The 52348-nt window shown below is 32.6% G+C and carries 53 protein-coding genes and 1 riboswitch (1 of these 54 only partly in view); of the genes, 49 read left to right on the top strand and 4 right to left on the bottom strand.

What is annotated here, in order from left to right; genetic code table 11:
* From DER71_RS01095 to DER71_RS01040, 12 genes are all read left to right on the top strand, one after another.
* On the top strand, positions 1-237 hold a 237-nt coding region (locus tag DER71_RS01095; protein WP_199505629.1), incomplete at its 5' end, for a 2-oxoacid:acceptor oxidoreductase family protein.
* An 83-nt stretch (positions 238-320) separates the two neighbouring features.
* A complete protein-coding gene (gene ylxM, locus DER71_RS01090; protein ID WP_114458894.1) occupies positions 321-665 on the top strand; it encodes a YlxM family DNA-binding protein in 345 nt (114 codons plus the stop codon).
* A gap of 12 nt (positions 666-677) precedes the next feature.
* A complete protein-coding gene (gene ffh, locus DER71_RS01085; RefSeq protein ID WP_114458895.1) occupies positions 678-2015 on the top strand; it encodes a signal recognition particle protein in 1338 nt (445 codons plus the stop codon).
* A 159-nt stretch (positions 2016-2174) separates the two neighbouring features.
* On the top strand, positions 2175-2435 hold the full coding sequence (gene rpsP, locus DER71_RS01080; RefSeq protein ID WP_114458896.1) for a 30S ribosomal protein S16: 261 nt from the start codon (positions 2175-2177) through the stop codon (positions 2433-2435).
* Positions 2436-2453: 18 nt separating this feature from the next.
* Positions 2454-2681 carry a KH domain-containing protein gene (locus tag DER71_RS01075; protein WP_114458897.1) on the top strand — a complete coding sequence of 76 codons (228 nt, stop codon included), beginning with the start codon at positions 2454-2456 and terminating at the stop codon, positions 2679-2681.
* Between the two features lie 11 nt (positions 2682-2692).
* Positions 2693-3214, top strand: coding sequence for a ribosome maturation factor RimM (gene rimM, locus DER71_RS01070; protein ID WP_255416546.1), 522 nt, complete (start codon positions 2693-2695; stop codon positions 3212-3214).
* A gap of 8 nt (positions 3215-3222) precedes the next feature.
* On the top strand, positions 3223-3984 hold the full coding sequence (trmD, locus tag DER71_RS01065) for a tRNA (guanosine(37)-N1)-methyltransferase TrmD (protein WP_369834972.1): 762 nt from the start codon (positions 3223-3225) through the stop codon (positions 3982-3984).
* A complete protein-coding gene (locus DER71_RS01060; RefSeq protein ID WP_114458899.1) occupies positions 3971-4555 on the top strand; it encodes an RNA methyltransferase in 585 nt (194 codons plus the stop codon). Before trmD ends, DER71_RS01060 begins: the two co-directional genes overlap by 14 nt.
* A gap of 22 nt (positions 4556-4577) precedes the next feature.
* Positions 4578-4922, top strand: a complete 345-nt coding sequence (rplS, locus tag DER71_RS01055) for a 50S ribosomal protein L19 (RefSeq protein ID WP_114458900.1) — start codon at positions 4578-4580, stop codon at positions 4920-4922.
* Positions 4923-4980: 58 nt separating this feature from the next.
* Complete coding sequence (gene ylqF / locus DER71_RS01050; protein ID WP_114458901.1) at positions 4981-5847, top strand: ribosome biogenesis GTPase YlqF; 867 nt, start codon at positions 4981-4983, stop codon at positions 5845-5847.
* Positions 5828-6610, top strand: a complete 783-nt coding sequence (locus DER71_RS01045; protein WP_114458902.1) for a ribonuclease HII — start codon at positions 5828-5830, stop codon at positions 6608-6610. The genes ylqF and DER71_RS01045 overlap by 20 nt, the downstream gene beginning before the upstream one ends.
* 94 nt (positions 6611-6704) lie before the next feature.
* Entirely contained in the window at positions 6705-7151 is a 447-nt protein-coding gene (locus tag DER71_RS01040) for a QueT transporter family protein (protein WP_114458903.1), read from the top strand.
* Here the strand turns inward: DER71_RS01040 and DER71_RS01035 are convergent.
* On the bottom strand, positions 7134-8660 hold the full coding sequence (locus DER71_RS01035; protein WP_114474197.1) for a YifB family Mg chelatase-like AAA ATPase: 1527 nt from the start codon (positions 8658-8660) through the stop codon (positions 7134-7136). The two genes, DER71_RS01040 and DER71_RS01035, sit on opposite strands and share 18 nt — an antisense overlap.
* Positions 8661-9035: a YraN family protein gene (locus DER71_RS01030; RefSeq protein WP_114458905.1), complete on the bottom strand. Its 375-nt coding sequence runs from the start codon at positions 9033-9035 to the stop codon at positions 8661-8663. It abuts the gene before it with no gap.
* Between the two features lie 122 nt (positions 9036-9157).
* Positions 9158-9334: riboswitch (cobalamin riboswitch) on the top strand.
* Positions 9335-9465: 131 nt separating this feature from the next.
* Here DER71_RS01030 and DER71_RS01025 point away from each other — a divergent pair.
* The 6 genes from DER71_RS01025 (at position 9466) to DER71_RS01000 (ending at position 15823) form a co-directional block, all read left to right on the top strand.
* The gene (locus tag DER71_RS01025) at positions 9466-11277 is read left to right on the top strand and encodes a TonB-dependent siderophore receptor (RefSeq protein ID WP_158531767.1); all 1812 of its coding nucleotides are present in this window, start codon (positions 9466-9468) and stop codon (positions 11275-11277) included.
* Positions 11278-11325: 48 nt separating this feature from the next.
* A complete protein-coding gene (locus DER71_RS01020) occupies positions 11326-12423 on the top strand; it encodes an energy transducer TonB (protein ID WP_158531776.1) in 1098 nt (365 codons plus the stop codon).
* 15 nt (positions 12424-12438) lie between these two features.
* On the top strand, positions 12439-13068 hold the full coding sequence (locus tag DER71_RS01015; protein WP_114458908.1) for a MotA/TolQ/ExbB proton channel family protein: 630 nt from the start codon (positions 12439-12441) through the stop codon (positions 13066-13068).
* Positions 13058-13459, top strand: coding sequence for a biopolymer transporter ExbD (locus DER71_RS01010; protein ID WP_114458909.1), 402 nt, complete (start codon positions 13058-13060; stop codon positions 13457-13459). The genes DER71_RS01015 and DER71_RS01010 overlap by 11 nt, the downstream gene beginning before the upstream one ends.
* A gap of 265 nt (positions 13460-13724) precedes the next feature.
* On the top strand, positions 13725-15032 hold the full coding sequence (locus tag DER71_RS01005) for a cation:proton antiporter (RefSeq protein ID WP_233487352.1): 1308 nt from the start codon (positions 13725-13727) through the stop codon (positions 15030-15032).
* A 26-nt stretch (positions 15033-15058) separates the two neighbouring features.
* The gene (locus DER71_RS01000) at positions 15059-15823 is read left to right on the top strand and encodes an SIMPL domain-containing protein (protein WP_114459021.1); all 765 of its coding nucleotides are present in this window, start codon (positions 15059-15061) and stop codon (positions 15821-15823) included.
* Positions 15824-15883: 60 nt separating this feature from the next.
* Here DER71_RS01000 and DER71_RS00995 read toward each other — a convergent pair whose 3' ends face one another.
* Entirely contained in the window at positions 15884-16555 is a 672-nt protein-coding gene (locus tag DER71_RS00995) for a TrkA family potassium uptake protein (protein WP_114459020.1), read from the bottom strand.
* A gap of 14 nt (positions 16556-16569) precedes the next feature.
* Positions 16570-18060: a TrkH family potassium uptake protein gene (locus DER71_RS00990; protein WP_114474196.1), complete on the bottom strand. Its 1491-nt coding sequence runs from the start codon at positions 18058-18060 to the stop codon at positions 16570-16572.
* 191 nt (positions 18061-18251) lie between these two features.
* On the opposite strand from DER71_RS00990, the gene DER71_RS00985 reads away from it, so the two are divergent.
* From DER71_RS00985 to DER71_RS00835, 31 genes are all read left to right on the top strand, one after another.
* A complete protein-coding gene (locus DER71_RS00985) occupies positions 18252-20156 on the top strand; it encodes a molybdopterin biosynthesis protein (RefSeq protein WP_114474195.1) in 1905 nt (634 codons plus the stop codon).
* A 66-nt stretch (positions 20157-20222) separates the two neighbouring features.
* On the top strand, positions 20223-21362 hold the full coding sequence (dprA, locus tag DER71_RS00980) for a DNA-processing protein DprA (protein WP_233486930.1): 1140 nt from the start codon (positions 20223-20225) through the stop codon (positions 21360-21362).
* 69 nt (positions 21363-21431) lie between these two features.
* Positions 21432-21920 (top strand): DUF494 family protein, encoded by a 489-nt coding sequence (locus DER71_RS00975; protein WP_114457016.1) that lies wholly within the window; start codon positions 21432-21434, stop codon positions 21918-21920.
* A 24-nt stretch (positions 21921-21944) separates the two neighbouring features.
* Positions 21945-24023, top strand: a complete 2079-nt coding sequence (topA, locus tag DER71_RS00970) for a type I DNA topoisomerase (RefSeq protein ID WP_114457015.1) — start codon at positions 21945-21947, stop codon at positions 24021-24023.
* Between the two features lie 210 nt (positions 24024-24233).
* Positions 24234-24809 carry an ATP-dependent protease subunit HslV gene (gene hslV, locus DER71_RS00965; protein ID WP_114457014.1) on the top strand — a complete coding sequence of 192 codons (576 nt, stop codon included), beginning with the start codon at positions 24234-24236 and terminating at the stop codon, positions 24807-24809.
* Entirely contained in the window at positions 24799-26199 is a 1401-nt protein-coding gene (gene hslU, locus DER71_RS00960; RefSeq protein ID WP_199505628.1) for an ATP-dependent protease ATPase subunit HslU, read from the top strand. Before hslV ends, hslU begins: the two co-directional genes overlap by 11 nt.
* 27 nt (positions 26200-26226) lie before the next feature.
* Entirely contained in the window at positions 26227-27009 is a 783-nt protein-coding gene (codY, locus tag DER71_RS00955) for a GTP-sensing pleiotropic transcriptional regulator CodY (protein ID WP_114457013.1), read from the top strand.
* Positions 27010-27203: 194 nt separating this feature from the next.
* Positions 27204-27938 (top strand): 30S ribosomal protein S2, encoded by a 735-nt coding sequence (gene rpsB / locus DER71_RS00950; RefSeq protein ID WP_114457012.1) that lies wholly within the window; start codon positions 27204-27206, stop codon positions 27936-27938.
* Positions 27939-28012: 74 nt separating this feature from the next.
* A complete protein-coding gene (gene tsf / locus DER71_RS00945; protein WP_114457011.1) occupies positions 28013-28915 on the top strand; it encodes a translation elongation factor Ts in 903 nt (300 codons plus the stop codon).
* Between the two features lie 114 nt (positions 28916-29029).
* Positions 29030-29749, top strand: coding sequence for a UMP kinase (gene pyrH, locus DER71_RS00940; protein ID WP_114457010.1), 720 nt, complete (start codon positions 29030-29032; stop codon positions 29747-29749).
* Positions 29750-29772: 23 nt separating this feature from the next.
* Positions 29773-30330 carry a ribosome recycling factor gene (gene frr, locus DER71_RS00935; RefSeq protein ID WP_114457009.1) on the top strand — a complete coding sequence of 186 codons (558 nt, stop codon included), beginning with the start codon at positions 29773-29775 and terminating at the stop codon, positions 30328-30330.
* Position 30331: 1 nt separating this feature from the next.
* A complete protein-coding gene (locus DER71_RS00930; protein WP_114457008.1) occupies positions 30332-30526 on the top strand; it encodes a hypothetical protein in 195 nt (64 codons plus the stop codon).
* A gap of 81 nt (positions 30527-30607) precedes the next feature.
* Complete coding sequence (locus tag DER71_RS00925; protein ID WP_114457007.1) at positions 30608-31324, top strand: isoprenyl transferase; 717 nt, start codon at positions 30608-30610, stop codon at positions 31322-31324.
* The gene (locus DER71_RS00920; protein ID WP_114457006.1) at positions 31324-32136 is read left to right on the top strand and encodes a phosphatidate cytidylyltransferase; all 813 of its coding nucleotides are present in this window, start codon (positions 31324-31326) and stop codon (positions 32134-32136) included. The genes DER71_RS00925 and DER71_RS00920 overlap by 1 nt, the downstream gene beginning before the upstream one ends.
* 3 nt (positions 32137-32139) lie before the next feature.
* Positions 32140-33201 carry a sporulation integral membrane protein YtvI gene (gene ytvI / locus DER71_RS00915; protein WP_114457005.1) on the top strand — a complete coding sequence of 354 codons (1062 nt, stop codon included), beginning with the start codon at positions 32140-32142 and terminating at the stop codon, positions 33199-33201.
* Between the two features lie 4 nt (positions 33202-33205).
* On the top strand, positions 33206-34351 hold the full coding sequence (locus tag DER71_RS00910) for a 1-deoxy-D-xylulose-5-phosphate reductoisomerase (protein WP_114457004.1): 1146 nt from the start codon (positions 33206-33208) through the stop codon (positions 34349-34351).
* Positions 34342-35418 (top strand): RIP metalloprotease RseP, encoded by a 1077-nt coding sequence (rseP, locus tag DER71_RS00905; protein WP_114457003.1) that lies wholly within the window; start codon positions 34342-34344, stop codon positions 35416-35418. Before DER71_RS00910 ends, rseP begins: the two co-directional genes overlap by 10 nt.
* Before the next feature lie 27 nt (positions 35419-35445).
* Positions 35446-36498 carry a flavodoxin-dependent (E)-4-hydroxy-3-methylbut-2-enyl-diphosphate synthase gene (ispG, locus tag DER71_RS00900; protein ID WP_114457002.1) on the top strand — a complete coding sequence of 351 codons (1053 nt, stop codon included), beginning with the start codon at positions 35446-35448 and terminating at the stop codon, positions 36496-36498.
* A gap of 474 nt (positions 36499-36972) precedes the next feature.
* The gene (locus DER71_RS00895) at positions 36973-37608 is read left to right on the top strand and encodes a glycosyltransferase family 2 protein (protein ID WP_114457001.1); all 636 of its coding nucleotides are present in this window, start codon (positions 36973-36975) and stop codon (positions 37606-37608) included.
* 24 nt (positions 37609-37632) lie between these two features.
* Positions 37633-41862: a PolC-type DNA polymerase III gene (locus tag DER71_RS00890; RefSeq protein WP_114457000.1), complete on the top strand. Its 4230-nt coding sequence runs from the start codon at positions 37633-37635 to the stop codon at positions 41860-41862.
* 204 nt (positions 41863-42066) lie between these two features.
* On the top strand, positions 42067-42882 hold the full coding sequence (locus DER71_RS00885) for a ZIP family metal transporter (RefSeq protein ID WP_114456999.1): 816 nt from the start codon (positions 42067-42069) through the stop codon (positions 42880-42882).
* Between the two features lie 227 nt (positions 42883-43109).
* Positions 43110-43580: a ribosome maturation factor RimP gene (rimP, locus tag DER71_RS00880; RefSeq protein WP_114456998.1), complete on the top strand. Its 471-nt coding sequence runs from the start codon at positions 43110-43112 to the stop codon at positions 43578-43580.
* Between the two features lie 17 nt (positions 43581-43597).
* Positions 43598-44767, top strand: coding sequence for a transcription termination factor NusA (gene nusA / locus DER71_RS00875; RefSeq protein WP_114456997.1), 1170 nt, complete (start codon positions 43598-43600; stop codon positions 44765-44767).
* 2 nt (positions 44768-44769) lie between these two features.
* Positions 44770-45030 (top strand): RNase P modulator RnpM, encoded by a 261-nt coding sequence (gene rnpM, locus DER71_RS00870; protein ID WP_114456996.1) that lies wholly within the window; start codon positions 44770-44772, stop codon positions 45028-45030.
* Positions 45031-45060: 30 nt separating this feature from the next.
* Positions 45061-47073 carry a translation initiation factor IF-2 gene (gene infB, locus DER71_RS00865; RefSeq protein WP_114457031.1) on the top strand — a complete coding sequence of 671 codons (2013 nt, stop codon included), beginning with the start codon at positions 45061-45063 and terminating at the stop codon, positions 47071-47073.
* 12 nt (positions 47074-47085) lie between these two features.
* Positions 47086-47460, top strand: coding sequence for a 30S ribosome-binding factor RbfA (rbfA, locus tag DER71_RS00860; RefSeq protein ID WP_114456995.1), 375 nt, complete (start codon positions 47086-47088; stop codon positions 47458-47460).
* Positions 47450-48412, top strand: a complete 963-nt coding sequence (locus DER71_RS00855; RefSeq protein ID WP_114456994.1) for a bifunctional oligoribonuclease/PAP phosphatase NrnA — start codon at positions 47450-47452, stop codon at positions 48410-48412. The genes rbfA and DER71_RS00855 overlap by 11 nt, the downstream gene beginning before the upstream one ends.
* On the top strand, positions 48405-49301 hold the full coding sequence (truB, locus tag DER71_RS00850; protein WP_114456993.1) for a tRNA pseudouridine(55) synthase TruB: 897 nt from the start codon (positions 48405-48407) through the stop codon (positions 49299-49301). The genes DER71_RS00855 and truB overlap by 8 nt, the downstream gene beginning before the upstream one ends.
* 41 nt (positions 49302-49342) lie before the next feature.
* Positions 49343-50266 carry a bifunctional riboflavin kinase/FAD synthetase gene (locus tag DER71_RS00845; protein ID WP_114474194.1) on the top strand — a complete coding sequence of 308 codons (924 nt, stop codon included), beginning with the start codon at positions 49343-49345 and terminating at the stop codon, positions 50264-50266.
* 100 nt (positions 50267-50366) lie between these two features.
* The gene (gene rpsO, locus DER71_RS00840; RefSeq protein ID WP_114456991.1) at positions 50367-50633 is read left to right on the top strand and encodes a 30S ribosomal protein S15; all 267 of its coding nucleotides are present in this window, start codon (positions 50367-50369) and stop codon (positions 50631-50633) included.
* 160 nt (positions 50634-50793) lie between these two features.
* On the top strand, positions 50794-52348 hold the 5' portion of the coding sequence (locus DER71_RS00835; RefSeq protein WP_114474193.1) for a polyribonucleotide nucleotidyltransferase. The gene runs 536 nt beyond the window's last position; only the first 1555 of its 2091 coding nucleotides appear in the window; it begins with the start codon at positions 50794-50796; the stop codon falls past the right edge of the window.

The raw sequence follows: 52348 nt of genomic DNA, 5'->3' as shown, positions 1-52348 counted from the left end.
GAAATTAATTCAGATAACCTGTATTTGATTCCATTTACAAAAGAAGTAAAAGAAGAGCTGGGGACAATACTGCCGACAAACATAGCTTTTATAGGTGCAGCAGCAGAGCTGACAGACATAGCAGAACTGGATGTATACAAAAAAGCAATTAAGGGAAGAATTCCCAAAGGAACAGAAGAAGTAAATATGAAGGCTTTTGAATTAGGTATGGAGCTTGCCAAAAAGGTCAAAAAGTGATTAAATAGGCTTGACAAAAGAATAAAAGTATTGTAAACTATCACCTGTGAGTGTTAAGTAAATAAACTTTACAGGTGATTTTTTTGTTAAACAAAACATTAAAGATAAGTATGTTATTTGATTTTTATGGAAATCTCTTGACCAAAAAACAGCAGAGTATAGTTGAAAGCTATTTTTATAATGATCTTTCTCTGGCTGAAATAGCGGAAAATATTGGTATAAGCAGACAAGGAGTTTATGACCATCTGCAGAGAAGTGAAAAGAGTTTAGAAGAATATGAAGAAAAACTTGGTTTAGTAAAAAAATATAAAGATTTAAGGAATAATATTAATCAGCTGGAAGAAATTTTGAGAAATGATGAGATGTTAAATAATAATAATAGAGAAGAAGTTATGGACAAATTAGAATATATAAAATCGATCCTCTAAAGGAGGTAAATTATGATTTTTTCAAGTCTAGCAGAAAAACTGCAGGATACCCTCGCCAAATTGAGGGGTAAAGGGAAATTAAGTGAAGATGATGTAAAAGCTGCTCTAAAAGAAGTTAAAATGGCACTTTTAGAAGCTGATGTAAATTACAAAATTGTAAAAGATTTTGTCAAAAAAATTGAAGAACGTGCAGTAGGAAAAGAAGTAATGGAAAGTTTAACTCCTGCCCAGCAGGTTATCAAAATTGTGAATGAAGAACTGCAGAATCTGATGGGGGGAACTCAATCAGAATTAAATATTTCATCAAAACCGCCAACAATAATTATGATGGTGGGACTGCAGGGCTCTGGTAAAACAACCAGTGCCGGTAAACTAGCACGAATACTGTCCAATAAGGGTAAACAGCCTCTGCTTGCAGCAGCCGATGTGTATAGACCTGCAGCGATAAGACAGCTTCAGGTACTGGGTGAAAGGCTGGATATTCCGGTCTTCAGCATGGGAGATAAAAAAGATCCTGTTGATATAGCAAAAGGTAGTTTAAGTTATGCCTCTTCCCACAACTGTGATACCATAATCCTCGATACAGCAGGTAGACTTCATATTGATGAAGAAATGATGGAAGAGTTAAAATTAGTTAAAACTGCTGTTGAACCCGATGAAATTCTTTTAGTTGTTGATGCGATGACAGGTCAGGATGCTGTCAATGTAGCAGACAACTTTGATAAAAAGCTCAATATAGATGGAATTGTGCTCACAAAAACTGATGGTGATGCACGTGGTGGTGCTGCACTTTCAATTAAAGCAGTTACCGGTAAACCGATTAAATTTGTTGGTACAGGTGAAAAACTTGCTGATTTAGAACAGTTTCATCCGGACAGGATGGCATCTCGAATACTGGGAATGGGAGATGTTTTAAGCCTTATTGAAAAGGCCGAGAAAAGTATTGATAAAAAGAAAGCTGCAGAGTTGGAAGAAAAACTGAGAAAAAATGAATTTACCCTGGAAGATTTTCTTGATCAAATGGATCAAGTAAGGAATATGGGACCTATGGATCAGCTGCTTGGAATGATGCCCGGTATGAGTGGTTCAAAACAGCTTAAAAATATGCAGGTTGATGAAAAACAGCTTGATCATATAGAAGCCATAATTAATTCCATGACACCAGAAGAAAGAAGAAATCCATCAGTTATCAATGGCAGCAGAAGAAAGAGAATAGCTCAGGGAAGTGGAACGAATATTCAGGAAGTTAATAGACTTTTGAAACAGTTTAAACAGACCAAAAAAATGATGAAGCAGTTAAACAGCGGTAAATTAGGCAAAGGTGGCTTTAAAATGCCGTTCTTTGGTTAAGTATATTATTAAAATGAGGGTGAGTGCGACGGGCTCGATGCCCTAGTACTAACCTGACAATGCGTTATAAAATGAGAGTGAGTGCGACGGGCTCGATGCCCTAGTACTAACCTGACAATGCGTTATAAAATGAGAGGTTAGTGAAAGGAGGTGTTTTTTATGGCAGTTAAGATTCGTTTAAAAAGAATGGGAAGTAAAAGAAATGCTTCTTATAGATTGGTAGTTTCTGATTCAAGAAGAACTCCAAAAGGGCCATTTGTAGAAGAACTTGGATTTTATGATCCTACAACTGAACCAGCTTCTTATAAAATTGATGAAGAAAAAGCATTAAAGTGGTTAAACAATGGTGCTAAACCATCACATACAGTAAAAAGTTTGCTGAAACAATCAGGAATTATGGAAAAATTTCATAATAATTAACAAAAGGAGGAAAACTCCATGAAAGAACTGGTAGAGTTTATAGCAAAATCAATAGTAGACGAACCGGAAGCGGTTCATGTAAATCAGGTTGAAGGCGAAAAATCAATAATTTTAGAATTATCTGTAGCTGATAATGATATGGGTAAGGTTATTGGTAAAAGAGGTAGAATTGCAAACGCAATTAGAACTGTTGTTAAAGCAGCAGCAACTAAGGAAGGTAAAAAAGTAATAGTTGATATTCAATAAATTTCAGGCTGGTGATTAAACTGAACAATGAATACACTACAGTCGGACAAATAACCAGATTTCAGGGGAATAAAGGTGAAGTGAGGGTGAAACCGCTAACTGACATTCCTGAAAGGTTTTTTGAACTTGATAAAGTATATCTAAAAAATAAAAAAGATATTATTGAAATGCAGATAGAGTATATTAGATTTCATAAACAGTTTGTAATAATAAAATTTAAATCTGTAAATTCGATTTCAGATGCGGAAAAATACAAAAATTTTGAGGTACTGATTCCTGAAGCTGAAAAAATGATTTTACCTGAAGATCACTATTATGTAGACAGTTTGATTAATATGGAAGTTTATTTACAAGATGGAAGTTATTTGGGTATTTTAACTGATATTATTGATACTGCAGGAACCGATATATTTTTAATTAAAGGTAAAATTAAAGATTTTATGATTCCAGCTAGTAAAGAGATGATACTTGACATAAACTTCAAAAAAAATATAATGATTGTTGAACCGATAACAGGTTTATTGGATCTATAGGGGTTGAAATTATGTTTTTCGAGATATTGACACTTTTTCCAGGAATGTTTAAGGGACCACTTACAGAAAGTATTTTAAAAAGAGCTCAGGAAAATAGTATAATAGACATTAAAACAATAAATATTAGAGATTTTGCTGAAGATAAACATAATACGGCTGATGAACCACCTTATGGTGGTGGAGCTGGAATGGTTTTAAAACCTCAACCTATCTATAAAGCCTGGCAGTTTGCATCGAAAAAAAGAGAGCAAACAGCTAAAACAATTCTCATGAGCCCACAGGGGAAAAAATTGGATCAAAATCTGGTTAAAAAATTAAGTCAGAATGAAGGTTTAATAATTATATGTGGGCGTTATGAAGGTGTTGATGAAAGAATTAGGCAAACTATTGTTGATGAAGAAATATCTATCGGTGATTTTGTCTTAACAGGTGGAGAACTGCCTGCAATGGTTTTGATAGATGCTGTTTCTAGAATGGTTAGCGGTGTTCTTGGTGATGAGAATTCATCTTTAAAAGACTCGTTTTATAAAGGACTGCTTGAACATCCACACTATACCAGACCACGTGAATTTAGAGGGATGCAGGTTCCGGATGTGCTTTTAAGCGGCAATCATAAAATGATAGAGGACTGGCGCAGAAGGGAATCACTGAAGCGAACACTTATCAGAAGACCAGATTTGTTAAAAAAGAAGGAACTGAATCCTGAAGATTTAAAAATAATTGAAGAATTAAAGAAAGAATTAAAGGGTGAAATTAATGAAAACAATTGATGCAGATATTTTTCTTGGACTGCTGCACTATCCAATATATAACAAACTTGGCGACAAAATAACAACTACAATAACTAATTATGATCTGCATGATATTGCCAGAGCTGCAAGGACCTATGATATTAATAAATACTATGTTATCAATCATCTTAAATCACAGCAGCAGCTTGTTGAAAGAATGAAAGGCTATTGGACCAGTGGACGAGGAGCAGATTACTGCTATAATCGTCATGAAGCATTTTCTGTTTTGGAAATAGCTTCAACACTGGATGAAGTAAAAGAAAGTATAAAAAATAAAACTGAAAAAGATGCCGTTTTGATTGCAACAGATGCTAAAAAATTTGAGAACTCGGTCTCATACAGCAATATGAGAGAAATTTTTGCAGAAGATGACAGACCTTTTCTTATTATTTTTGGAACAGGCTATGGCCTTACTGAAGAAACTTTAGAACAGTGTGATTACATACTTGACCCTGTGATTGGTAGAGGGGATTTTAATCATTTATCTGTTCGAAGTGCTGTATCGATAATACTTGATCGTCTTTTAGCTTCACCCTGGTGGACAAAATAGTTATTTGGGAAGGAGGTTTACAATGAATATTATCAACGAAATCGAAAAAGAACAAATGCGTGATGATATACCGGTATTTGCACCTGGTGATACACTCCGCCTGATGGTTAAAGTTGTAGAAGGTGGTAAAGAAAGGCTTCAAAACTATACAGGTGTGGTAGTAAAAAGAAATGGTGGGGGACTTAACGAAACTTTCACTGTTCGAAAGATATCAAAAGGTATTGGAGTTGAGAGAACTTTTCCACTTCATTCCAATAAATTAGCAAAAATAGAAGTAGTTAGTCGTGGAGATGTCAGAAGATCTCGTCTGTATTACCTGCGCTCAAGAAGAGGTAAAGCTTCTAGAATTAAAGAAAAAAGAGACTAAATTTAAAGGGTGGGGAGGTTTTATCCTGCACCCTTTTTTAATGTGAGGTTAATAAATTATGATACAGTGGTATCCAGGACATATGGCAAAAGCAAAAAGAATACTAAAAAAAGATTTAAGCCTAGTTGACTTAGTAATTGAAACAATTGATGCTAGAATTCCAAAAAGCAGTAAAAATCCTGATTTGAATGAGATCATAAAGAATCAGAATAAGATAGTTGTTTTAAATAAAATGGATCTGGCTGATGATAATTTAAATAAAAACTGGATTGAGCACATCAATAAAGAGACAGATGCTGTACTGATCAATTCTATCACGGGAGAGGGAGCTTCCAGATTAAAAAGTCTTTTAAATAATAAATATGATATAATCAGCAAGAAACTTTCTCAAAAAGGGAGAAAAGCCAGACAAATCAGAGCCATGATAATTGGTGTTCCTAATGTTGGAAAATCTGCTCTGATAAATATTCTGGCTGGCAGTAAAATTGTAACTATTGGTGATAAGCCTGGAATAACAAGAGGCAGGCAGTGGATAAATATTGATAAAAAGGTTAAGCTGCTCGATACACCAGGAATTTTATGGCCAAAATTTTCTGACGAGGATACTGCATATAAACTTGCAGTTACCGGTGCGGTAGATAATGATATTTTTGATTTCGAACTTGCATCATATAAATTAATTAAGTTTATTCGTGATATTAATGCTGATTTTTTAAAGGAATTTTATAATATTGATTTTGGCCAGGAACATCCCTATGATATTTTACCTATGATTGCCAAAAAAAGAGGCTGTATTATGAGTGGTGGAAAAGTTGACAGGAATCGTGCTTCTCAGCTGCTTATTAATGATTTTCGAAGGGGAAAACTGGGAAAAATTACACTGGAAAAACCAGGAGATGATTCAGATGATTTATCAGTATCCTGATTTTGAGAAAATGACAATTAAAGAAATAAAGCAGTATCTGAAGACTAAAGAACCAGCAGAAAATTTAATTCAAAAACTTGCCAATGATTCAAGAACAGGTGTTGTTAAAATTTCACAGCAGCTTACAAAAAAACTGCAGAAAAGAAAAAAAATTATAGAAAGGTGGCATATAAATAATAAATATGAAGATAATCTAAGAAATATAGGCTATAAATTTATAGCTGGTATTGATGAAGCCGGCAGAGGCCCTCTGGCCGGTCCGGTTGTAGCTGCTGCAGTAATACTAGACTCTGCTAAACCAATCTATGGTCTTGATGATTCAAAAAAAATATCAGTTAAGGAGAGAAATAGACTTTTTGCTGAAATTAATAAAAAAGCAGCTGTAGGTATAGGAAAAGCAGATAATCAGGAGATTGATAAATTCAATATTCTTAATGCAACATTTTTGGCAATGAAGAGGGCTTTGAATAATATTAATCTAGATGTTGAATATGTTCTGGTAGATGGAAATACAGGCATTCCAGATTTAGAAATAGAGCAAAAAACTGTAGTTGATGGTGATAAAAAAATAAATGCTATTTCTGCTGCTTCAATTATTGCAAAAGTTACAAGAGATAAAATAATATTTGACTATGCAGATCAATACCCGGAATATAATTTTAAATCTAATAAAGGTTATGGTACTGCAGAACATATTGAAGCTTTAAAAAAGTATGGCTCCTCACCAATTCACCGCAAATCATTTGGTAGAGTTCCAGAATAATATTTATAATTTATATTTTGATTTAAGCTCATTTTTAAGCTTTATTTTGAAAAAGTTTATAAGCTCCAGCATAAGTTTAGGAAGGAGATAAGATATGGAAACAAAAAAAATAGCAAGAGGGGCAGCAATAGCAGCACTTTATGTTATTATAACATATTTATTGACGCCCATTAGTTTTGGCCCTGTTCAATTTCGTGCTGCAGAAGCTCTAACTCTTCTGCCGATGATATTTCCAGAAGCAGTACCTGCTCTATTTTTGGGAGTTTTGCTAGCCAATATACTGGGAGGGCTTGGAATTGTTGATATTGTAGGAGGTTCTTTAGTAACTTTAATTGCTGCCTATATAACATACAAATTTAAGAACAGTATTACTGCATATCTGAGTCCAATTATATTTAATGCTTTTCTTATAAGTTTATATCTATATAAAATTTATGGAATACCATATTGGTTAAATGTAATTCAGATTGGTTTAAGCGAAGCTGCTGTAATTGCCATACTTGGTTATCCTATGATCAAATTTTTAAAGAAGCATTTCTGATTTTTCAGCATACCAGCGGAGATTAACTGCTTCCAGAAGATCATTACTTTTAATATTTTTGTTTTTATTTAAATCTGCAGTAGTTCTTGCCACTCTTAAAAGTCTTATATAACCCCTCATACTCAGCTGTAAATTTTCTACAGCCTGTTTTAGTATATTTTCTGCATCACTGTCAAGTGGACAGAATTTTTCTATATTTTCTATACTCAACTGACTGTTATAGCTAATATTCAGATCTTTATATCGATCTTTTTGAGCTAATACAGCCTGTTCAATTTTTTTTAGATAATTGTACTGCTGCTCTGTATTTTTTTTTAAAATATCATCACTTTTTAACGGCAGAAGTTCTATCTGCAGATCAATTCTGTCTTTAAGTGCTCCTGATAATTTTTTTTGATATCTGGCAATATCTCGCTCTGAACAGCTGCATCTATTGTCATCCAGACCAGCATATCCGCAGGGGCAGGGATTCATAGCAGTAATAAGCTGAAAATCTGCTGGAAAAATAAAACTTGCCTGCTGACGAACTATTTTTATTTTTTTATTTTCCAGTGGTTCACGCAAATTGGACAATACTTTATTTTTAAATTCCGGAAGTTCATCCAGAAATAATACACCTTTATGAGCAAGAGATATTTCTCCGGGCACAGGTATTTTCCCACCACCTATTAAACCAGCAGATGTAATAGAATGATGGGGAGCAACAAATGGACGATACCTGTTATTTATATCCAGATCTCTTAGTTTATCTTTAATACTGTAAATTGAAGCAACTTCTATAAGTTCTTCTTTATTAAGAAGCGGCAGCAGTTTAACTATTGAATGTGCCAGCATTGTTTTGCCACAGCCTGGTGGTCCTACTAAAAGCAGATTGTGTCTTCCAGCTGCTGCAATCATTACAGCCTTTTTGGCAGTTTTCTGACCTCTTATACTATTTATATCAGGTATTTTATTTCTGTTTAGTCTTAATGTATTATTTTTTATTTTAGTTTTACTGCCCTTTATATTGTTGAGATTATCAATTTCTTTGAGATTTTGCAAAAAAGTAATTTCAGTATTTTGAACTAAATTACATTCTGCAGCATTTTCTAAAGGTATTACAGCTTTTTTGATACCCTTATTTTTTGCTTCCAGGAGCATCGGCAGTATTCCCTTTACCCGATTAATATCACCATTTAAAGTAAGTTCACCTGCAAATAAGTATTTACTTTTATTTTTTATATTGATCTGTTTGGAGCAGATAAGGAGACATACTGCTATAGCAAGATCAAAATGAGATCCATATTTCTGTACATCACCAGGAGCAAGATTTACCGTAATTTTTTTCATCGGCCAGTGAAAACCGGAATTTACTACCGCTGAACGTACTCTTTTTGCTGATTCCCGCACTGTTTTTCCAGCTAATCCCACTATACTGAAGCCGGGAAGTCCATTGGAAATATCTATTTCCACCCTAACTATTTCCGCTCTGATTCCACTAATAACTGCAGAATAAAGATCAGCATACATTTATATCAACTCCTCATAAATTATGTCTTTAAGATATTTAAAGAAAGTTATTTTCTTATTTTCAATATTAATTTTTATCAGTATAAGATCAAATGAAAAACTCTGATTATCATGATAATTACTGATAAAATAAAGAGCTGAATTTTTAAGCCTTTTAATTTGATTGTAATGCAGAATTTCTTCAAGAGAAGATTTATAATTTGAACTTCTCGTTTTAACTTCAATAAAACGTATAACATTATTTTCTAAAGCTATTATATCTATTTCTCCAAATTTATTTTTATAATTTCTTTCAATAATTTTAAAATTATTTTTTATTAAATATTGAACTGCAATATCTTCACCCAACCTGCCAATTTTATTATGTAAAGCCATATTAACACCCCTTTTTGTTCCTATATATTATATTTATGTAAATTATTGTAAAATCCTTCTTTTAATTTATTTTATTTTTATGCAGGAAATATAAATTTTATAACGAATAAAATAATAAAAGGAAATATGTTTTCTTTTTAGGTGCTTCTTTTAAAGAAGATAATAGGGAATCAGGTGAAATTCCTGAACGGGTCCGCCACTGTAATCAGCTGACTGTCTTAAATAACCACTCAGCAATGGGGAAGGTAAAGACAGTGAAACTGTAAGTCAGGAAACCTGCCTGAAGAGCAAAACAGCCATCTTCGAGACAAGGTTGGTTGTTGTCTATATCTCTTAGACACCGCCATTACCTGGGCGGTTTTTTTTGTTTATGGTATTTATAGGCACTGTCTTTGATGGCTGTAACCAAAAAACAGGAGGAATAAAAATTATGAAGAAATTAGTTCTAGTTGTGGTTACAGCAGTTTTATTATCACTTTTAGCTGTTATTACGGTAAATGCTGCTGAGGAAGAAGTTATTAATCTAAAAGAGGTTGTTGTTACTGCCAGTAAATATGAAGAAGATATTATGGAGACTGCTGTCAGTATTGAGGTGATTGATGAACAGGAAATTGAAGAATCTGCAGCAAATAATGTTGCAGAACTGCTGCAGAGCACAGGAAGCATACATATTAAAGATAAAGGTGGGGTTGTTGGACAAAAAGATGTCATAATCCGAGGAATGCGCGGCAGACAGATTTTGATACTTATTGATGGACAGCCATATAATAATCCAAATGACGGCAGTCTTCGGCTGGAATCAATTCCGGTTGAATTTATAAAAAAAATTGAGGTATTAAAATCCCCTTCTTCAGCTGTTTATGGAGCAAATGCTATGGGAGGTGTAATTAATATAATTACTAAAGATGCGGATGATTTTAAAAAAACAAATCTAAAATTAGAAGCCGGCTCTTTTGATACACAAAAATACAGTATATCTCACAGCTTTTCCGGTGATAACAGCAGTTTAACTTTAATTTATGACAAATTACTATCAGATGGTCATAGAGATAACAGTTCTTTAGATAGAGAAGATTTATTTTTGAAATATAATTATAATATAAGTAATTATAGTGATATTACACTTTCATTCAAAAATAATGATAGTGAAACTGATTATCCTGGCCAGGATGCTGATTATTTACCAGAAGGATTTTTAGCAGCATCAAGTGGATCCCGTGAAGATAATGACCAAAATGTAAATTTAACTTTCAATCAAAAGTTGGAAAATAAAGATAGAAAAATATCAATTTATAATAATGATAGAGAATTAACAGACCTCAGCTGGGATACAGTAACTGATATTTCTAAAAAAGGAATTTCAATTAACGAAACTTATTATTTAAAAAACCACACTTTAAGCTGTGGGCTGGATTTAACAGAAAACAAAGTAAAAAAAGATGCTAAATCTAGTGACTATGAAGAGAAAAATAACAATAAAGCTATTTTCATACAGGATAAAATGTATTATAAAGACAAGACTATATTTAATATAGGCGGCCGCTATGATGATCATGAAGTATATGGTTCAGAATTTAGTCCCAGACTGGGGATTGTTTATAAAATTTCTGATCAGCTTAGTTTTAATGCAAATGCTGCTGAATCGTTTAGAGCTCCCACATTTGTAGATCTTTATTATCCAGGTTTTTCCAATCCAGATTTAGAACCTGAAAAAGCAGAATCACTTGATATTGGATTTAAACATCAAACTCAAAAATCCAAAAAAGAGCTAACATTTTTCAATAGAAATGTAGAAAAAATGATTTTACTGGATGGTTCCTATATACCGCAAAATATTGATTCAGATGTTGAAATGAATGGATTTGAAATTCTTTATTCAAGAAAAATAAATGATAAATTTGATTTTGATGTTAATTATACTTATTTAGATACCAAAGAAGAAAATTCCAGTGAACAGATTGGGGATATGCCCTATCATACTTTAAATATGGATATGACATATCAGATGAGCAGTATTAAATTTATCCTTAATAATCGCTATACAGGTGAAAGAACAGATTACAATTCTAAAGAAGATATGCCATCACATTTTGTTTCAGATTTAAAAATAATAAAAAATATCAATGAAGATAATAAACTTTCACTTTCAATTAATAATATTTTTGATGAAGAATATGAAGTTGTTGATGGTTATCCTATGCCTGAAAGAAACTATATGCTTACTTTAAGCACCAAGTTTTAAATAAAAACTATTTAATTGAAAGTTAAACAAAAGAAGAGGTGATGAATGATGAACAAATATAATAAATTAGCAAAAATATTAAGCTTGATTCTGTCATTATCTCTTCTTGTTTTTTTAGAGCTTTCGCCTTTTGAAATCCTGGCAGGAAATAAGCCTGTCAAAGATAAAAAAGAAGTTGAAATTAATATAGAATTTCAGATTAAAAAAAGTGAGCGTTCATTAGAATCTTCATTAGATGGCAAAAAGAACAGTGAACAGAATAAAATTGAAAACAACAATCTAATTGGAGAAAAAAAATCATTAAAAAATGATATAGTAGAGAGTTTACTAACTGAAGAAAATAATATCGAAGATAAAAAAACAGCTTTAGAAAATAATAGCCAACATGTAGTTGAAAAAAAAACTGCAGATAAGAAAGATAAAGTGTTAAATAAGAAAACAGAGGAAAATAAAGAAAAAAACAAAGAAAAAAATATCGATACACAAAAACCTGAACCAGCCGATAAACCAGCCTGGCTTAATGAGTTAGAAAAAGAAAAAAATAATAATGACAAAAATGCAGAGGATAAAACTGATATCAATAAAGAAAATGAAAAATTTGATTTAGATAAATTTATTTCAGATTTAAAAAAAGAGGAAGTTTCTGAAAAAAATAATAAAAAATCCAAAACAGCTGCTGAAAATAACAGCAGTATGGACAATAAAAAAAAGTCATTAGAAAAAAGCAATAATGGAGAACAGAAAATAAAACCCAAAAATAATAGCCATATTAATAAACAAAAAAATAGTAAATATATTCAGGCTAAAGATAACAGTAATAAGAATACCAGCTCAAATAAAGTCTATGATTTAACTGGTGAAAATAACAAAAATATTGAAAAACCTGTGATTGCCGGATACAGCCGACCAAACTATCCCGAAAATCTCCGCAGAAGAAACATAGAAGGTACGGTACTTCTGCAGTTAATAATTGATAAAAATGGCAGCACAAAAAATATAGAAATCTATGAGAGTTCTGGTTATGAAAGTTTTGATAAGGCAGCATTAAAATCTGTTTCTAGCTGGGATTTTAAACCTGCTGTATTGAATGGGGAAAAAATAAGTGTTAAAATTATTTTACCATTAAAATTTGAACTCACAGATTAATTGGGAGGAATATTTATGATTTCAGAATTTATTGCAAAAGCCGGGCCAGTTTCATATCCATTACTGATCTCAGCTTTTTTAACAATATTTATATTAATAGAAAGAACTATAATTTTCTTGATCAACTACAAAAGAATTGACAAAGAAAAATATCTCAAACATATAAAAAATTATGCAGCTGGTAAATATAAAAATGACAACATTATTAACAAAAAAAGTGGCTCAGCTTCAAAAATATATAATTCTGTTTTCCAAAAATCCCCTCATAATAGAAAAGAATTTAATCTACTGATGGATAGTGCAGAACTTGACTATCTGCCTCTATTAGAAAGGGGACTGGGGCTTCTAAATTTTATTGGTCAGGCTTCACCAACTTTAGGTCTGTTAGGTACTGTAACAGGAATGATAAAAACTTTTCAGGTTTTAGGACTGGGAGGCAGTCCTGAACAGATGGCTGTTGGTATATCGGAAGCACTGCTGACCACTGCAGCAGGATTACTTATTTCTTTACCTGCAGTTGGTGGATACCATTTTTTTTATGGAAAGCTCGAAAAAATGATTACCCAGCTGGAAAATTTGCGGATAGAAACAGAAATTATGCTTTTTAATGGAAATACTGAGGGTGATAAAAAAGATGAAGTATAAACCATCTAAAAAGAGAAGTGGAAGCAATCTTGCTCCAATGATAGATATAGTTTTTCTGTTATTAATTTTTTTTCTTGTCTCTTCAACTCTGCAGGGAGAAGAAGCAGTATACAATATCAATCTGCCGGACAGTAATATTGGTGAACAGCAGGAACAGCAGATAATTAAATTATTTTTAACGGCAGATAATAAAATTATTTTTCAGAATAAAGAATTTACCGGTGAAGAATTAGAAAATTTTTTAAGAAATTCAATTCAAGTAAATAAAGAAAAAACAGTAAAAATATATGCTGATAAAAAAACTGACTTTCAATATATAGTTTCTCTGATTGAAAATTTAAAAGAAAGCGATTTTAATAAAATAAGTTTTACTGTTAGAGAAAAAAGATGAGGAGATATCCTCATCTTTTTGTCGATAAATCGGTATATAATAACAGTATATTTAGTTCTATTAGCTTTTAAAAAGGAGTTTCCCATTTTTAAATTATGTTGTAAAAAAGAGATTTCATCATGAATAAAATTTTAAAAACTGTTTTTTGCTAATTTCTAAAATTTAAAATATATTATTTATTTTAATATCAATAAAGGAATTAAAACAATTTTTAAGAATTATATAATAAGAGAGAATAAGATATGATTTGTAGTAGGAGGCAGATATGGAATATTTGATGCTGGAAAATTTACATGATTTACAGTACTGGTTAATGCTTAATCATAAAAGTCACAAATTAATATATGTTATAGGACTGCTGATGTTGTTTGCTTATATAATACGTACTATTACTGAAAATTTTAGAATTCCAAGTGTAGTTGGGTATATAGTTTTGGGAACAGTCTGCAGTATTAGTGTTGTAAAACAGCTTCCTTTTTTGTCAAAGGAATTTGTTGCCTGGTATGATTATCTATTAAATACCTTTAATTTTATAACTGTTCTTGCTGTTTCATTTATTTCTTTTTCAATAGGTACTTCACTTTCCTTTAAGGTTCTTAGGCGTCTGGAATTAGAATTTACTGCAATTGTACTTTTAGAATTAATTGGAGCCTTTGTCCTAGTTTCTGGAGCTATGCTGGCTATTGGGCAGCCGCTTTTTGTAGCTATTTTACTTGGAACAATTGCAACAGCAACTGCACCAGCAGCTACAGTAATGGTTCTGAGAGATTTCAGTCTGCAGGGAGAATTATCAGCAACACTGATGGTTGTATTAGCACTTGATGAAGCACTTGCTTTAATTATATTTACATTTATGGAACCTTTTGCACTTACAACAGCAACTCCTGGAGAAAAAATAGGTTTTATTAGTATATTTATTTTACCATTATTTAAAATATTGAGTGCTATAATTATAGGAATCATAATAGGATATATTTCACAAAGAATGATGGCAAATTGTGCTTCAGAAAGCAGAAAAGTTCTGCTGATACTGGCAACTATTTTTGGTTCATCAGCTCTGGCAGTGTTCTTACATATTTCACCACTCATAACAAATATATCAGTGGGATTTGCATACCGAAATTTTGCAGTAAAAAGACTGGAAATATCAGAAAAAATTGATATACTTACTGTACCGTTATTTGCTGCTTTCTTTATTTTAGCAGGTACAAAAATACAGATAAGCAATTTACTCAACTTGAAATTCTTAATCATTGCTGTAATCTATACAGCAGCAAGAATCACAGGAAAACTAGGAGGCTCATATCTTGGAGCTAAAGTTTCATCTGCACCGCCTGAAGTGCAGAAGTATTTAGGATTTGGTCTGCTTCCTCAAATTGGTGTTGCCATTGACCTGGCATTTATTATACAGAGAGATTTTATTCATCTTCCTGGAGAGGCTTCTCAGGTTTCAATGCTTATTTTGAATATAATTCTATTCACTTCCTTTATAACTGAAATCATTGGCCCACTTACAACCGAATATGGATTAATTAAAGCAGGGGAAATTAAGAAGGTAAAGGCAAAATTTTAGAATAATAAAAACAGGAGGAATTTCAAATGAACAGAGGAACAGGTATGTTTTTAGTTTTTATTGCTTTGATACTATTGACTGCAGTAATTGTAAATGGATTATATTTTGATAATAGTGTATTTACCAGATCAAAAACTGATGAAATCAGTGATGCTGCCCTCAAAGAAAAGGCAGAATCTGTAGTAGTTAATTTAAATATCCGTGCAGAAAAAGATTTTGAGCCGGAAGCTGTAGAAGTTAAACTAGGAGTTGAGAGTAGAGATGTTAATTTGCAGTCTGCAGTTAGTGATAATAATGAAAAAATGACTTCATTATTGGAAATGCTGGAAAAAGAAACCCTTACAGAAATAGAAACAGAAGATTACAGAGTTTATCCAGTGAATAACTACAGTAATGATAATATAGAAAGAGAATATCAGGTTATAAATAGAATTTCTTTTAAAAGTGAAAATTTAGAAGAACTGCCTCTTATTTTAGGAAAAGCTCTTAATCAAGGAGCAAATAACTTATCTCAGATAAACTATCAGCTTAAAAATGAAGAGAGTGCTGTAAATGAAGTAACAGCACTGGCATTGGATAAACTGAATCAAAAAGCGGTATTTTTAAGAGATAAACTGGGTAAAAAGGAATATCAGATTAAAACTATCAATCTGGGAGGTCAGAATGTATACAGAGCAGAAAAGACATTAAATATGGACAGTACTTCCAGAGATGAAGCTGTTCCAGTACCAGTCAAAGGAGAGAAAGTAAAAATATCTGTCAGTCTTTCTGCAGAAATTTTGCTGAGATGATTTCTAGCAACAGATTTATTTTAATGATTAACATGTTAAAAAAATAAAAATATATTAAAATCACTTATGGAGAAGGAATTTAGCTGCCTTCTCCATATCATTTTTAGAAGCAACTAAAAAAACCTGATTACCTGAATATATCTGTTTACTGCCGCGGGGTACTATAAATTTATCTTCTTTTTTATCAAAAATTCCTGCGATAACACAGTTAACCGGGAAGTTTTTTTGACTTACAATATCCGAAATCTGCATTCCAGAAATTTGGGAATTGTCGGGTATTGTTAAAATAGAGACTTCTGCTTTACCTTCACCAAGAGAAGCAACTTTGCGTACATCTGGCTTTTCTATATCTAAAATAAATTTTTCTACGATTAATTCCATGGTTGCTGCAATATTCGTTGCTCCTGCCATCTGATAGGCATTTTCATATTCCGGCTCACGCATTCTCACCATTATTTTATCTACACCAAAATTTTTTGCCAGCAGGCTGAAGGAAAGATTATCAGCATCATCACGCATTACTCCAATTGCTATATCACATTTTTGAATTCCTGCTTCTTTAAGTACATCAATTCTGGTAGCATTTCCAAGTACAGAAACAGCCCCATATCTGCTGTAAATTTTTTCTGCAACACTTTGTTCTTTTTCAATCACAATAACATCATGTTTTTTTACAAGATTTTTAGTTAAATTACTTCCAGCAATTCCTCCACCAGCAATTATAATATACAATATAAACTCCTCCTTTATGCTTTCCAGGCTTTTCTAGAAAGCAATATTATTATAGGGAATATTTCAAGTCTTCCAGCCAGCATTCCAATTATATATGTAAACTTAATTACAGGAGACAGAGAGGCCATTTTGGGAACAGAAAAGAAAAACGGACCTATATTACCTACAGCAGAAAACATACCCGAATAAGCCTGCCAGCCGTTTAAATCAGAGAAAATAGAAGTTATAAGACCTCCAATTAAAATAAAAATCAACCAGATCAAAAATATACCTGACACCTTATTAATTTCTTTACTGCTGATAATTTTTTTATCTATTGTTACAGGTAAAACTGCCCGTTCTGGTAAATATATTTTTTTAACCTCTCCTTTAAACAGTCTGGATAATATATTAATTCTCATAATTTTAAATCCACCTGCGGTTGATCCAACACAGCCTCCAATAAGCATAAATACAAGAAAAATTTGTCTGGAAGCTGCCGGGAAAAATTCCGAATTAATATTTTGAGTACCAAATCCTGTTGTTGTAATAATGGAAACAACCTGAAATAAAACCTTTCTAAATATTTCTTCTGCTGAAATTTCTGCAGCAGTATTTAATATTATTATTAATCCTGTTATAATAGATGTTGAATAAAAAATAATTTTAACAAAAGTTTTAAATTCTGTATTATTTATGACTTCTCTATAATTTCCTGTAAAAAGTCGAAAATGCAGTAAAAAGTTTACTCCACCTAAAAACATAAAGATTATAATGACATATTCTATTAAAATATAGTTTTGAAAACCTAATTGTGCAAAACTACCAATACTTTCATTATAAGCTGAAAAACCACCTGTAGATAGAGAGGTAAAGCTGTGTGTAAGTGCATCAAATGCACTCAGTCCAAGGGCCATTAGTATAAGAGTTTCTAAAAAAATAAATCCAAGATAAATAGACCAGAGTATTTTTACAGTTTTAAAAATATTAGGTACCGGTCTGGATACATTGATTTTGTGGCTTTCAGCACTAAACAGCTGCCAAATCTGTCCCTTAGATCTGGTTGATATAAGAAGAAAAAAGGTTAGAATACCCAACCCACCCAAAAGCTGCATTAGACTTCTCCAGAATAAAATTGATTTCGGCATTGTATCCAAATTAACAAAAACCGTTATACCAGTTGTTGTAAAACCACTGACTGCTTCAAAAAAAGCATCGATAAATGATTTGTTAAGGGCAATAATAAAAGGAATAGAACCAAGTAAAGATACAATAATCCAGCCCAAAGAGCATAGGAGCATTGCAGTTGTAAGGTCTATATATATTTTATCTTTATTAGTAGGAAGACGCATTAAAATTGAAGCAAAAAAAGAAATTAATGATGTATAATAAAATGATCGATAGATTTGATTTCCTTCATTAAGATAAAAAGATAAGATGAGGGGAATTATAATTATTATTCCTAAGATCAGACTCAGAGAACTTAAATAATAAAATATGGTATTGTATTTTTTATATCTGTACATATGGCACCACCTGTAAGTGATATATTTAAATTTCTAATATAATTATTCTAGAATAATTGTTTAGTTCCTTTAAGATTTTGGCAGGTGCAGGCAGGGAATAGAGATTAAATTTATTTAGTGAATATATAATTTTACAGAAATACCGATTGAAAATATATGATTAATTGAATACTGAAAGGAGATAACTTTTTATGAAAAGAAACATTTATTTAAAAAAGAGTGAAACAAAAAAATCGCTGCAGAAATGGCTTGCGAAATTTAAAAATTATAAATTAGATACAGAAAAAATACGAGTTACAGAAGCTGACGGAAGGGTTCTTTCTCAGGCAGTATATGCAGAAAGATCAGCTCCAAATTTTTATGCTTCTGCAATGGATGGAATTGCTGTTAATGCAGCTGATAGTTATGGAGCTGATGAAAGAAACCCTGTTACTTTAAAGAAAGATGATTTCACCTGGGTAGATACTGGAGATCCTGTACCGGATAAGTTTAATGCAGTGATAAAAATAGAAGAAATAAATAAAATTGATTCTGAAACTGTAATAATAGAAAAATCTATTTCTCCCTGGCAGAATATTCGTATGGTAGGTGAAAGTGTTATAAAAGATACGTTAATATCTCCGGTTAATACACAACTTAAATTTTATCATATAGGTGCATTTTTAGAAGCAGGAGTCGCAAAAATAAATGTTTATAAAAAATTAAAAATTGGAATTATTCCTACAGGTAGTGAGCTTGTAGATGCCGAACAAACTCCTCAGGTAGGACAGCTTGTCGATTTTAATTCTCAGATGATTAAAGTTATGGCCGAAAAATGGGGAGCAGATGTCAAGATTTCTGATATTATACCTGACAGAGAAGATAAGTTGAATAAAATTTTTGATGAGTATAATGAAAAATACGATCTAACTGTTATATTATCTGGTTCATCAGCAGGAAGTGAAGATTTCAGCAGAAAAGTTATAGAAAATAAAGGTGAAATATTAACTCATGGAATAGATATGATGCCGGGAAAACCACTTATTTTAGCTTCAGTTAATAAAAAACCTGTAATTGGACTACCGGGATACCCACTTTCAGCAATCTTTACATTCTATTATTTTGGCCAGAGCATAATAAAATATATTTGTACAAAAGAAAAAATTAATATAAAATTTAAAAACAGTATCACCCGTCGAAAAATTTCGTCTTCTGTTGGTAATAATGAATTAAAAAGAGTTCTGCTTCGTTATGAAGGAAATGACTTAATATCAATCCCCGGCAAAAGTGGTGCAGCTGCAATGGATTCTCTTATAAAATCTGATGGAATTGCCCTGATAAAAAGTAGTAAAGAAGGTATAGAAGCTGGAGGAAATCTTCCGGTGATACTTCTTAAATCAGAAGCGCAAATTAAAAACAGCCTTCTATTAGCTGGAAGTCATGACCTCACCCTGGATATTATAAAAAATGAATTTTCTTCAGGACACAGTGGTCTTGATTTTAAATATATTACATCAGGCAGTATGGGAGGATTAACTTCTCTAAAAAGAAGAGAAGCAGAAATTGCAGGGGCACATCTTCTGGATACAGAAACAGGGAGTTATAATGAAAGTTTTGTTAAAAAACTATTTAATAATGAAGAAATGGTAATAGTAAACCTTGTAAAAAGAGAACAGGGCTTAATGGTAGTAAAGGGTAATCCTAATAAAATTTCTGAACTGGAAGATATAATCAAAAAAGATCTCAATTATATCAACCGGCAGAAGGGTGCAGGAACAAGAGTTCTTCTCGATTATATTCTTGAACAAAAAAATATTAATAAAGAGAATCTTAATGGTTACAAAAGAGAAGTCTATACACATATAGCTGCGGCAGCAGCTGTAGCAAGTGGAGGTGCTGATGCTGCACTGGGAATTAAAGCAGCAGCCGATATTATGGGGTTAGATTTTATTCCAGTTAAAGAAGAAAGATATGATTTTGTTTTTCGTAAAAATAAAATAAATGATATAAAAATAGAAAAACTGCTGAATTTGATTAATTCTGATAAGTTTAAAAATAAAATATTAAAAATGGATGGATATAAAACAGATATAACTGGAGAAATAAAATATTTGTAAAAATAACTTGCATATGGAAATTATTACCTTTATAATGGTGTTAAAACATCAGTGGAGGGAATACTTGTGCATATTGATCAATCATTTTACCTGGTTATATTAAATGGGATCAGCGGATTTGGCCCCAAAACAATTAATTCGATTCTCAAACAAAATATTAAACTCCAGTATCTCTGGGAGATGGACAGCAGAGAACTGGAGCACACTGGTATAAAGGGAAGAAAAAAAAGAAAGCTTATTGAAACCAGAAAAAAACTGGACATAAATAAGATTTACAGAAGTTTTAAAAATAGAGAGTTTAACTATGTTACTATTATAGACGATAATTATCCACAGAAACTGCATCAAATTTATGACCCACCTCCTGTATTATTTTATAAAGGGAAAAATTTATTTGACCTTCCTTCTGCAGCAGTTGTGGGGTCGAGAAATTCAACAATATACGGCAGAAAAGTAACTTATAATATTGCCAGGAAACTGGCAGATAAAAATATTAATATTATTAGTGGAATGGCTAAAGGGATCGATTCGACTGCACACAGAGGTGCTTTAAAATCTGACTTTAAGAAAACAACTGCTGTTATGGGTGCTGGATTTGAATATATTTATCCTTCAGAAAATAAGATGCTGGCCCAGAAAATTAAACAAAACGGTATGCTTGTCAGTGAATTTAACCCAAATATTAGTCCTACTCCAGGTAACTTTCCCCGAAGAAATAGAATTATTAGCGGTCTGGCAGATATTGTGCTGGTTATGGAGGCAGGAGAAAAGAGCGGCTCACTAATTACAGTAAATTTTGCCTTAGAGCAGGGAAAGGATGTAATGGCTTTACCTGGGAATATTGATAGACCTACAAGCAGAGGTACTAATAAATTAATTAAGGATGGTGCTGCTGTTATCACATCAGTACAGGATGTGCTTGACCATTTAAATTTATATATACAAAAATATGATAAAAAGAAAGAAAACAGCAGAGATAAAAAGGACGATATTTATCCGGATTTAAATTATAATGAGAAAAAACTTCTACAGATTTTTCAGCATGAAGTAGAAATTAACTACAATCAAATTAAAAGTATAAGTGGTTTTGACAGTGATATACTGGATCGAACACTGGTAAGTTTGGAATTTAAGAATCTAATAATTCATAAAAAAGGAAAAAAATATATATATAAGGGTTTACAAAATCTATTAAAACCAATATAATATAATACTAGTTATAGATTTTAATTTAAAGAGGGAGGAAGAACAGCAGGTAATATTACCTGTAATAAAATGGATAAAAACTTAATTGAAATTATAAGCTTTTTAATTAAAAAAATACTGGATGATGAAGATATTTTTTTTAATCAAGATGAAATCATTGAAGAATTACAGTATCTTGGTTATGATATGGAAGATATAGATGAAGCATTTTCTTTTATTTTTGATAATTCTATACTTTTTGATGATAGTGATTTTTATTTTGACAGCAGTATGCAGAGTGGTTATAATAGAGTTTTTACAGAAACAGAAAAAATGTATTTTAACAGTATAGCTAAAGGGATTATTTTTAAATTAAACAATCTTAAGATTCTGTCCCCGGATGAATTAGAAATGCTGATTACAAAAATGATGCAGTCAGCAGTTTTTGAGTTCTTAGAAACAGATAGAATCTGGCAGTTAATAAATGAAGTTGTAGAAGAACCAGAAAAGTTAATTTATATTGCAGACAATATAAGTGAATTTAAAGATGGGAAACTTAACTATCAAATAGTAAACTAATGTTTACTGGAGGTATGTACTTTAATGGCAAATAAAAAAAATAAAAATCTTGTAATAGTTGAATCACCGGCAAAAGCAAAAACAATATCCAAATTTTTGGGGGAAAATTATAATGTTGAAGCCTCAATGGGTCATGTTATAGATTTACCAAAAAGTAAAATTGGGATAGATATTGAAAATGATTTTGAACCAAATTATATTACTATCCGTGGAAAAGGTAAAATATTAAATAAATTAAGAAAAAAATCAAAAAAAAGCAGTGAAGTTTTTCTTGCAACTGACCCTGACAGAGAGGGAGAAGCAATTTCATGGCATTTATCAAGAGCACTTAAACTTGATGATACAGATAATATTAGAATTGAATTTAATGAAATTACAAAATCAGCAATTAAGAAAGCTATTAAAAATCCCCGCACAATTGATTATAATCTGGTAGATGCACAGCAAGCTAGAAGACTTCTTGATAGACTGGTTGGCTATAGTTTAAGCCCTCTTTTATGGAAAAAAGTGCGCAGGGGCTTAAGTGCCGGCAGAGTACAGTCGGTTGCTGTAAAGATAATATGTCAGCGTGAAAAAGAAATTAGAAATTTTGAAGAAGAAGAATACTGGACTTTAAAAGTAAAACTAAAAAATGGAAAAGATAAAATAACTGCAGACCTTTACAGAATAAATAATAAAAAATTTAATATTAATAATAAAGAAGATATGGATGAAATAATTTCAGATATAAAAGATAAAAATTTTGAAATTATTAAAGTTAAAGAACGCAAAAGAAGAAGGAATGCAAAGTCTCCTTTCACAACAAGTACAATGCAGCAGAATGCAGCAAACAGACTTGGTTTTACTGCTAAAAAGACAATGTTTTTAGCTCAGCAGCTGTATGAAGGAATAGATGTTGGCAGTGAAGGTACAGTTGGTTTAATCAGTTATATCAGAACTGACAGCACCAGAATATCTGCCGAAGCCAGGAATAGTGCTGTTGATTTTATAAAAGAAAAATTTGGCAGTAAATTTTTGCGAAAATCCTCTGCAAAGAAAAATAATAAAAACGCACAAGATGCACATGAGGCAATTAGACCGACAGATGTAAATAGAACCCCTGAAAAGATGAAAAAATATTTAAATAATGATCAGTTTAAACTATATGAACTTATCTGGAATCGCTTTACAGGAAGTCAAATGAGTGCTGCAATTTATGAGACAGTTTCTGCTGTTTTAAAAAGTGGAGATAAATATAAATTTAGAGTTAGTGGATCAAGACTTCTTTTCCCTGGTCATCTTATTTTAACAGGGAAATCTACAGAAGACGTAATTGATTTACCTGAATTAAAAGAAGGAGATAAATATAGAGCAGAAGAATATATCCCAGAACAGCACTTTACCAGTCCACCACCACGATATTCTGAAGCGAGTCTGGTAAAAACTCTGGAAGAAGAAGGTATTGGCCGTCCAAGTACTTATGCGCCAACACTTTCTACAATAGTTTCACGGAATTATGTTGAAAAAAAGGGTAAATATCTGCATCCAACAGAACTTGGAGAAACAGTGACAGAACTGCTGTCTGAATATTTTCCAGATGTTACTGATATAGAGTTTACTGCTGAACTGGAAAAGAGACTTGATGAAATAGAAAATGGAAATAAAGAATGGAAAAAGGTATTAAAAGATTTTTATGAACCGTTTTATAAAAGATTAGAATATGCACGAGAAAATATGGAAAAAATAGAAATTGTAGAAGAAATAGATGAAATCTGTGATGTCTGCGGCAGACCGATGGTTGTAAAATATGGACGCTATGGTAAATTTTTGGCCTGCTCGGGATATCCAGAATGTAAAAACACTAAACCTTTTGTAGTTAAAACAGGAGTCAGCTGCCCTGACTGTAAAGATGGTGAAATAATTGAACGAAAAACTAAAAAAGGGAAAACCTTTTTTGGATGCAGCAATTATCCTGACTGTAATTTTCTGACCTGGAATAAACCTGTTAAAAAACCCTGTCCTGAATGCGGCAGTTTAATGGTAGAAAAAAGGTCAAAATCAAAAGGTGAATATTATAAATGTACTAATAAGGAATGTGGTCATGAGGAAAAAGCAGAAGAATAATAAATTTCATTCACAAATAATCCATATCATATGATTTTCTGGTATTATATGATATTTTTTGGTTTGTTTAAAGTTGTGAATATTATCTCGTAAACTTGACTTTTATAATCAATCCATGTTAATATTAAAAAAATAGATTAAAACTATTTTGAATCATATGACAATTTAAAAATAAGTTTTATAAGAAGTATAAGAAAAGGAGGTTCTAAATTGTCGGTAACAGATTTTAAAGCAACAACTATAGTTGCTATTAGGCACAAAAACTGTACTGCTCTGGCAGGTGATGGTCAGGTAACACTCGGCAATACAGTTATGAAAGGAACAGCTAAAAAAGTAAGGCGCTTATATAATGATAAAGTTTTAGCTGGTTTTGCCGGCACATCTGCTGATGCTTTTACTCTGTTTGAAAAGTTTGAGGGAAAGCTGGAAGAATATCATGGTAATCTGCAGAGAGCAGCAGTGGAACTGGCTAAAGAATGGAGAACCGATAAATTTTTAAGAAAACTTGAAGCTTTGCTAATAGTTGCAAATCTGGATGAAATTTTGATTATTTCCGGAAATGGGGATGTTATAGAACCAGATGGAAAGATATCTGCAATTGGTTCTGGTGGTCCTTATGCTAGAGCTGCAGCATCTGCTCTTTTAAACCATGCTGATAATTTAAATGCCGGAGATATTGCCAGAGAAGCACTGCACATAGCGGCTTCTATTTGTATTTATACCAACAATAATATAACTCTGGAACTTTTGACCGGAGGTGAAGAAAAGAATAATAATGATAAATAAAGAATATACCCCAAAAGAAATAGTTAAGGAACTCGATAAATTTATTATTGGGCAGGATGAAGCAAAAAAATCAGTTGCAATTGCTCTTCGCAATAGATATCGGCGCAAACTGGTAGCAGATGATCTAAGAGATGAAATTATTCCCAAAAATATTCTTATGATTGGACCAACTGGAGTTGGAAAAACTGAGATAGCACGTAGATTAGCTAAAATAGCCAGTGCTCCTTTTATTAAAATTGAAGTAACAAAATTTACTGAGGTTGGTTATATTGGTCGTGATGTTGAATCTATCATCAGAGATATTACAGAATTTGCTATTAGGATGGTAAAGGAAGAAAAAATGAAAGAAGTAGAAGCAGAAGCTGAACAGCTTGCTTTAGAACGAATTGTAGATAAAATACTGCCTGGAAGTAAAAAGAAAAAAAAGGAACCGTTTTCCTTTTTAATGGATGAAAAAGATTATTCAGATAATACTTCTTCCTCAGATGATGCGGAAATTGATAATAGAATAGAAAAGCGAAGAGAAAGAATGCTGAAAAACCTTAAAGATGGAAAACTTGATGATAAAAAAATAGAAATTGAAATTGAGGCAAGTTCTCCCCAAATGTTAGAAATTTTTTCTGGTTCTGGTGTTGAAGAAATGGGAGTGAACTTTCAAGATATGCTGGGGAATATTTTTCCAGGACAAAAAAAACAGAAAAGAGTATCTATTGCAGAAGCTAAAGATATTTTGAAAGAATATGAGGCTCAAAAACTTATCGACATGGAACAGGTTAAAACTGAAGCTATAAATAAAGTAGAAAATGATGGAATCGTTTTTTTAGATGAAATAGACAAGATTGCTGGTAGAGAATCCGGCTCAGGCCCTGAAGTCTCGCGCGAAGGTGTTCAGCGGGATATACTTCCTATTGTGGAAGGTTCTACAGTAGTTACAAAACATGGTTCAGTAAAAACAGATCATATTCTATTTATTGCTGCTGGTGCATTTCATGTTTCCAGCCCTTCGGATTTAATTCCTGAACTACAGGGAAGATTTCCAATTAGAGTAAATTTAAATAGTTTAAGCAGGGAAAATTTCAAAGATATATTATTAATTCCCAAAAATTCTCTTATTAAACAGTATATTGCACTTCTGGAAACAGAAGGAATAAAAATTAATTTTACAGAAAAAGCAGTAGAAAGAATTGCAGCTTTTGCCTTTGATGTAAATGAAGAGACAGAAAATATTGGTGCACGCAGACTGCAGACAATTATGGAAAAGCTGTTAGAAGATTTATCTTTTGCAGCACCTGATATGGATAAATCAAATTTTGAAATTGATGTTGACTATGTTAATGAGAAATTAAAGGATGTTGTGCAAAATAAAGATTTAAGCAGATATATCCTGTAATAAAAATTAGAAATGGAGGTAATTTAAATGGATAATTTATTAGAAAAAAGCCGAAAAATAAATCGACTACTGCAGAGAACCGGAGGAAAGTCTGTAGATTTTAATGATATGGCATATGTTTTAAAAGAAGCTATAAGCTGTAATGTTTATGTAACAAGTAGAAAGGGAAAAATTTTAGGATACAGTCTTCTAGATGATTTTGAATGTGATATTATGGAAAATGAAGTAATAGATAAAGGTGAATTTCCGGAAGATTATAACAAAGGCCTGCTGAGAATTCGGGAAACAAGGTCTAACATAGAGCAAAAAAAAGGAAAGTGTGTTTTTGCAAAAAATGAAGACTGCCTATTTGAAAATAAATTAACTACAATTGTTCCTGTTATTGGAGGCGGTGACCGTTTGGGTACACTTGTTCTGGCCAGATATGGTAATAAATTTAACGATCATGATCTTGTGCTTGCAGAATATGGTGCTTCTGTGGTTAGTATGGAAATTATACGTTCAAGAAGTGAAAAAATAGAAAAAGAAGCCCGAAAAAAAGCTGCTGTACAGATTGCTATTGATACACTTTCTTACTCAGAATTAGAAGCTATTGAACATATTTTTGATGAGTTAGATGGTATGGAAGGACTTTTAGTTGCTAGTAAGGTTGCTGATAGAGTTGGTATAACAAGGTCAGTTATAGTAAATGCATTGAGAAAATTTGAAAGTGCTGGAGTTATTGAATCCCGTTCTTTAGGTATGAAGGGAACTTATATTAAAGTTCTCAATGATTATCTGCTGGAAGAACTAGATAAGCTAAAAGCATAAGCTGAAATGTCCTTCAATTTTGGAGGACATTTATTTTTTATAAATTTTGTTGATTATTCTTTAAAACTATGGTATACTTTTTTGTGGCAAAATACACACGGCAGTTGATCTAAACACTGGTGCTGTATAAAAATATAGTTGTGTTTGGAGTTGATACTGTCGGAGGACAAACCAGGAAAGGAGGTGCAGGAGTTATGTCAGTTGTAAACATGAAACAACTCCTAGAATCGGGTGTTCATTTCGGACATCAGACCAAAAGATGGAATCCCAAAATGGAGCAATATATTTTCACAGAAAGAAATGGCATTTATATTATTGACCTTCAGCAGACCGTTAAATTAATTGATAAAGCTTATAATTTTGTTAAGGAAGAGGCTGCTAAAGGAAAAACCGTTTTATTTGTAGGTACAAAGCGTCAGGCGCAGGAAACTATAAGAACTGAAGCAGAAAAATGTGGAATGCCTTATGTAAATCAGCGCTGGCTTGGTGGTATGTTAACAAACTACCAGACAATCAAAAAGCGTATTGATAGATTAGAAGAGCTTGAACAGATGGAAGAAGAGGGAGTATTTGAAGTACTGCCCAAAAAGGAAGTAATTGAACTTAATAAAGAACATGATAAACTCGAAAAATTCCTTGGCGGTATTCGTAATATGAATGGTCTTCCGGATGTAATCTTTATAACAGATGCAAGAAAGGAAGATATAGCAGTTGCTGAAGCAAGGAAACTTAATATCCCAATAGTTTCTATTTTAGATACAAACTGTGATCCAGATCTGATAGATTATGTCATTCCTGGTAATGATGATGCTATTAGAGCTGTTAAGTTAATTACCAGTGTTATTTCTGATGCAGTGCTTGCTGGTAAACAGGGGCAGCAAACTGCTGATGAAGAAGAAATGGAAGATAAAGTAGAATCTAATGAATAATAGGATTTATATAAAGCGCTGGTAAGGTTTTTGCTTTGCCGCGCTTTTTTTATACTAAAAAGGAGGTTATTTTGATGGGTGTAAGTATGAAAGATATCAAGGAACTGCGTTCCCGCACCGGTGCTGGAGTTTTAGACTGTAAAAAAGCACTAAATAAAAAGAATGGAAATATTGATTCTGCAGTTGAATACTTGAGAGAAAAGGGAATGGCTGATGCTGCTAAAAAATCCGGTAGGATTGCTGCAGAAGGTCTTGTAAATCTTAAAATTACTGAAGATAGGAAAAATGGGATTATTGTTGAAATTAATAGTGAAACAGACTTTGTGGCTAAAAATGAAAGATTTCAGGGTTTGGTAGATAAAATTTCCGAACATATTCTGCAGAGTGAGTCAGATAATGTAGAAACATTATTAGAAGAAAAATGGCATCTTGATAATAATAAAACAGTTAATGACATTATAAAGGAAGCTATTGCAAATATCGGAGAAAATATTAATCTAAGAAGATTTAAAAGATTTGAAAGTGATGGTTTTCTTTACGGCTATATTCACCTTGGTGGTAAAATAGGTGTTATGGTAGATTTTGATGGTGAATTTTCTGAAGAAAAAGAACAAACTGCAAAAGATATTGCAATGCATATTGCAGCACTAAAGCCAGAATACTTAAGCCGGGAAGATGTAAGCCAGCGTGATATTGAAAAAGAAAAGAAAATTTATAAAGAACAGATGCTGAATGAAGGCAAACCAGAAAATATAATAGAAAAGATCGTTGAAGGTAAAATGAATAAATATTATACCCAGGTCTGTCTATTAGAACAGCCATTTGTAAGAGATGACGAAAAAAGTGTTGCAGATGTTTTAGCTGAAAAAGATATGTCTGTTAATGAGTTTGTGCGCTTTGAAATTGGTGAAGGTATAGAGAGAAAAGAAGAAGATTTTGCTGCTGAAGTTATGGCAGAAGCCAGAAAAAGCCAATAATAATTAAAAAAGAGAGCACTTTAACAGAGTGTTCTCTTTTTTAAGATATTCCTTTTTATTTAAAGGATATTGAAAAAATTCCGAGAATATTATTTAATGGAGGTTAATTAGATAATGACAGAAAATCCGATTTATTCGAGAATTCTTCTCAAAATCAGTGGAGAAGCTCTGGCCGGGAAAAATGGTTTTGGAATTGATCCGGACATGATAAAAAAAATTGCCGCAGAAATTCATGATGTTGTAAATGAAACAGGTGTTGAACTGGCAATTGTAGTTGGTGGTGGAAATATTTTTAGAGGAGTTGCCGGAAGTGCACGCGGTATGGACAGAGGTACAGCAGACTATATGGGCATGCTGGCAACAGTTATTAATGCTATGGCCTTACAGGATGCAATAGAAAAGTTTGGTATTGAAACTCGTGTCCAGTCTGCTATTGAAATGAGGCAAATTGCTGAACCTTATATTAGAAGAAGAGCAATTCGCCATCTGGAAAAAGGCAGAGTGGTAATATTTGCCGCCGGTACTGGAAATCCATTTTTTTCCACAGATACAACTGCTGCTTTGAGAGCTGCAGAAATTTCGGCTGATGCGATTTTAATGGCAAAAAATGTTGATGGAATATATGATTCAGATCCTGCTGTAAATGCAGATGCAGAAAAACATGAGCAGTTAAGCTATATTGATTTATTAAATAAATCTCTTCGGGTAATGGATTTTACTGCTGTATCACTATGTATGGATAACAAAATTCCACTGATTGTTTTTGGAGTTAAAAAAGAAGGTAATATTAAAAAAGTAGTACTGGGTGAAAAAATCGGTACATCTGTCAGTTAATCTTACTTAAGGAGGATTTGAGTATGTTAAATAAAGTTATGAAAGATACAGAAGATAAGATGCAGAAAGCTTTAGAAGCCACTAAAGAAGATTTAAACACAATTCGTACAGGCCGTGCCCGCCCTTCATTAGTTGAGAATATTAAAGCTAACAATTATGGTGTAGCTACTCCCATTCAGCAGATGGCAAAAATTGTTGCTCCAGAACCTAGATTAATAGTAATAGAACCCTGGGATAAAAACAATATTGAAGCAATAGAGAAAGCAATCATGCAGGAAAACCTCGGTTTAAACCCAAATAATGATGGAAATGTTATTAGAATTAATATTCCGAAACTGACAGAAGAGAGAAGAAAAGAACTGGTAAAGATTCTGCACGAAAAGGCGGAAAAGGGAAGAATAACTATTAGAAATATACGACGTGATGCAAATGATATGTTAAAAAAATATGAAAAAGATGGGGAAATTTCTGAAGATAACATGCACAGAGGTCTTGATAACGTTCAGGAACTGACCGATAAATATATAGATAAAATAGATTCTATTACAAATAAAAAAGAAGAAGAAATCATGGAAGTTTAAAATGGAATTTAATTTCGATGATTTTTTGGGCGGTTCTCTATCAGAAATAATTAATTTTTTAAAAACAAATAATATAGAATATAAATTAGTGCAGACCAAGGTCAGAAAAAGGGAAGAAAAAGGGATTAAAAGAGTAATAAATATAAAAAAAAGGGAAGATCATTATTTAATTATCTGGTCATATCAGTATTATTAATAACTTAAATAATTTTTATCAAATTTTAGTATCCCCCTCTCATGAGGGGGTAATTAATTAATTGTGAAGGGATGATTTTCATTGAGTAATCCTAATCATATAGCAATTATTATGGATGGAAACGGACGCTGGGCTAAATACAATGGTATTCCCAGACGTGAAGGCCACAAAAAAGGAGTTCAAACTCTGAAAAATATTGTAAAATATACTGCTGAAGCGGAAATCAACTATCTGACCGTTTATGCCTTTTCTACAGAAAATTGGAAGCGGCCAAAAACAGAGGTCAATTTTCTTATGCAGTTAATAAAAAAAACACTGCGGGAGGAAAAGCAGGAACTGATTGATAATGGTGTTAAAGTTAATTTTTTGGGAAGAAAACATGATCTTCCTGCTCAATTAATTAAAGAAATAAAATTAATTGAGCAAAAGTCTGCAAAAAATAAAAAATTAACTTTAAATATTGCTTTTAATTATGGTGGAAGAGCAGAAATTATTGATGCTGCAAAAAATATTATTAATAAATTTTCTAAAAATACAGAAATGCTTAATAAAATTGATGAAAATATTTTTGCTGATAATCTGTACGTGCCTAATCTGCCGGATGTTGATCTTTTAATAAGAACTGGTGGAAATAAAAGAATCAGTAATTTTTTGCTCTGGCAGATTGCTTATGCAGAATTATACTTTACTGATCAGTACTGGCCAGATTTTTCAGAAAAAGACCTTGAGGCTGCTGTTGAAGAATTTAAAACTAGAGAGCGTCGTTTTGGTGGTCTAAAAAATGATGGTGATATATGATGCTGAAGAAAAGAGTAGTAAGTGCTGTAATTGGTATACTACTATTAATTTTGCTTATATTTTATGGTTCATTAATTTTTACAATTACAGTTTCAGTATTAGTATTTATTGGTCTAAAAGAATACTGTAAAATGATACCTTTTAATATTAAATCCAGCAGGATAGTTATGTATTTTTCTGGATTTTTGCTGGTTATTAACAGTTATTTTGCAGTCAATAATTTTTTTAATTTACCCTATGGAATTATTTTATTTGTAATTGCAATTTTACTTTATTTAGATTTGCTGTTTAATTATGATGACAAAAGTTTTCTTAAAAATTTAAGCTGTGAATTTTTTGGAATAATATATATTGCAGGTGGAATGTCTTTTGCTGTTTTTTTAAGAGATTTTCCTTTTGCACCTTTTCAGAACACTTTTGCACTGTGGTTTGTATTAATAGCAACCTGGATTACGGATTCAAGTGCTTATTTTATAGGAAAAAACTTTGGAAAGAAGCAGCTTGCTCCTAAAATAAGCCCTAATAAAACTCTGGCAGGTGGGATTGGTGGAGTATTATTTACTGCCATTTTTATTCTTTTGGTGGGTTATTTTTTAAATATAAATTCTTTTTATTGGGTTATTTATTCATTTTTAATGCCGGCAGCTGCAATTATTGGTGACCTTTTTGAATCATGTTTAAAACGAAACTTAGGAGTTAAAGATACCGGAAACATAATTCCCGGTCACGGCGGAATTCTTGACAGATTTGATAGTTTTATATTTACGGCACCGGCTACTTATTATTTTCTTTATTTTCTTTTGGTGGTGTAATTTATGGCTGTAAAAAAATGGTATATCAGATATTTTTTGATGTTTGTATTTTTATTTATTTCTCTGTTTATTATTAAGTATATTTTTATCTATTTTACACCTTTTATCATAGCTGCTGTTTTATCCAGTCTTATAAATCCAGTGGTAGATTACTTTGATAGCTTGATTCCAATTAATAGGGGATTTATTGTTATTTTAGTTCTTGCTTTAGTACTTATTTTAGTTATTTCTATGCTTATAATTGGTGGTGCTCAAATATATTTAGAATTAACTCGTCTTTTAAAAAATTTGCCTGATTATAAAAGTATCGGCACCAGATTTCAGTGGATAGTAAATCAGAATAAACAGTTTGAAATTTTTCTGGAAAATCTGGATATATCAGAACCTGTAAAAGATGCTATAAACAGCAATTTTCAGATGATTTATGATGGAATAAGGAATACCATTATATCTTTTATAAATAATTTACTTGATTTTTTGAGCAGATTTCCAAATATGATGATGATTCTGTTTATTAGTTTTATTGCTACTTTTTTTATAAGTAAAGATAGAGATAAAATCAAAACTTTTCTTGTGAAGTTATTTCCTCAGGAAGTACAGCCCAAAATTGCCGATGTCTTTTCACAGCTTAATATTTCTGCTATTGGGTATATTAGGGCAATGCTGATATTAATTTCAATCACCGGTATTATTACAGGTTTGGGCCTGACTTTACTTGGAAATCAATATGCAGTAATTTTTGCTGTAGCTGCTGCAGTTCTGGATCTTATTCCGATTATTGGTCCTGCTATGCTGTTTTATCCCTGGATTATTATTTCTTTTTTGATGCAGAACATTTCTTTTGCTGTAAGTCTTGTTATTTTACATGCATTTATTGCCGGCATTAGATCAGCTTCAGAGGGAAAAATAATGGGAACAAATCTTGGTCTACACCCTTTAGCTACTATGACTGCTATATATTCGGGATTTAGAATTCTAGGTGTAATTGGAGTTGTTGTTGGGCCATCCTTTCTAGTACTTATTAAAGCAATTATTGACTCTGAACTTATAGATATAAAGGAGTGAAAAGATGAAAGAAATTATTATTTTGGGTTCTACCGGTTCTGTGGGAACTCAGACATTAGAAGTAATAGATCATTTGGATAACTGGAGAGTTAAAATACTTGCTGTATATGAAAATACTGAACTGTTAAAAAAACAGATCAAAAAATACAGACCTGAATATGCTGTTGTAGTCGATAAAGAAGCAGCTGTAGAATTAAAAAAGACAATAACCGTAAAAACGAAAATTTTAGCAGGTGAAAATGCTTTAATTGATGCTGCTTCTGAAAATGCAGATTTGGTTTTAAATGCCGTTGTTGGAGCAGCTGGGCTTAAACCCTCTATAGCTGCTGTAAAGGCAGGTAATGATCTTGCACTGGCTAATAAAGAAAGTCTTGTTATTGGTGGTAATATTTTAACTGAAGCTGTGAAACAAAATGATGTTAATCTTCTGCCGGTCGATAGTGAACATAATGCTATTTTCCAGCTTATGGAAAATCATCAAAAAGATCTTAAAGAGATTATTTTAACTGCATCTGGTGGGCCATTCTTTTCTTTTACACAGGAACAGTTAAAAGATGTTTCAGTAAAAGATGCATTAAATCACCCCACATGGGAAATGGGTAATAAAATAACAATCGATTCGGCATCACTTATGAACAAAGGGCTGGAAGTGATAGAAGTTCACTGGCTTTTTGATGTAAATTACGATCAAATAAAAGTGCTTATTCATCCACAGAGTATAGTCCACTCTATGATTCGCCTCACTGACGGCACTATAATGGCAGAAATGGGTGCCGCAGATATGCGAATACCCATTCAATACTGCTTAACATATCCTGACAGGCAGAAAGTTATGACTGACGATCTGCAGCTAGAAGAAGTAGGAATACTTGATTTTTATAAACCTGATACAGAAAAGTTTCCTGCTCTTGATTATGCATATACTGCCGGTAGAGCAGGTGGAACTTTTCCAGCTGCGCTAAATGCCAGCAATGAAGTTGCTGTAAAACATTTTCTGCAGGGGAATATTCCTTTTTTAGCTTTAAATAGAGTTACTGCGTCTGTACTGGATATGCACGAAAATATTTCCAATCCAAATTTAGATGAAATTATTGCTGCTGACAGATGGGCCAGAAAAACAGCTCTGGAGGTTATTAATAAATGGTTTTAACGATATTTACATTTATTGTTGTACTGGGAGTTCTAATTTTTATTCATGAATTTGGGCACTATATAACAGCAAAAAAATCTGATATACTAGTAGAAGAATTTGCATTAGGTTTTGGCCCAAAATTAATTTCTAAAAAAGTTGGAGAAACAGTTTATTCCATAAGGAGCATCCCCCTGGGTGGATTTTGCAATATGGCTGGTGAGTTTCCTGCTGATGATGAAGATATGGAAGAAAAGGAACGAACAACTTACAAAAAAGCAGAAGAAAATGGCAGGCTGTTTCATCAAAAATCAGCTTTTAAGCGTTTTGCTGTAATATTTATGGGCCCTGTAATGAACTTTCTGCTGGCCGGCTTTATATTTATCTTAATTTTTTCTGTTTTCGGTATTCCTGTATCAAGCTCAAATGAAGCTGTACTGGGAGAAATTATTCCAGAAAAACCAGCTGCTGAAGCAGGTCTGCAGCCAAATGATAAAATAATATCTATAAATGGAATACAGGTAAAAAGCTGGGAGGAAATGGCATCATTAATTAGAGAAAATCCTTCTAAAGTAATAAAAATTGAATTTGAAAGAAACGGAAAAATTAAGCAGGTAACTTTAATACCTGAATACAGCAAAGATTCTAATGGAGGGATAATCGGAATATATCCACAGCTAATCAGAGAAAAAATATCATTTTTCGAATCAATAAAACTTGGTATTTTGCAAACTTTTAGAATAATACAGTTTACTATTATTGGTTTTATTCAGATGGTTTCAGAGCCTTCTGCATCAGACATTGGTGGGCCAATCATGATTGCATCGATAGTCGGTCAAGCGGCTCGTGTTGGAATATTAAATGTTTTAAACTGGACAGCCATAATAAGTATTAATCTCGGCATAATTAATTTGCTTCCTTTTCCTGCACTTGATGGAGGTAGAATATTATTTATAATAATTGAAATGTTAAGAGGAAAAGCTGTTGATGCCAAAAAAGAGAATTTTGTACATTTAATAGGTTTTGCAATTTTAATTATGTTTATGATATTTATTATTTATAAAGATATTATGAGGAGTTTATTTTAGTAAGAAAGTCAGAAGAGGTGTTAATCGATGTATAGGAGAAGAAAAACCAAAAAAGTTTATTTTGGGGATGTTCCGGTAGGTGGTGATGCCCCTATATCTGTTCAGTCAATGACAAATACTAAAACTTCTGATATTAAATCAACTGCTGAACAGATAAAAATATTAGAAAATTTAGGCTGTGAAATAATTAGAACAGCAGTACCTGATATAGAAAGTGCACGAGCTATAAAAGAGCTAAAAAAAGAAATTAATATTCCTATCGTGGCTGATATTCATTTTGACTATAAACTTGCACTTGAATCAGTTAATTCAGGTGTAGATGCACTGCGTATAAATCCAGGAAATATTGGGAAAGAAAGAAATATAAAAAAAGTGGCAGAAGCTTGTCAAAAAGCTAAAATACCGATAAGGGTTGGCAGTAATTCTGGTTCAATAGAAAAATCAATTTTGGAAAAATATGGTGGTCCTACAGCAGAGGCTATGGTAGAAAGTGCTCTGCAGAATATCCGTATTCTGGAAGATAATAATTTTTTTGATATTGTTATATCACTTAAATCAACCGATATTTTTACAACAATAGAGGCCTATTCTCTTATGGCTGAAAAGGTAGATTACCCCTTCCATATTGGTATTACTGAAGCTGGTACTTCCTGGGGGGGTACTATTAAATCTTCTATAGGTATAGGATCACTGCTGAGCTGTGGATTGGGTGACACTATCCGTGTTTCGCTGACTGCTGAACCAGAAGAAGAAGTTCGTGTTGGCTGGCAAATATTAAAATCTCTCAAGCTGCGGGAAAAAGGAGTGGAGATTGTATCCTGTCCAAGCTGTGGAAGAACAGAAATTGATTTAATTCCTCTGGCTGAACGGGTGGAAAAATTGACTTCTCATATTGATAAAAATATAACAATAGCAGTAATGGGATGTGCAGTCAATGGTCCTGGAGAAGCAAAGGAAGCAGATATAGGTATAGCGGGAGGGAAACAGGAGGGACTTATCTTTAAAAAAGGAAAAGTTATAAAGAAAGTTCCAGAAGAAAAACTTTCAGAAGAGCTTTTAAAAGAAATTGAAAATATTTAACTGAATTAAAACGGTTTATATGCGAATGTTAAAATTATATCTACCAACCCTAAAAGAAGAGCCTTCTGAAGCAGAAATAATTGAAGCAAAATTAAGGTCAAGTAATAAAGATTATAGACTTTCCCCATTTTTTATATACTGCTGCAAAAAGGGGAGATGCAGGAATATTGAAATTTTTAGTCAATGAATCTTAACGAAATGAAGGAAGAAATAGGGTTGAACTGCAGGATGGAGTGAGCTAATCATGAGTCAGGAGGACTCATTGATTAGTGTGCCCTATTTCACATCCGAATTGAGTTTTAGATAAATCTAAAAATTTCGTTGATGACTAAAGCCCCCTTTTTGCAGCTTGAAAATAAATTTTGGGGAAACTCCTTATAAAGATTGTGTGATAAATCTGGACAATTATTAAAAGAAATTAAAGAATTATATAACAAAATTGACAATTATAATTAGGTATAAGGTGTGATTTTTGTGGACATTTCAGCGTTAATACCCGCCTACAATGAAGAAAAACAAATATCTGGTGTTTTAACTACATTAATTAAAGTTGATTATCTCAAAGAAATTGTAGTAGTAAATGATGGCTCAAAAGATAAAACTGCCGAAATAGCATCCTCTTTTGGAGTAAAAGTTATTACCCTTCAGGAAAATAGAGGTAAAGCAGCTGCTGTAATGGAAGGAATTAAACACTTAAGTTGTGAAATTGTTGTTCTGCTGGATGCTGATCTGATCGGCTTAAAAAAAGAACATATTGATCAACTGGTAGAACCTATGTTAAATGATGATTTAGATATGTGTGTGGGTATTTTAGAAAACAGCAGCAGTATTGCAGAAATTGCACAGCAGATTACACCTACTTTATCTGGGCAAAGAGCAGTAAAAAAACATATCTTTTATCAGATTGAAAATTTAGAAGAATCAGGATTTGGAATTGAATTAGCTTTAAATAAATATGTAAAGAACTACGGTAGATCTTTTCAGGTTAAACTAAATAATGTAAGCCATGTAAAAAAAGAAAAGAAATTCGGCTTTTTAAAGGGATTTGTAAAAAGATTAAAAATGTATTTAGATATAATAAGAACTTTTTTTCTTAATTTATTTAATTGAGTTATGAATTTAGGAGGTATTTTAATGAACAAGGCAGTATGCTGCAATATAGACAATAACAATACTCCTTTTAAATATATTTTATGTGATGAAAAAAATAGTAAAATTATGCTTTTATCAACAAAAAAAGTATCTTCAGAAGAAATTAAAAGTTTGATAGAAAAAAAACTAGATTTTTTAACCAGAAAATATCAAATAGAAGTGATAGATAATTTAAGCCTTAAAGAAGAAATAACACTGATATGGCCACATATAATTCGGAATTTTAAAGATGAATTTTGTTTTACTACTAACTGGCTTAAAAGAGCCCATATTTTTGTGGAAGATAATCAATTGATGCTAAAAATGGAAACAGAAGTAGCAAAAAAAGCTCTCGCTCAGAAAAAAGTAATTGTTTTCTTGGAAAAAAACATAAATAAATATCTTCCACAGATAAAAAAAGTTACTGTTCATAATGGCGATTTTCTGGACGACATTAAAGAAAAAACTCTTATTGTCGAAGAAATGAACAAAAATAATACTGATGACAGCAGCAGTGTTAGTGCTGAAATCAACAATAAAAAATCTTACAAAAAGAAAAATAAACAAAATAGAAATAAAACCAATATAATATGCGGCCGTAAGATAAAGCAAAAAACTACTCACACACTGGATCAGCTCAATAGAGAAATATCATCTGCTGTGGTAGAAGCTTCAGTCTTTTCAGTTGAAAAAAAGGAAACACGCAAAGGCAAACTGCTCTACATATTACAGATCACAGATTACAAAAGCTCTATCTCTGCCAAAGTTTTTTCTGATGATGAAATTGAAAAAATTGAATCACTCAATAAAGGTGACTGGATAAAACTTAGAGGGAAAGTTACTTTTGATCCATACAGCAGAGACTGGAATATTCTCTTTAATGATATGATGAAAATAAATAAAAAAACTAGACAGGATAATAATCCAAAAAAAAGAGTTGAATTACATCTCCATACACAGATGAGTGCTATGGATTCAGTACTTAATATTAATGATGCTGTTAAAAGAGCAGCAGATTGGGGTCATAATGCTGTTGCTGTAACTGATCATGGTGTGGTTCAATCTTTTCCAGATGCCTATAAAGCCGGTAAAAAATATGGTGTTAAAATCATCTATGGTTTAGAGGCATATTTAGTTGATGATGGTGAACCAATAATTACCAAACCTTTCCCTGAAAAAATTGATGAAGTGGAATTTATAGTTTTTGATTTAGAAACAACTGGTCTTAATCCTTCTCAGCATGAAATAATTGAAATTGGGGCAGTGAAATTTAAAAATGGTGAAATTATAGACAAATTTAATACATTTGTAAACGCCAAAAATAAAATACCATCCAAAATAACTGAAATTACAGGTATTAAAGAAGAGATGCTTAAAGCCGCACCCTCTTTAAAAGAAGCGGTTAATAAATTTCTTGAATTTGCGGATAATTCTGTTCTGGTAGCCCATAATGCTGATTTTGATTATGGTTTTATAAGATCTGCACTGCAGAATTTGAATATTAAAAAAGATGAGTTTACTGTTTTAGATACTTTATCACTTTCGCGAGCACTGGTTAAAGATATTAAAAATTACAAATTAAATACTCTTTCAGACTATTTTGCTGTTGACTTAAAAAATCATCACCGTGCTCTTGATGATGCACTGGCTACAGCAGAAATACTGGCCAATCTGCTGAAGCTTTTAAAAGAAGATAAAAATGATAGTTTAATGGATATAAATAATTATATCAGCAAAATAGATTGGAAAGACTTAAGACCGTTTCATACAGTTTTACTTGCTAAAAATAAAAAAGGACTTAAAAATTTATATAAACTGGTTTCTATTTCACATCTAAATAATTTTTATAAAAAACCAAGAATTTTAAAAAGCAAGCTTCTTCAGTATCGGGAAGGACTTTTGGTGGGATCTGCCTGCGAATCAGGTCAGCTATTTAAAGCACTTGTTAATAACAGACCTATCAATGAAATAGAAAAAATATCTACTCTCTATGATTTTTTTGAAATACAGCCTTTAGGAAATAATGAATTTTTAATTCCTGATAAAGTTAATTCTAGTCAGGATCTGAAAAATATAAATAAAAAAATATATAACCTTGGCAAAAAATTGGATAAACCTGTTGCAGCAACTTCTGATGTTCATTTTCTTGATCCACACGACAGTATATTTAGAAAAATTCTGCAGGTAGGACAAAAATTTCCTGATGCTGATCAGCAGCCACCATTATACTATAGAACAACAGAAGAAATGCTGGATGAATTTTCCTATCTTGGGAAAGAGGCTGCTGAAGAAGTTGTTATTACTAATACTCAGAAAATATCTGCACAGATTGATAATTTGCAGCCTATTCCGGATGGGCTGTTCACTCCAGAAATAAAAGGTGCAGAAGAGGAGATAAGAAAAATGTCTTACAGAAAGGCCCGCAAACTTTATGGAGAAAATTTGCCCCAACTTGTTGTCAGCAGGCTGGAAAAAGAGCTGAAATCTATAATAGATAATGGGTTTGCTGTGATATATCTAATATCACATAAACTTGTTAAAAAATCACTTGAAGATGGATATTTAGTTGGTTCCAGAGGTTCAGTTGGCTCTTCATTTGTTGCCACTATGTGTGAAATTACTGAAGTAAATCCTCTGCCACCACACTATAGATGCCCTAAATGTTTTAAAAATGAATTTATTGAAGATGGATCAATAGGTACAGGTGTAGATCTGCCTCCAAAAACATGTCCGGAATGTGGCTCTCAATATGAAAAAGACGGTTTTGACATTCCTTTTGAGGTTTTTATGGGTTTTAAAGGTGATAAAGTTCCTGATATTGACCTCAATTTTTCCGGTGAATATCAAAGTGAAATACATCATTATACAGAAGAGTTTTTTGGCCGTGATTATGTTTTTAGAGCAGGTACAATATCTACAATTGCTGAAAGAACAGCTTTTGGTTTTGTTAAAAATTATTTAGATGATAGGGGAATAGAAGTTAATCAGACTGAAATTAATCGATTGGTAGATGGATGTACGGGAGTGCGAAAAACGACCGGACAGCATCCGGGCGGACTAATGATTGTACCAAAATCTAAAGATATATTTGATTTTTCTCCCATTCAGCATCCTGCCAATGACCAGTCAATAGATGTCAGGACAACTCATTTTGATTATCATTCAATCAGCGGCAGAATTTTAAAACTAGATCTACTTGGACATGATGATCCTACATCAATTAGAATGCTGCAGGATTTAACTGGTATAGACCCCAAATCTATTCCACTTGATGATAAAAAAACTATGAGCATTTTTTCTAATCAGAAAGCTCTCAATCTTAATTCAGATATCTTAAAAACAGAAGTTGGTACTCTTGGTATACCTGAATTTGGTACAGGATTTGTAAGACAGATGCTTGAAGATACAAGGCCGACCACTTTTGCAGAACTGGTTAGAATAAGTGGACTTTCTCACGGTACAGATGTATGGTTAAATAATGCTCAAAATTTAATAAAATCAGGAAAAGCTAAACTTTCAGAGGTAATATCTGTGCGTGATGATATTATGAACTATTTACTTCAGAAAGGTGTTGATCCCCAGGATTCTTTCTGGATTATGGAACATGTTCGAAAGGGAAAAGGACTGACCAAAGAAGAAGAAAGTATAATGAAAAATAATAACATTCCCAGCTGGTATATTGATTCCTGCAAAAAAATAAAATATATGTTTCCTAAAGCACATGCAGCTGCTTATGTCACAATGGCATTTAGAATTGCATATTTTAAAGTACATTATCCAGCAGCATTTTATACTACTTATTTCAGCACTAAAGCTGATGATTTTGATGCACAGCTCGCCTGTAATGGGCGCCAAAAAGTTGAAAAAACTATTAGAGATTTGAAAGACAAGGGAAATGATATGACTGCCAAAGAAAGTGGAACTCTTACAGTACTAAAAATTGTGTTAGAAGCTATGCTGAGGGGAATAGAGTTTATGTCTGTTGATATTTATAAATCAGATGCATCTAAATTTAAAAAAATAGATAATAAACTACTTCCACCTCTAATCAGTCTGCAGGGTCTTGGGCGTAGTGCTGCCGAAAGTATTGTGGAAGAAAGGTTAAAATCAGATTTCACTTCTATTGAAGACCTTTCAAATAGAACTTCTGTTACTAAAACTGTAATAGAAAAGCTCAGAGAACATGGTTCTCTGGATGGATTACCCGAAAAAAATCAGCTCTCACTCTTTTAAAATAGTTACCTATTTTTAAATTATGCTGTACAAAATTAGATAAAGGAATATTAAAATTTCTTACTCAATTATTATTCACAAGACCAGAGGAGGGATTCCTGCATTTTATGCAGGTACACTAACCTGACAAGTATGATAACTATTAATATTTTTTAAAAAACTATTAGATTTGGCGTAACGCAATAGAATATTGGAGGAGAGATAATGATTATTGATTTTTTAATTGATCTATCACCCCTAATGCAGGCTTTACTGGCAACATTATTTACCTGGTTTGTTACAGCTTTGGGGGCAGCAGTAGTTTTCTTTTTTAAAAATGTTAATCGCAGACTTCTTGACAGCATGCTTGGGTTTGCTGCTGGAATAATGATAGCAGCAAGTTTTTGGTCTTTACTTGCTCCTGCAATAGAAATTTCCGAAAGTCAGGGAGTAGCAGGTTGGATTCCTGCTGTAATTGGTTTTTTAATGGGAGGAATATTTTTACGTCTGGTTGATATGGTTTTGCCTCATCTGCATCCAGCTTTAGCTAAAAGTGAACCTGAGGGAATTAAAACTAACTGGCAGAGAAGTGTTTTGTTGGTTCTAGCAGTTACTTTACATAATTTTCCAGAAGGACTTGCGGTTGGAGTAGCTTTTGGGGCAGCTGCAGCGGGTATTCCGTCTGCTACAATTGCTGGTGCTGTTGTACTGGCAGGGGGGATTGGACTTCAGAATTTTCCTGAAGGAGCAGCTGTATCTATTCCTTTAAAAAGAGAAGGCCTTTCTGCAAAGAAAAGTTTTATGTATGGTCAGCTTTCGGGAGCTGTTGAACCTATAGCAGGAATTTTAGGTGCAGCAGCAGTTTATTATATTAGACCTATACTTCCTTATGCTTTAGCTTTTGCTGCCGGTGCAATGATTTTTGTAGTAGGAGAAGAGTTAATACCCGAAGCTAACTCAGAAGGCAACAGTGATTTAGCTACGACAGGTTTAATGTTGGGTTTTGCAGTCATGATGTTTTTAGATATTTCTCTTGGTTAATTTAAATACTGTTTTATTAATAAGTTTAAGATATCTGGAGTAAGATTATTTTTAGAGTTGCAAAATGGGGAAACTCCTTTTAAAAATTATTAACTTGCAAGAAAAAAAAAGCTGTGATAAAATTATATAAGTAATGAAAATTTGTTTATAATGATGAAAAAGGAGTGGGGCTTCCCACTCCTTAATTATAGCAGTAATATAAATAAAAACTTAATATTTAGAGAGGAGTGATTTTTTTGGGTAAAATAGCTGATAAAGTTAGTAAATTTGTGCTCCCAATTGCTCACAGTGAAAAATTAGACCTTATTGATGTTGAATATTTAAAAGAAGGAAACAGCTGGATTTTGAGAGTTTTTCTCGAAAACAGTGATGGAGATCTAACTATAGAACAGTGTGAAAAAGTAAGCAGGGCCCTGGGAAATATTCTAGATGAGGAAGATCCAATTCCAGATAGTTATATACTGGAAGTTTCTTCTCCAGGATTGGAGAGACCACTTAAAAATAAAAAAGATTATGAGAGATTTAATGGAGAATATATCTATGTTAAAACATATAAAAATATTAACAGCAAAAAAGAATTTACAGGTATACTTAAGAAATCAGATGACGAAAAAATACAGCTAAAATTAAAAAATGGTAAAACATTAGATATAGATTATTCACTGATTGCAAAAGCAAATTTGACTGTTGAAATTTAAATAAAGGGGGGGTTATAATGAATGTAGATTTTATTCAGGCCCTTGATGATATCGAAAAGGATAAAGGAATTAGTAAGGATATTTTAATAGAGGCAATTGAAACAGCACTTGTTTCAGCTTATAAAAAAGATTTTGGTTCAAAAGATAATGTAAGAGTTGATATTTCTGCCAAAACTGGAGATGTAAGAGTTTATTCCAGAAAAGAAGTGGTAGAAGATGTCAGCAGTGAACATTCAGAAATCGCTTTAGAAAAAGCAGAAAAAATAAATCCAAATTATGAGCTTGGTGATATTGTTGAAATCGAAGTTACCCCAGCTAATTTTGGCAGAATAGCTGCTCAAACGGCAAAACAGGTTGTAATGCAGAGAATTAGAGAAGCAGAAAGAGATGTAATATATGAAGAATACAAACAAAAAGAAGATGAATTAATTACAGGTACTATTCAGCGTTTTCACAACAATAATATATTGATAGACATGGGAAAAACTGAAGCTTTGCTGCCACCTTCTGAACAGATAGAAGGTGAGGAATATGAGATTGGGAAAAGAATAAAATTATATGTTGTTGAAGTTAGTTCCACAACTAAAGGTCCACGTATTCTTGTTTCTAGAACTCATCCAGGTCTGCTGAAAAGATTATTTGAAATTGAAGTACCGGAAATTTTTCAGGGAATAGTTGAAATAAAAGCTGTTGCAAGGGAAGCAGGACATAGATCAAAAATGGCTGTTTCTACTAATGATAAAAAAGTTGATCCGGTTGGAGCATGTGTCGGTCCTAAAGGTATGCGGGTACAGGCTGTTGTTGATCAGCTAAACAATGAAAAAATTGATATTGTAAAATGGGATGATTCACCAGCTGTTTTTGTTGCAAATGCTTTAAATCCTGCTAAAGTAGTTGATGTTACAATAAATAAAAAGGATAAAATTGCAGAAGTGGTTGTTCCGGATTTCCAACTTTCTCTTGCTATTGGAAAAGAAGGACAAAATGCCAGACTTGCTGCAAAATTAACTGGCTGGAAAGTTGATATTAAAAAAGAATCTGAATTTGATGATAAAGAAGATTCTGTATCTGAAACAGCAGCTAATCTGGAAGCAGAGACAGCTGAAGTCAGTTCTGAAGAATTAGAATTAAATGTTAAAGAATTAGAAAATACTGCTGAAGAAGAAAAAAATCTTAAGGAGGATTAAGATTGCAGAGAAGATCACCTATTCGTAAATGTGTAGGCTGTGGTGACCGCAGAGACAAAATTGAATTATTGAGAATTGTTAATAATAAAGGAGAAATTATTATTGATCCAGGCGGAAAACTGCCCGGTCGTGGAGCATATCTTTGTCCAAACATGGATTGTTTAGAAAAAGCTGTGTCTAAAAACAAACTATCAGATGCATTAAAATTTGAGATTTCAGATGAAATTTACGAAAAAATTTCGGAGGAGATCAAACATGATTAATTGACAGCAGAATATTATGGAGGTGTAAGTATGGGAAAAATAAGAGTATATAATTTAGCAAAAGAATTAGATATGGACAGTAAGGATTTGGTGGAACTGCTAAAAGATTTAGATATAGATGTATCCAGCCATATGAGTACAATTACTGAAGAAACAGCCCAACTTGTATTAGGAATGTATAAGGATAAAAAAGAAAACAGTGACAAAGAAGATCTGTCTGATGAAGAAAGTAATGAAAAAAATACAGCAGAAAATAATGATAAAACAGAAGATGGAGAGGAAGAAAAAGCTATAGAAATAGAAACACCAATAACCGTTAGAGAACTTGCCGAAAAAATTGATAAAAATGCTAATAATATAATTGTTGAACTTATGAATTTGGGTATAATGGCCAATGTAAATCACCCACTTGATGAAGAAGTGCTTGACCTGCTGGCTGATGAACTTGGAATTTATTTTATCTATAAAACTGATAAAGAAGATTTTACAGAAGAAAGAGTTGGACCACAGATAGAAGATAGGCCTGAAGATCTACAGATGAGGCCGCCAATAGTAACTGTTATGGGTCATGTTGACCACGGTAAAACAACACTGCTTGATGTTATAAGAAAAACAAAAGTTGCTGCAGGAGAAGCAGGTGGCATTACTCAGCATATTGGTGCATATCAAGCAGTAGTAAATGACAAAAAAATAACTTTTATAGATACTCCAGGCCATGAAGCTTTTACAGCTATGAGGGCCAGAGGAGCTCAAATTACTGATATTGCAATACTTGTTGTTGCAGCAGATGATGGAGTTATGCCGCAAACTGTAGAAGCAATAAATCATGCAAAAGCTGCTGGAATACCAATTATCATTGCTGTAAACAAAATAGATAAACCAAATGCACAACCGGAAAGAGTAAAACAGGAATTAACAGAATACGGTCTTGTAGTTGAAGAATGGGGTGGAGATACTATATGTGTGGAAGTATCAGCCCTGCAGGAAGAAAATATAGATGAACTGCTGGAAATGGTGCTGCTTGTTGCAGAAATGGAAGAGTTGAAAGCAAACCCCCATAGACCGGCAGAAGGTGTTGTTATAGAAGCTGAGCTTGACAAAGGACGAGGAGCAGTTGCAACTGTGCTGATTAAAAATGGAACTCTCCACATTGGAGATGCCCTCTTAACTGGATCAACTTATGGCCGGGTTAGAGCCATGTTTAATGAAAGAGGAGAAAATATAGAAGAAGCCGGTCCTGCAGAGGCAGTTGAAGTTTTGGGATATAATGATGTTCCTCAAGCAGGAGATTTTGTGCAGGTTCTTGAAGATGAAAAACAGGCACGCAGTATAGCTGATCAGCGGCAGAACGATAAACGTCAGAAAGAAATTCAGCAGGATGCAAAGGTATCCTTAGAAGATCTATATAAGCAAATTCAGGAAGGTGACGTAAAAGAACTCAACATTATCCTGAAGGCTGATGTGCAGGGATCAATTGAGGCTGTAAAACAGTCCCTACTCCGTCTGGAAACAGATGAAGTAACACTCAACATAATACACACTGGTGTTGGAGGAATAAATGAAACAGATGTTAATCTGGCCAGTGCTTCTAATGCGATAATTATTGGTTTTAATGTAAGACCTGACAGCAATGCATTGGCTATGGCAGATAAGGAACAGGTTGACATTAGATTATACAGAGTAATCTACAAAGCGTTAGAAGATATAAAAGATGCTATGGCTGGTCTGTTGGATCCAGAATTAAAAGAAGTTGTTAAGGGCCGTGCAGAAGTTCGAGCAACATTCAAAGTACCTGGAGCTGGTATAATAGCTGGAGTTTATATTACTGATGGACTTGTAAACAGAAATTATGAAGTAAGACTTATTCGTGATGGTGTTGTAATTCATGAAGGGACAATTTCTTCTCTCAAAAGGTTCGAAAACGATGTTAGAGAAGTTAAATCCGGATATGAATGTGGTGTTGGAATTGAAAACTACAATGATATAAAAGAAGGAGATATATTAGAATTCTATACTTATAAGGAAATAAAAAGGTCCTTATAGAGGTGAAAAATTATGGCAAAAAATAGAACTGCTCGAGTTGGAGAATTATTAAAAAAAGAAATAAGCCATATAATTCTGCGGGAGATGAAGGATCCCAGAATTGGATTTGTTTCTGTCACAGATGTTGAAGTCACAGGTGATTTGAGGCAGGCAAAAGTATTTGTTAGTGTTTACGGTTCTGATAAGGAAAAAGAAGAAACAATGGAAGGGCTGGATAAAGCAACCGGATTTATTAGAAAACTGGTTGGAGAAAGAATTAAAATTTATCACACTCCAGAACTGTTTTTTAGATATGATAATTCTATAGAACACGGTGTGCATATATCAAAAATAATTGATGATTTAAAAGAAAAGGGAGAAATCAAGGAGTCTAATAATGAAGGATAATTTGAAGAAAATTGCAGAAAAATTGCATGATAATCAGAACTTTATTATTACCGGGCATATAGATCCTGATGGTGATAGTGTTGGTTCTGTGCTTGCTTTAACAAGAATTTTAAAAAAGCAAAATAAAAATGTCAGAGCTTATCTTGATGACAGATCTCTGGCTTCTTTTTCTTTTTTGAAAGCAGAAAAAGATGAAATATTTGATGATGATTTTCTCAATACAAATAATCTTGTTGTAATTGCACTGGATTCTGGTACACTTGATAGGGCTGCATTAAAAGAACAAATATTTAAAACAGCTAAATTAACAATTAATTTAGACCATCATGCAGATAATACACATTTTGCAGATATTAATCTGGTTAATTCGGACAAAGCAGCAGTTGGTGAAATAATATATGATCTGGCAAAATTTATTAATGCAGATTTAAAAGATGAAAAAATTGGAGATGCTCTAGCTGTTGCAATTATTTCTGATACAGGAGCTTTAAGGTATGAAAATACTAGTTCAGATGTGCTGAGAATACTGGCTGAACTGATGGACAATGGAGTAGATATTTACAGAATAAACAAAGAGCTTTTTGGTTCCTATTCCTATGAATCACTTCTGTTAAAAGGGCTTGCATTGTCAACACTGACCCTCACTAAAAATGGAAAAATTGCCTGGCTTTATGTAGATCAATCCATGATATCTGAGGCTGGTTCAGATTATACAGAAGGCCTTGTTAATTATGCAAGAGACATTAAAGGTGTGGAGATAGGAATTTTCTTTAGTGAAGAAAAACCTAAAAGTACCAGAGTTAGTTTTCGCTCAAATTATTATGCTGAAGTTAATAAACTGGCAGCAGAATTTAATGGTGGTGGCCATGCACGTGCTGCTGGTGCAGAAATAAATCGTCCTCTTGAAATAGCAATATATGAAGTAATAAAGGCAGCTGGAAAATATGTCTAACAGCAGTGGAATCTTAAATATTTTAAAACCACCAGGTATAACTTCTTTTTCTGTGATAAGAATTATAAAAAAAATTTTTTATCAAAAAAAAGTTGGACATACTGGAACATTAGATCCTGCAGCAGCCGGTGTACTCGGTATCTGTCTGGGAAAAGCAACAAAGATTATTCCATATCTTGATGACAGTATAAAGACTTATATCTGTGAAATGGAGCTTGGATTTCAAACTGATTCTCTTGATCTGGAAGGAAATGTAATAAAAGAGGACTTAAACTGGAGTAATCTGACTGTTGATAGGATAGAAAGTCTTTTCTGCAGTTTAAAAGGTAAACATAAACAGATTCCACCAATGTTTTCTGCCTTACATCACAATGGCCAGCGGCTGTATCATTTGGCACGCAGAGGAATATATGTTAAAAGAGAAAAAAGAGAAATTGAAATTTATAATATTAAATTAATAAATATATCATTACCTGTCATACGCTTTAAAGTGGTAGTATCCAGAGGCTGTTATATAAGATCACTTGTAAGAGATATAGGAATAGCTCTAAATTCCTCAGCAACAATGACCTTTCTGCTCAGAACACAATCAGGTAAATTTCATATTGCAGACTCACATATAATTTCTGATTTAAATAAAAAGGATAAAGTTTTAAAACCAATTTATTTACCACTTGATTTTCCCAAAGCAGTAATAAAACAGACTGCACACAATAAAGCAGTTAATGGTAATTTTCTTGTCAAAAATGATTTTAAAAAACTTCCCAAATCTTTAAAAATCAATGATAATTTGCTGGTCTTTTCTGATACAGATGAATTTATATCTATTAACAGAAAAATATACAAAGACGATCTATTAGTCTATCAACCAGAAAAAGTATTTATATAACAAATATTAGTGTAACGATATTTAGCTATGGAGGATATGTAATGAAAGTAATTACCAACCACAATTTTAAAAATTATAATAAAAAAAATACCTATCTAGCAATAGGTGTATTTGATGGTCTGCATAAAGGACATAAATTAATAATTAATAAAACTGTTGAAAATGCAAAAATAAACAGGGGTGTTTCTGGTGTTTTTTCTTTTTACCCACATCCACTCAAAATTATATCGGATCAAAATATACCATCTGCTATTATTTCCAGACAGCAGAAAATAAATATTCTGGAAAAACTAAATGTAGACTATTATTTCGAGCAGGAATTTACACCAAGATTTGCTCATCTTGAAGCTGAAGAATTTGTAAAAAAAGCACTTGTAAAAAATCTCAATGTTTCCTGTGTTGTTGTTGGTGAGGATTTTCGTTTTGGTTATCTGAACAGAGGAAATGTAGAAGTCTTAAAAAAAATGGGAGAAATATATAGTTTTGATACAAAAATAATATCTCAACTTAACGCAAATAATGACAGAATATCCAGTACAAAAATTAGAAAATTGATTCAAAAAGGACATTTAACAAAAGCTGAAAATTTACTCGGTCGTCCTTATCAAATTTGTGGAAAAGTACATCATGGAAAAAAAAGAGGCAGGAAAATGGGAGTTCCTACAGCCAATATTTCTCTTGAAACAAATTATTCTCTACCTCCTGCAGGTGTATATGCAGTAAAAGTTTATATAAACGATAAAACTTATGCAGGGGCAGCAAATCTTGGATTTAATCCAACTTTTAAAGAAAAAAATATAAATTTTGAAATAAATATTCTTGATTTTAATAAAACTATTTATAATAAAAGAATTTGTGCTGATTTTGTTGAATTTATTAGACCAGAAATTAAGTTTGATTCTAGAAATGATTTAATTGAGCAGATGAAAGAGGATATTCTTTACACAAGAAATCTTTTGTGTTAAAATAATAAAGAAAGTTTTAATTTACCATTTGCTAGGTATGCGTACCTCCAACGTATTTCTTGGCTTATGGTTTATAAATAATCCAGGAGGTGATTTTTTAATGTTAAGTAAAGAAGAAAAACAAAGTATTATTGAAAAATATCAGAGAGAAGAAGGTGACACTGGTTCACCTGAAGTACAGGTTGCACTGCTGACAAAAAGAATTTCTCAGTTAACTGACCACTTAAAAGAACATAAAAGTGATTTTCATTCTCGCCGTGGTCTTTTAAAAATGGTTGGAACAAGAAGAAAATTATTGAGATATCTTCAGAACAATGATATAGAAAGATATCGTAGTTTAATTAAAGAACTTGGTATTCGCAGATAATGGCGAATTTTTAAAGAGCGGGGGACTCCCGCTCTTTAATTTAATAAATATAACTTTATTTTACAAAGATAACGTCAAATAAAATATAATTGTTGCCATTAATATTTTTAAAAAAACTATTAGATTTGACGTAACGGTTACAAAATAAGGAGGCAAAAATATGAAAGAATGGAATTTAGACTTTGCCGGTGATAATTTAAATATTCAGACTGGCAAACTGGCCAAACAGGCCAATGGTTCTGTTGTAGTTCGCTGTGGAGACACTCAGGTTCTCGTCACGGCAACTATGGATGAACCAAGACCGGGAATGAATTTTTTTCCACTGTTAGTTAATTATGAAGAGAGAGTTTATGCAATTGGAAAAATACCTGGGGGTGTTCTCCGGAGAGAAGGAAGACCCCGTGATGAAGCGACACTTGCCGCTCGAGTTATTGACCGCTCTATAAGACCATTATTTCCAAAAGGTTTTAGAAATGATGTGCAGATAGTTGCAACAATTCTTTCTGTAGATGATGATTATGACCCTGAAATTCTGGCGTTAAATGGAGCATCAGCAGCTCTTATGCTGTCTGACATTCCCTTTGCAGAAGCAGTTGGTGGAGTAAAAGTTGGTCTTGTAGATGGAGAATTAATTGTTAATCCAAATGAAGAAGAAAACAAAATTAGTGATCTCGAATTAACAGTTGCTGGAACCAAAAATGCAATTATGATGGTAGAAGCAAGTGCAAATGAGGTAGATGAAGAAATTATTTTAAAGGCAATGGAACTTGCACATGAAGAAATCAAAAAAGTTATTGAACTGCAAAATCAGATGAGAAAAGAAGCTGGAAAAGAAAAAATGCCTTTTGAAGAACCAACTGTTGAAGCAGATCTGCAGGATAAAGTAGAATCTATTCTTGACGGACGCTTAAAAGAAGCTGTACAAATAAAGGAAAAAATAGAAAGAAATGATATGATCAGTAAATTAAAAAATGAACTTAAAGAAAAATTAAATCCAGAAGAAGATGAAAATATTGATTCTCAGATTGATCTGGCATTCGAAAAAATGATTAAAAAATCAGTAAAAAGTCTTATTCTGGATGATGGTATCAGACCTGATGGAAGAAAATATGATGAAATTAGACCTATTTGGTCAGAAGTTGGTTTTGTGCCAAGAGCTCACGGTTCCGGTATCTTTACAAGAGGACAAACACAGGCATTAAGTGTTTTAACTCTAGGAGCTTCAAGTGATGAACAGATTTTATTTGGTTTGGGCGAAAAAGAAACAAAAAGATATATGCACCACTATAATTTCCCATCATTCTGTGTTGGAGAAACCAGTCCAATGAGATCACCTGGTAGAAGAGAAATTGGTCATGGTACTCTTGGCGAAAAAGCACTGCTTCCAGTTATTCCTTCAGAAGAAGAATTTCCTTATACAATAAGAATTGTGTCAGAAGTGCTAGAATCAAATGGATCTTCTTCACAGGCCAGTATATGTGGGAGTACTCTATCTTTAATGGATGCTGGTGTTCCAATTAAAGCACCTGTAGCAGGTATTGCAATGGGACTTATGAAAGAAGGAGATAATGTAGCAATACTTTCTGACATTCAGGGTTTTGAAGATTTTTATGGAGATATGGATTTTAAAGTAGCCGGTACTGAAGATGGAATAACTGCACTGCAGATGGATATGAAACTCAAAGGATTATCCTTTGATATATTAAAAAAAGCTT

The organism is Halanaerobium sp. DL-01, assembly GCF_003338615.1.
In the GTDB taxonomy this organism is placed as follows: Bacteria; Bacillota; Halanaerobiia; order Halanaerobiales; family Halanaerobiaceae; genus QPJE01.
The sequence above is the reverse complement of the archived record's forward strand: the minus strand, read 5'-3'. Positions and strand labels throughout refer to the sequence as shown.

Coding starts and splice junctions, on each gene's coding strand:
- ffh (WP_114458895.1), top strand. CDS start 678: ATGATTTTTTCAAGTCTAGCAGAAAAACTGCAGGATACCCTCGCCAAA.
- rpsP (WP_114458896.1), top strand. CDS start 2,175: ATGGCAGTTAAGATTCGTTTAAAAAGAATGGGAAGTAAAAGAAATGCT.
- DER71_RS01075 (WP_114458897.1), top strand. CDS start 2,454: ATGAAAGAACTGGTAGAGTTTATAGCAAAATCAATAGTAGACGAACCG.
- DER71_RS01060 (WP_114458899.1), top strand. CDS start 3,971: ATGAAAACAATTGATGCAGATATTTTTCTTGGACTGCTGCACTATCCA.
- rplS (WP_114458900.1), top strand. CDS start 4,578: ATGAATATTATCAACGAAATCGAAAAAGAACAAATGCGTGATGATATA.
- ylqF (WP_114458901.1), top strand. CDS start 4,981: ATGATACAGTGGTATCCAGGACATATGGCAAAAGCAAAAAGAATACTA.
- DER71_RS01045 (WP_114458902.1), top strand. CDS start 5,828: ATGATTTATCAGTATCCTGATTTTGAGAAAATGACAATTAAAGAAATA.
- DER71_RS01040 (WP_114458903.1), top strand. CDS start 6,705: ATGGAAACAAAAAAAATAGCAAGAGGGGCAGCAATAGCAGCACTTTAT.
- DER71_RS01035 (WP_114474197.1), bottom strand. CDS start 8,660: ATGTATGCTGATCTTTATTCTGCAGTTATTAGTGGAATCAGAGCGGAA.
- DER71_RS01030 (WP_114458905.1), bottom strand. CDS start 9,035: ATGGCTTTACATAATAAAATTGGCAGGTTGGGTGAAGATATTGCAGTT.
- DER71_RS01025 (WP_158531767.1), top strand. CDS start 9,466: ATGAAGAAATTAGTTCTAGTTGTGGTTACAGCAGTTTTATTATCACTT.
- DER71_RS01020 (WP_158531776.1), top strand. CDS start 11,326: ATGAACAAATATAATAAATTAGCAAAAATATTAAGCTTGATTCTGTCA.
- DER71_RS01015 (WP_114458908.1), top strand. CDS start 12,439: ATGATTTCAGAATTTATTGCAAAAGCCGGGCCAGTTTCATATCCATTA.
- DER71_RS01010 (WP_114458909.1), top strand. CDS start 13,058: ATGAAGTATAAACCATCTAAAAAGAGAAGTGGAAGCAATCTTGCTCCA.
- DER71_RS01005 (WP_233487352.1), top strand. CDS start 13,725: ATGGAATATTTGATGCTGGAAAATTTACATGATTTACAGTACTGGTTA.
- DER71_RS01000 (WP_114459021.1), top strand. CDS start 15,059: ATGAACAGAGGAACAGGTATGTTTTTAGTTTTTATTGCTTTGATACTA.
- DER71_RS00990 (WP_114474196.1), bottom strand. CDS start 18,060: ATGTACAGATATAAAAAATACAATACCATATTTTATTATTTAAGTTCT.
- DER71_RS00985 (WP_114474195.1), top strand. CDS start 18,252: ATGAAAAGAAACATTTATTTAAAAAAGAGTGAAACAAAAAAATCGCTG.
- DER71_RS00975 (WP_114457016.1), top strand. CDS start 21,432: ATGGATAAAAACTTAATTGAAATTATAAGCTTTTTAATTAAAAAAATA.
- topA (WP_114457015.1), top strand. CDS start 21,945: ATGGCAAATAAAAAAAATAAAAATCTTGTAATAGTTGAATCACCGGCA.
- hslU (WP_199505628.1), top strand. CDS start 24,799: ATGATAAATAAAGAATATACCCCAAAAGAAATAGTTAAGGAACTCGAT.
- codY (WP_114457013.1), top strand. CDS start 26,227: ATGGATAATTTATTAGAAAAAAGCCGAAAAATAAATCGACTACTGCAG.
- rpsB (WP_114457012.1), top strand. CDS start 27,204: ATGTCAGTTGTAAACATGAAACAACTCCTAGAATCGGGTGTTCATTTC.
- tsf (WP_114457011.1), top strand. CDS start 28,013: ATGGGTGTAAGTATGAAAGATATCAAGGAACTGCGTTCCCGCACCGGT.
- pyrH (WP_114457010.1), top strand. CDS start 29,030: ATGACAGAAAATCCGATTTATTCGAGAATTCTTCTCAAAATCAGTGGA.
- frr (WP_114457009.1), top strand. CDS start 29,773: ATGTTAAATAAAGTTATGAAAGATACAGAAGATAAGATGCAGAAAGCT.
- DER71_RS00930 (WP_114457008.1), top strand. CDS start 30,332: ATGGAATTTAATTTCGATGATTTTTTGGGCGGTTCTCTATCAGAAATA.
- DER71_RS00920 (WP_114457006.1), top strand. CDS start 31,324: ATGCTGAAGAAAAGAGTAGTAAGTGCTGTAATTGGTATACTACTATTA.
- ytvI (WP_114457005.1), top strand. CDS start 32,140: ATGGCTGTAAAAAAATGGTATATCAGATATTTTTTGATGTTTGTATTT.
- DER71_RS00910 (WP_114457004.1), top strand. CDS start 33,206: ATGAAAGAAATTATTATTTTGGGTTCTACCGGTTCTGTGGGAACTCAG.
- rseP (WP_114457003.1), top strand. CDS start 34,342: ATGGTTTTAACGATATTTACATTTATTGTTGTACTGGGAGTTCTAATT.
- ispG (WP_114457002.1), top strand. CDS start 35,446: ATGTATAGGAGAAGAAAAACCAAAAAAGTTTATTTTGGGGATGTTCCG.
- DER71_RS00890 (WP_114457000.1), top strand. CDS start 37,633: ATGAACAAGGCAGTATGCTGCAATATAGACAATAACAATACTCCTTTT.
- DER71_RS00885 (WP_114456999.1), top strand. CDS start 42,067: ATGATTATTGATTTTTTAATTGATCTATCACCCCTAATGCAGGCTTTA.
- nusA (WP_114456997.1), top strand. CDS start 43,598: ATGAATGTAGATTTTATTCAGGCCCTTGATGATATCGAAAAGGATAAA.
- infB (WP_114457031.1), top strand. CDS start 45,061: ATGGGAAAAATAAGAGTATATAATTTAGCAAAAGAATTAGATATGGAC.
- rbfA (WP_114456995.1), top strand. CDS start 47,086: ATGGCAAAAAATAGAACTGCTCGAGTTGGAGAATTATTAAAAAAAGAA.
- DER71_RS00855 (WP_114456994.1), top strand. CDS start 47,450: ATGAAGGATAATTTGAAGAAAATTGCAGAAAAATTGCATGATAATCAG.
- truB (WP_114456993.1), top strand. CDS start 48,405: ATGTCTAACAGCAGTGGAATCTTAAATATTTTAAAACCACCAGGTATA.
- DER71_RS00845 (WP_114474194.1), top strand. CDS start 49,343: ATGAAAGTAATTACCAACCACAATTTTAAAAATTATAATAAAAAAAAT.
- rpsO (WP_114456991.1), top strand. CDS start 50,367: ATGTTAAGTAAAGAAGAAAAACAAAGTATTATTGAAAAATATCAGAGA.